At 73.1% G+C, this 56,585-nt stretch carries 52 protein-coding genes (1 of these 52 running past the window's edge); 33 read left to right on the top strand and 19 right to left on the bottom strand.

Features of this window, described 5'->3' with window-relative positions; translation table 11 throughout:
* Both ACFY32_RS16705 and ACFY32_RS16700 read right to left on the bottom strand, forming a co-directional pair.
* A protein-coding gene (locus ACFY32_RS16705) for a CoA transferase subunit B (protein ID WP_359201542.1) crosses the window boundary here: on the bottom strand, positions 1–63 show its start. It extends 585 nt beyond the left edge of the window; 63 of the gene's 648 nt are visible here — the first part of the coding sequence; its start codon is at positions 61–63; its stop codon lies beyond the left edge, outside the window.
* Positions 63–845: a CoA transferase subunit A gene (locus ACFY32_RS16700; protein WP_359201540.1), complete on the bottom strand. Its 783-nt coding sequence runs from the start codon at positions 843–845 to the stop codon at positions 63–65. Before ACFY32_RS16700 ends, ACFY32_RS16705 begins: the two co-directional genes overlap by 1 nt.
* A 209-nt stretch (positions 846–1,054) precedes the next feature.
* On the opposite strand from ACFY32_RS16700, the gene ACFY32_RS16695 reads away from it, so the two are divergent.
* The gene (locus tag ACFY32_RS16695) at positions 1,055–1,519 is read left to right on the top strand and encodes a MarR family winged helix-turn-helix transcriptional regulator (protein ID WP_390674548.1); all 465 of its coding nucleotides are present in this window, start codon (positions 1,055–1,057) and stop codon (positions 1,517–1,519) included.
* Here the strand turns inward: ACFY32_RS16695 and ACFY32_RS16690 are convergent, their stop codons facing one another.
* On the bottom strand, positions 1,520–2,542 hold the full coding sequence (locus tag ACFY32_RS16690) for a DUF3048 domain-containing protein (RefSeq protein WP_390674547.1): 1,023 nt from the start codon (positions 2,540–2,542) through the stop codon (positions 1,520–1,522).
* Positions 2,543–2,736: 194 nt separating this feature from the next.
* On the opposite strand from ACFY32_RS16690, the gene ACFY32_RS16685 reads away from it, so the two are divergent.
* A complete protein-coding gene (locus ACFY32_RS16685) occupies positions 2,737–3,927 on the top strand; it encodes a zinc-dependent alcohol dehydrogenase (protein WP_359201534.1) in 1,191 nt (396 codons plus the stop codon).
* Between the two features lies 1 nt (position 3,928).
* On the opposite strand, the gene ACFY32_RS16680 is transcribed toward ACFY32_RS16685, so the two are convergent.
* Positions 3,929–4,999: an ATP-dependent DNA ligase gene (locus tag ACFY32_RS16680; protein WP_359201531.1), complete on the bottom strand. Its 1,071-nt coding sequence runs from the start codon at positions 4,997–4,999 to the stop codon at positions 3,929–3,931.
* A 74-nt stretch (positions 5,000–5,073) separates the two neighbouring features.
* Between ACFY32_RS16680 and ligD the strand changes: the two genes are divergently transcribed.
* Complete coding sequence (ligD, locus tag ACFY32_RS16675; protein ID WP_390674546.1) at positions 5,074–6,099, top strand: non-homologous end-joining DNA ligase; 1,026 nt, start codon at positions 5,074–5,076, stop codon at positions 6,097–6,099.
* Here ligD and ACFY32_RS16670 read toward each other — a convergent pair.
* A complete protein-coding gene (locus tag ACFY32_RS16670) occupies positions 6,086–8,263 on the bottom strand; it encodes an OmpL47-type beta-barrel domain-containing protein (RefSeq protein ID WP_390674650.1) in 2,178 nt (725 codons plus the stop codon). The two genes, ligD and ACFY32_RS16670, sit on opposite strands and share 14 nt — an antisense overlap.
* Before the next feature lie 14 nt (positions 8,264–8,277).
* Positions 8,278–10,707: a ThuA domain-containing protein gene (locus tag ACFY32_RS16665; protein WP_390674649.1), complete on the bottom strand. Its 2,430-nt coding sequence runs from the start codon at positions 10,705–10,707 to the stop codon at positions 8,278–8,280.
* A gap of 282 nt (positions 10,708–10,989) precedes the next feature.
* Between ACFY32_RS16665 and ACFY32_RS16660 the strand changes: the two genes are divergently transcribed.
* Both ACFY32_RS16660 and ACFY32_RS16655 read left to right on the top strand, forming a co-directional pair.
* Positions 10,990–11,949 carry a multicopper oxidase domain-containing protein gene (locus ACFY32_RS16660; protein WP_390674545.1) on the top strand — a complete coding sequence of 320 codons (960 nt, stop codon included), beginning with the start codon at positions 10,990–10,992 and terminating at the stop codon, positions 11,947–11,949.
* A gap of 71 nt (positions 11,950–12,020) precedes the next feature.
* Complete coding sequence (locus tag ACFY32_RS16655) at positions 12,021–13,130, top strand: LacI family DNA-binding transcriptional regulator (protein WP_390674544.1); 1,110 nt, start codon at positions 12,021–12,023, stop codon at positions 13,128–13,130.
* An 85-nt stretch (positions 13,131–13,215) separates the two neighbouring features.
* Here the strand turns inward: ACFY32_RS16655 and ACFY32_RS16650 are convergent, their stop codons facing one another.
* Complete coding sequence (locus ACFY32_RS16650; protein WP_390674543.1) at positions 13,216–14,001, bottom strand: VOC family protein; 786 nt, start codon at positions 13,999–14,001, stop codon at positions 13,216–13,218.
* Positions 14,002–14,200: 199 nt separating this feature from the next.
* On the opposite strand from ACFY32_RS16650, the gene ACFY32_RS16645 reads away from it, so the two are divergent.
* Positions 14,201–14,446, top strand: a complete 246-nt coding sequence (locus ACFY32_RS16645) for a WhiB family transcriptional regulator (protein WP_359201520.1) — start codon at positions 14,201–14,203, stop codon at positions 14,444–14,446.
* Between the two features lie 41 nt (positions 14,447–14,487).
* Here the strand turns inward: ACFY32_RS16645 and ACFY32_RS16640 are convergent, their stop codons facing one another.
* Positions 14,488–15,462 (bottom strand): acyl-ACP desaturase, encoded by a 975-nt coding sequence (locus tag ACFY32_RS16640; protein ID WP_359201518.1) that lies wholly within the window; start codon positions 15,460–15,462, stop codon positions 14,488–14,490.
* Positions 15,463–15,683: 221 nt separating this feature from the next.
* Positions 15,684–17,309, bottom strand: a complete 1,626-nt coding sequence (locus ACFY32_RS16635) for an ABC-F family ATP-binding cassette domain-containing protein (RefSeq protein WP_390674542.1) — start codon at positions 17,307–17,309, stop codon at positions 15,684–15,686.
* A 325-nt stretch (positions 17,310–17,634) separates the two neighbouring features.
* Here ACFY32_RS16635 and ACFY32_RS16630 point away from each other — a divergent pair, with 325 nt between their 5' ends.
* Positions 17,635–18,267 carry a GPP34 family phosphoprotein gene (locus tag ACFY32_RS16630; RefSeq protein ID WP_359201514.1) on the top strand — a complete coding sequence of 211 codons (633 nt, stop codon included), beginning with the start codon at positions 17,635–17,637 and terminating at the stop codon, positions 18,265–18,267.
* A gap of 23 nt (positions 18,268–18,290) precedes the next feature.
* On the opposite strand, the gene ACFY32_RS16625 is transcribed toward ACFY32_RS16630, so the two are convergent.
* On the bottom strand, positions 18,291–18,707 hold the full coding sequence (locus ACFY32_RS16625; RefSeq protein ID WP_359201512.1) for an SsgA family sporulation/cell division regulator: 417 nt from the start codon (positions 18,705–18,707) through the stop codon (positions 18,291–18,293).
* Between the two features lie 375 nt (positions 18,708–19,082).
* Between ACFY32_RS16625 and ACFY32_RS16620 the strand changes: the two genes are divergently transcribed.
* The 5 genes from ACFY32_RS16620 to ACFY32_RS16600 all read left to right on the top strand — a co-directional run bounded on the left by ACFY32_RS16620 (position 19,083) and on the right by ACFY32_RS16600 (position 24,918).
* The gene (locus tag ACFY32_RS16620; RefSeq protein WP_390674541.1) at positions 19,083–19,781 is read left to right on the top strand and encodes an endonuclease V; all 699 of its coding nucleotides are present in this window, start codon (positions 19,083–19,085) and stop codon (positions 19,779–19,781) included.
* A 49-nt stretch (positions 19,782–19,830) separates the two neighbouring features.
* Positions 19,831–19,974 carry a morphogenic membrane protein MmpA gene (gene mmpA, locus ACFY32_RS16615; protein ID WP_359201508.1) on the top strand — a complete coding sequence of 48 codons (144 nt, stop codon included), beginning with the start codon at positions 19,831–19,833 and terminating at the stop codon, positions 19,972–19,974.
* Positions 19,975–20,328: 354 nt separating this feature from the next.
* The gene (locus ACFY32_RS16610) at positions 20,329–21,483 is read left to right on the top strand and encodes a CaiB/BaiF CoA transferase family protein (RefSeq protein ID WP_390674540.1); all 1,155 of its coding nucleotides are present in this window, start codon (positions 20,329–20,331) and stop codon (positions 21,481–21,483) included.
* Positions 21,480–22,694, top strand: coding sequence for an acetyl-CoA C-acetyltransferase (locus ACFY32_RS16605; protein ID WP_359201504.1), 1,215 nt, complete (start codon positions 21,480–21,482; stop codon positions 22,692–22,694). The genes ACFY32_RS16610 and ACFY32_RS16605 overlap by 4 nt, the downstream gene beginning before the upstream one ends.
* Before the next feature lie 43 nt (positions 22,695–22,737).
* A complete protein-coding gene (locus ACFY32_RS16600; RefSeq protein WP_390674539.1) occupies positions 22,738–24,918 on the top strand; it encodes a 3-hydroxyacyl-CoA dehydrogenase NAD-binding domain-containing protein in 2,181 nt (726 codons plus the stop codon).
* Between the two features lie 6 nt (positions 24,919–24,924).
* Here the strand turns inward: ACFY32_RS16600 and ACFY32_RS16595 are convergent, their stop codons facing one another.
* The gene (locus ACFY32_RS16595) at positions 24,925–25,668 is read right to left on the bottom strand and encodes a MerR family transcriptional regulator (RefSeq protein ID WP_390674538.1); all 744 of its coding nucleotides are present in this window, start codon (positions 25,666–25,668) and stop codon (positions 24,925–24,927) included.
* 232 nt (positions 25,669–25,900) lie between these two features.
* Between ACFY32_RS16595 and ACFY32_RS16590 the strand changes: the two genes are divergently transcribed.
* Both ACFY32_RS16590 and ACFY32_RS16585 read left to right on the top strand, forming a co-directional pair.
* Positions 25,901–27,343, top strand: a complete 1,443-nt coding sequence (locus ACFY32_RS16590) for an amino acid permease (protein WP_359201498.1) — start codon at positions 25,901–25,903, stop codon at positions 27,341–27,343.
* 164 nt (positions 27,344–27,507) lie between these two features.
* Entirely contained in the window at positions 27,508–28,791 is a 1,284-nt protein-coding gene (locus tag ACFY32_RS16585; RefSeq protein WP_390674537.1) for a M14 family zinc carboxypeptidase, read from the top strand.
* 60 nt (positions 28,792–28,851) lie between these two features.
* Here ACFY32_RS16585 and ACFY32_RS16580 read toward each other — a convergent pair whose 3' ends face one another.
* Positions 28,852–29,805, bottom strand: coding sequence for an FAD-dependent oxidoreductase (locus ACFY32_RS16580; protein ID WP_390674536.1), 954 nt, complete (start codon positions 29,803–29,805; stop codon positions 28,852–28,854).
* 174 nt (positions 29,806–29,979) lie between these two features.
* On the opposite strand from ACFY32_RS16580, the gene ACFY32_RS16575 reads away from it, so the two are divergent.
* Entirely contained in the window at positions 29,980–31,620 is a 1,641-nt protein-coding gene (locus ACFY32_RS16575; protein ID WP_390674535.1) for an ABC-F family ATP-binding cassette domain-containing protein, read from the top strand.
* Between the two features lie 11 nt (positions 31,621–31,631).
* Here ACFY32_RS16575 and ACFY32_RS16570 read toward each other — a convergent pair whose 3' ends face one another.
* From ACFY32_RS16570 to ACFY32_RS16555, 4 genes are all read right to left on the bottom strand, one after another.
* Positions 31,632–33,971: a Tex family protein gene (locus ACFY32_RS16570; RefSeq protein WP_359201492.1), complete on the bottom strand. Its 2,340-nt coding sequence runs from the start codon at positions 33,969–33,971 to the stop codon at positions 31,632–31,634.
* A gap of 92 nt (positions 33,972–34,063) precedes the next feature.
* Entirely contained in the window at positions 34,064–34,195 is a 132-nt protein-coding gene (locus ACFY32_RS16565; protein WP_260844787.1) for an LPFR motif small protein, read from the bottom strand.
* Between the two features lie 98 nt (positions 34,196–34,293).
* Positions 34,294–35,163: a hypothetical protein gene (locus ACFY32_RS16560; RefSeq protein ID WP_390674534.1), complete on the bottom strand. Its 870-nt coding sequence runs from the start codon at positions 35,161–35,163 to the stop codon at positions 34,294–34,296.
* Between the two features lie 50 nt (positions 35,164–35,213).
* Entirely contained in the window at positions 35,214–35,963 is a 750-nt protein-coding gene (locus tag ACFY32_RS16555) for an enoyl-CoA hydratase/isomerase family protein (protein ID WP_359201487.1), read from the bottom strand.
* Positions 35,964–36,076: 113 nt separating this feature from the next.
* Here ACFY32_RS16555 and ACFY32_RS16550 point away from each other — a divergent pair, with 113 nt between their 5' ends.
* Both ACFY32_RS16550 and ACFY32_RS16545 read left to right on the top strand, forming a co-directional pair.
* Complete coding sequence (locus tag ACFY32_RS16550) at positions 36,077–36,760, top strand: HdeD family acid-resistance protein (protein WP_390674533.1); 684 nt, start codon at positions 36,077–36,079, stop codon at positions 36,758–36,760.
* 94 nt (positions 36,761–36,854) lie between these two features.
* On the top strand, positions 36,855–37,355 hold the full coding sequence (locus ACFY32_RS16545) for an ATP-binding protein (protein ID WP_390674532.1): 501 nt from the start codon (positions 36,855–36,857) through the stop codon (positions 37,353–37,355).
* A gap of 10 nt (positions 37,356–37,365) precedes the next feature.
* On the opposite strand, the gene idi is transcribed toward ACFY32_RS16545, so the two are convergent.
* The 3 genes from idi to galE all read right to left on the bottom strand — a co-directional run bounded on the left by idi (position 37,366) and on the right by galE (position 40,364).
* A complete protein-coding gene (idi, locus tag ACFY32_RS16540; protein ID WP_390674531.1) occupies positions 37,366–37,959 on the bottom strand; it encodes an isopentenyl-diphosphate Delta-isomerase in 594 nt (197 codons plus the stop codon).
* Positions 37,960–38,318: 359 nt separating this feature from the next.
* Positions 38,319–39,257, bottom strand: coding sequence for a cation diffusion facilitator family transporter (locus ACFY32_RS16535; RefSeq protein WP_359201479.1), 939 nt, complete (start codon positions 39,255–39,257; stop codon positions 38,319–38,321).
* Between the two features lie 135 nt (positions 39,258–39,392).
* On the bottom strand, positions 39,393–40,364 hold the full coding sequence (galE, locus tag ACFY32_RS16530) for a UDP-glucose 4-epimerase GalE (protein ID WP_359201477.1): 972 nt from the start codon (positions 40,362–40,364) through the stop codon (positions 39,393–39,395).
* 276 nt (positions 40,365–40,640) lie between these two features.
* On the opposite strand from galE, the gene ACFY32_RS16525 reads away from it, so the two are divergent.
* From ACFY32_RS16525 to ACFY32_RS16450, 16 genes are all read left to right on the top strand, one after another.
* A complete protein-coding gene (locus ACFY32_RS16525; RefSeq protein ID WP_390674530.1) occupies positions 40,641–42,449 on the top strand; it encodes a DUF5941 domain-containing protein in 1,809 nt (602 codons plus the stop codon).
* Entirely contained in the window at positions 42,446–43,201 is a 756-nt protein-coding gene (locus ACFY32_RS16520) for a phosphocholine cytidylyltransferase family protein (RefSeq protein WP_359201473.1), read from the top strand. The genes ACFY32_RS16525 and ACFY32_RS16520 overlap by 4 nt, the downstream gene beginning before the upstream one ends.
* Positions 43,189–44,250, top strand: a complete 1,062-nt coding sequence (locus ACFY32_RS16515; protein WP_359201471.1) for an iron-containing alcohol dehydrogenase family protein — start codon at positions 43,189–43,191, stop codon at positions 44,248–44,250. The genes ACFY32_RS16520 and ACFY32_RS16515 overlap by 13 nt, the downstream gene beginning before the upstream one ends.
* The gene (locus ACFY32_RS16510) at positions 44,228–45,007 is read left to right on the top strand and encodes a CDP-alcohol phosphatidyltransferase family protein (RefSeq protein ID WP_190205187.1); all 780 of its coding nucleotides are present in this window, start codon (positions 44,228–44,230) and stop codon (positions 45,005–45,007) included. The genes ACFY32_RS16515 and ACFY32_RS16510 overlap by 23 nt, the downstream gene beginning before the upstream one ends.
* A gap of 8 nt (positions 45,008–45,015) precedes the next feature.
* Positions 45,016–45,888, top strand: a complete 873-nt coding sequence (locus tag ACFY32_RS16505; protein WP_359201621.1) for a glycosyltransferase — start codon at positions 45,016–45,018, stop codon at positions 45,886–45,888.
* Between the two features lie 101 nt (positions 45,889–45,989).
* A complete protein-coding gene (locus ACFY32_RS16500) occupies positions 45,990–46,925 on the top strand; it encodes an ABC transporter permease (protein ID WP_359201468.1) in 936 nt (311 codons plus the stop codon).
* Positions 46,918–47,709 (top strand): ABC transporter ATP-binding protein, encoded by a 792-nt coding sequence (locus tag ACFY32_RS16495; protein WP_359201466.1) that lies wholly within the window; start codon positions 46,918–46,920, stop codon positions 47,707–47,709. The genes ACFY32_RS16500 and ACFY32_RS16495 overlap by 8 nt, the downstream gene beginning before the upstream one ends.
* 319 nt (positions 47,710–48,028) lie before the next feature.
* A complete protein-coding gene (hpnC, locus tag ACFY32_RS16490; protein WP_390674529.1) occupies positions 48,029–48,931 on the top strand; it encodes a squalene synthase HpnC in 903 nt (300 codons plus the stop codon).
* Complete coding sequence (gene hpnD, locus ACFY32_RS16485; RefSeq protein WP_359201462.1) at positions 48,928–49,875, top strand: presqualene diphosphate synthase HpnD; 948 nt, start codon at positions 48,928–48,930, stop codon at positions 49,873–49,875. The genes hpnC and hpnD overlap by 4 nt, the downstream gene beginning before the upstream one ends.
* Positions 49,875–50,015 (top strand): DUF6380 family protein, encoded by a 141-nt coding sequence (locus ACFY32_RS16480; RefSeq protein ID WP_359201460.1) that lies wholly within the window; start codon positions 49,875–49,877, stop codon positions 50,013–50,015. Before hpnD ends, ACFY32_RS16480 begins: the two co-directional genes overlap by 1 nt.
* Complete coding sequence (hpnE, locus tag ACFY32_RS16475; protein ID WP_390674528.1) at positions 50,012–51,445, top strand: hydroxysqualene dehydroxylase HpnE; 1,434 nt, start codon at positions 50,012–50,014, stop codon at positions 51,443–51,445. The genes ACFY32_RS16480 and hpnE overlap by 4 nt, the downstream gene beginning before the upstream one ends.
* 56 nt (positions 51,446–51,501) lie before the next feature.
* Complete coding sequence (locus ACFY32_RS16470; protein ID WP_359201619.1) at positions 51,502–52,566, top strand: polyprenyl synthetase family protein; 1,065 nt, start codon at positions 51,502–51,504, stop codon at positions 52,564–52,566.
* 103 nt (positions 52,567–52,669) lie between these two features.
* Entirely contained in the window at positions 52,670–54,697 is a 2,028-nt protein-coding gene (gene shc / locus ACFY32_RS16465; protein ID WP_359201456.1) for a squalene--hopene cyclase, read from the top strand.
* Positions 54,697–55,350 (top strand): 1-hydroxy-2-methyl-2-butenyl 4-diphosphate reductase, encoded by a 654-nt coding sequence (locus tag ACFY32_RS16460; protein WP_359201454.1) that lies wholly within the window; start codon positions 54,697–54,699, stop codon positions 55,348–55,350. Before shc ends, ACFY32_RS16460 begins: the two co-directional genes overlap by 1 nt.
* A gap of 5 nt (positions 55,351–55,355) precedes the next feature.
* Positions 55,356–56,378 (top strand): adenosyl-hopene transferase HpnH, encoded by a 1,023-nt coding sequence (gene hpnH, locus ACFY32_RS16455; protein WP_359201452.1) that lies wholly within the window; start codon positions 55,356–55,358, stop codon positions 56,376–56,378.
* 4 nt (positions 56,379–56,382) lie between these two features.
* The coding region (locus ACFY32_RS16450; RefSeq protein WP_359201450.1) for a flavodoxin-dependent (E)-4-hydroxy-3-methylbut-2-enyl-diphosphate synthase at positions 56,383–56,585 on the top strand (203 nt) is incomplete at its 3' end.

Raw genomic sequence — 56,585 nt, 5'->3', positions numbered from 1 at the left:
GTACTGGCCGTCCGTCAGCTCGCGGGCCGCGCGGGCGGCCATCTCTTCGCGGGTCCAGGCCATCAGTCGTTCACCGTTCCCTGAGCCGGAGGCGCGGAGACCGTCCGCTTCTCGATCTTCTTGTCCGCCGCCTGCTCCGGCGTGAGCGCGATCACCCGCTGGACGAAGATCCCCGGCAGGTGCACCGCGTCGGGGCCGATCTCGCCGGGCTCGACCAGTTCCTCCACCTCGGCGATCGTGACCTTTCCGGCCATCGCGGCGAGCGGGTTGAAGTTCCGGGCGGACTTGTTGAACACCAGGTTCCCGTGCCGGTCGCCCTTCCAGGCCCGGACCAGCGCGAAGTCGGTGCGGATGCCCCGCTCCAGCACGTACTCGGTGCCGTCGAACTCCCGCACCTCCTTGGCCGGGGAGGCCAGCGCGACCCCGCCGTCACCGTCGTAGCGCCAGGGCAGCCCGCCCTCGGCGACCTGGGTGCCGACCCCGGCCGGGGTGTAGAACGCCGGTATCCCGGCGCCGCCGGCCCGCAACCGCTCGGCGAGCGTGCCCTGCGGGATCAGCTCGACCTCCAGCTCGCCGGCCAGGTACTGCCGGGCGAACTCCTTGTTGGCCCCGATGTACGAGCCCGTCACCCGGGCGATCCGGCCGGCGGCCAGCAGCACGGCCAGGCCCGACTCCATCGCGCCGCAGTTGTTGGAGACCACCGACAGGCCGCCGACCCCGCGCTCGTACAGCGCCTGGATCAGTACGTCCGGCACACCGCTCAGTCCGAAGCCGCCCACCGCCAGCGACGCGCCCTCAGGCACATCGGCCACCGCCTCCGCGGCGGTGGCCACCACCTTGTCCATCCGAGAAGCCCCATCTCTGCGAGTGCCCGAACCAGGAATTAATCAGGGCACTGAGTATTTCCGCGAGGTTTCCCACACGCTGCCACCGGTGGGCGTGGCCGTCAAGACCCCAGTTCAACGGGGCTATGTGAGATAGGTCGGTCACTGACAGGGGAGGGATCGGCCGAGTATCGTTCAGTGCACCGACGAATATGATCACGGGAGCGCACATGGCCGCGGTGGATCTCACCACCCATCCCGGGCACCTGGCCCGGCGGCTGCAGCAGGCGCACTACCTGCTGTGGAACACGATGGTCTCCGAGGAGACCACCTCGCCGCAGTTCGCGGTCCTCAACGCCCTCGTCGCCGAACCGGGCCTGGACCAGCGCACGGTGGGGGAGCGGGTGGGGCTGGACCGCTCCACGATCGCCGAGGTGATCAGCCGGCTGGACCGCCGGGGACTGCTGGACAAGGTCCGGGACCCGGGGGACGGCCGCCGCTTCCTGCTCCGCCTCACCGACGAGGGCGTGCGCGTGCACCGCAAGCTGGCGGTGCGCACGGCCAGGATGAACCAGGTCTTCCTGGCCCCGCTCTCCGCCGCGGAGCAGTCCGTCTTCTTCGACCTCATCCAGCGGGTCTCGGACGCCGCCGAGGGGCTGCGCAACCCGGCCGAACCGGTCGCGTCGCCCCGCTGATCAGGACGCGTCCGCGAACACCACCCACACCTGCCCGTCGGCGAACCCGAGCGGCTCGCCGTCCGGCGCGGTGAACGCCGTGCCGTCCGCGGCCGAGCCGCGCCGCCAGGCCGCCGCGTGCGCCCGCCCGTCGCGCAGCACCTCGGCCTTCCCGGAACCGACCGTCTCGGCGTAGGGCGAGTGGTTGCCGCGGAAGTCGTGCAGCGCCGAGGAGCGCACGTCCACGTACTGCACGACCACGGTCGCCGGGGCCAGCCGCCGCCCGCCGGGCGTGACGGCCGGCTCGCCGTCCATGGCGACCAGCCAGCGGTTGCGGTCCGCCGACCAGGTGAAGGTGAAGCGGGCCGCCGGGTAGCGCACCGTGCGCGAGGTCTGCGGACGGCCGCCCGCCGGGGCCGCGCCGTGGCGGAAGCCGGTGGTCAGGGCACCCGGCCCGGCAGCCGAGGGCAGCAGCTCGCCGGGGCGCAGATAGAGGTTGTGCGGGGCGGGCCGGGCGGTGTCGCGGACGTACGCCCCGGGGTTCTCCTCGGGCGTTCCGGCCCGCAGCGGCGCACCGGCGATGCGCGGCAGCAGTTTCCGCTGCGCGCCGGAGAAGGCGAGCACCGGCTGGTCGAACTGGCGCAGCAGTTCGAGGTCGGACTCACGGGCGCTGCGCACCGGGCCGACCGAGGCGGGCAGCCTGGTCGCGTAGAGGGCCATCAGCCGGCTCAGCCCGCCCTCGACCGGCTCCACGTACACCACGTCCGCGGAGTCGAGCCCCGCCTGGGGCCGGGCCGCCCGCACGTTGTCGACCTTCACCGCGAGGACCGGCCCGGCGGCCGGCCGCCGAGCCGCCGCCGCGGGCTCCCGCGACGGCGGCCGTGACGGCTCCCTCGACGACGGACCCGGCGACGGGGACTGCGCCCGGTGCCCGGACCCCCGCCCGTCGTCCGGTCCCGGCCCCGCCGCGCAGCCCGCCGTACCGCCCGCCGCCAGCAGCGCCGCCACCGCCGCCGTCAGCACCGCTCGTGCTTCCCGTCGCATCCCGACCACCCGCCCGCCTTCTCTGTGCACGATCGTGCGCCTCTTGGCGCATTTGTTGCCATACCCGACTTCTTCTGATACGCGACCGGTGATCGGCTGATCGGACCATCCGACGGCGGTTGGGCGGGGAGCGCCTCGGGTACCCGGGCGCGGCGAAGAGGCCATGCGCACGGCGAGGAAGGGAGTGCGGCACGATGAAGGCTGTGACCTGGCAGGGCAAGCGGGACGTACGGGTGGAGGACGTGCCCGACCCCAGGGTCCAGGAACCGACGGACGCGGTCATCCGGGTGACGTCTTCCGGGCTGTGCGGCTCCGACCTGCATCTGTACGAAGTGCTGACGCCGTTCATGACGCCCGGCGACATCCTCGGGCACGAGCCGATGGGCATCGTCGAGGAGGTCGGCCCCGAGGTGCCGAACCTCAAGCCGGGCGACCGGGTCGTGGTGCCGTTCCAGATCGCCTGCGGCCACTGCTACATGTGCGGCACCGGCCTGCCCACGCAGTGCGAGACCACCCAGGTCACCGGCGAGGGCATGGGCGCCGCTCTGTTCGGCTACACCCGCCTGTACGGCGCGGTGCCGGGCGCACAGGCCGAGTACCTGCGCGTCCCGCAGGCCCACTACGGGCCGATCAAGGTGCCCGACGGCCCGCCGGACGACCGGTTCGTCTACCTCTCCGACGTGCTGCCCACCGCCTGGCAGGCGGTCGCCTACGCCGACGTCCCGCAGGGCGGCACCGTCGCCGTGCTCGGCCTCGGCCCGATCGGCGACATGGCCTGCCGGGTCGCGCAGGTCAAGGGCGCCGGCCGGGTGTTCGGCGTCGACCTGGTGCCGGAGCGGCTGCGCCGGGCCCGCGAACGGGGCGTGGAGACGTACGACCTGAGGTCCTTCGACAGCGAGAAGGAACTGGTCCAGGCGATCCGCGACGAGACCGACGGGCGCGGCCCCGATGCCGTGATCGACGCGGTCGGCACCGAGGCGCACGGCAGCGCCGTCGCCAAGCTGGTGCAGCAGGGGGCCGCGGTGCTGCCCCGCAAGATCGGCGGCCCGATGGCGGAACGCTTCAGCGTCGACCGGCTCGCCGCCCTCTACACCGCCATCGACCTGGTGCGGCGCGGCGGCACCATCTCGCTCTCCGGCGTGTACGGCGGCATGGCCGACCCGATGCCGATGCTCACCCTGTTCGACAAGCAGATCCAGATGCGGATGGGCCAGGCCAACGTACGCCGCTGGAGCGACGACATCCTGCCCTACCTCACCGACGAGGACCCGCTCGGCGTGCACGACTTCGCCACCCACCGGGTGCCGCTCGCCGAGGCGCCGCGGGCGTACGAGATGTTCCAGAAGAAGCAGGACGGCGCGGTCAAGGTGCTGATGAAGCCCTGACTCAGGAGGGCGGGGCCAGGATCTGCGCGAGGTCGAAGCGGACCGGCTCCGCCAACTGGGCGAAGGTGCAGCTCTCCGGCGTACGGTCCGGGCGCCAGCGGCGGAACCGGGCGGTGTGCCGGAACCGCGCCCCGTTCTCCATGTGGTCGTACGCCACCTCGGCCACCCGCTCCGGTCGCAGCGGCACCCACGACAGGTCCTTCTTCCCCGACCAGCGGCTCGGCGCCCCCGGCAGCCGGGCCGACTCGTGCGCGGCCTCGTCCCCCCAGGCCGCCCACGGGTGACCGGAGACATCGTCCATGCGCAGCGGCTCCAGCTCGGCCACCAGCTCGGCGCGCCGCTTCATGGCGAACGCCGCGCTGACGCCGACGTGCTGGAGGACGCCCCGGTCGTCGTAGAGGCCGAGCAGCAGCGAGCCGACCACCGGGCCGCTCTTGTGCAGGCGGTACCCGGCCACCACCACGTCCGCCGTCCGCTCGTGCTTGACCTTGAACATCGCCCGCTCGTCCGGCCGGTAGCGCAGATCGAGCGGCTTGGCCACCACCCCGTCCAGGCCCGCCCCCTCGTACTGCTCGAACCAGCGCCGCGCCACCTCGATGTCCGTCGTCGCCGGCGCCAGGTGCACCGGCGCGCTCACCCCCCGCAGCGCCCGCTCCAGCAGCGCCCGCCGGTCGGCCAGCCCCACGTCGAGCAGCGACTGGCCGTCCAGCGCCAGCAGGTCGAAGGCGACGAACGACGAGGGCGTCCGCTCGGCCAGCGTCCGCACCCGGGACTCGGCCGGATGGATGCGCTCGGTCAGCGCGTCGAAGTCCAGCCGCCCCTCCCGGGCGATCACGATCTCCCCGTCGACCACGCACCGCTGCGGCAACCGCTCCCGCACCGCCTCCGCCAGCTCAGGGAAGTACCTGGTCAGCGGCTTGCCCGTGCGGCTGCCGAACTCCACCTCGGGCCCGTCGCGGAACACGATCGCCCGGAACCCGTCCCACTTCGCCTCGTACTGCATCCCCGGCGGGATCGACGCCACGGACTTGGCGAGCATCGGCTTCACGGGCGGCATCACGGGCAGATCCATGGTCCGATTCTGACCGTGTACGCCGGTTGTCGCCTGATGTGCGCGCGATGTCCGGGTGGCCTACCGTGGCCGGCATGGGCGAAGCGGTGGAACTCCAGGCGGGCGGCCGGACGGTGCGGCTGTCCAGCCCGGACAAGGTCTTCTTCCCGGAGCACGGCTACACCAAGCTGGACCTGGCCCGCTACTACCAGGCCGTCGCCCCCGGCATCCTGCGCGCCCTGCGGGACCGGCCCACCACCCTGGAGCGCTACCCGGACGGCATCACCGGCGAGTGGTTCTACCAGAAGCGCGCGCCCAAGGGGATGCCCGACTGGATTCCCACCGCGCACATCACCTTCCCCAGCGGACGCAGCGCCGACGAGATGTGCCCCACCGAGGAGGCCGCGGTGCTGTGGGCCGCCCAGTACGGCACCCTCACCTTCCACCCCTGGCCGGTACGCCGCGGCGACGTCGACCACCCCGACGAACTCCGCCTCGACCTCGACCCCCAGCCCGGCACCGACTACGACGACGCGGTCCGCGCCGCGCACGGACTGCGGGCGGTGCTGGAGGAGTTCGGCGGGCTGCGCGGCTGGCCCAAGACCTCCGGCGGACGCGGCCTGCACGTCTTCGTCCCCATCGAGCCGCGCTGGACGTTCACCCAGGTGCGGCGGGCCGCCATCGCCGCCGGGCGGGAACTGGAGCGGCGGATGCCGGACCGGGTCACCACCAGGTGGTGGAAGGAGGAGCGCGGCGAACGGATCTTCGTGGACTACAACCAGACCGCCCGGGACCGCACCATCGCCTCCGCCTACTCCGTCCGCCCCCGCCCGCACGCCCCTGTCTCCGCGCCCCTGACCTGGGACGAGGTCGGCACCGCGCACCCGGCGGACTTCGACATCACGACCATGCCCGCGCGCTTCGCCGAACTCGGCGACGTCCACGCGGACATGGACGCGCACGCCTACTCCCTCGACGCCCTGCTGGAACTGGCGGCACGGGACGAGCGCGAACATGGGCTCGGTGATCTGCCGTACCCGCCCGAGTATCCGAAGATGCCGGGGGAACCCAGGCGGGTACAGCCGAGCCGGGCGAAGAAGCCCCGGCCTACAACTCCTTGATCCGGACGTCCCGGTAGGACACCACGTCCGTCGTGCCGTGCACCTGGAGCCCGACATAACCGGAGGCGAACCGCCGCCCGTCGGTGCCCGGGTCGTCCGACCGCGGCGGCTCGAACATCTGGCCGCCGGTGTTGTCGAACTCGTTGATCAGCACGCCGTTGCGGTAGACCGAGTAGTGCTGGTCGACCACCCGGATCTCGTAGTCGTTCCAGGTGCCCTTCTGGGTCACCCCCGCGCCCGCCAGCCCGACCCGGTCGAAGCCGTACACCGACCCGGTCTTGTACATGTCGCCGGCGGGGCTGTCGAACTCCTGGATCTCGTGGCCGTACTTGATCGCGACCCACTCCGGCCGCGACTCCTCCGGGTGGTCGTGGACCCACGGGAAGCGCACGAACACCCCGGAGTTGGCGTTGCCGGTGCCCGGGGCGTCGTCCCGCCACTGGAGCTTCAGCGAGAAGTCGCCGTACTTGCGCTCCGGGAACCACATCATGCCCATGCCCGGGGTCGTGGTGGAGGAGGTGATCGACCCGTCCGGGTTCAGCCCGAACGAACCGCCGCCCACCTGCTCCCACTTGGCGAACGACTCGGCGGTCCCGTCGAGGATCGTGCGGTAGCCGTCGGTCTGGCCCGGCTCGCCGATCCCGGAGGCGCGGGCCGCCCGGTTGATCGCCTTGTACTCACGTCCGTCCACGACACCCTCGGCCCGCAGGGCGTCCAGCACCTCCCGTACGTGCTTGAGGAACAACTGGTGGGACGTCCACTCCTTCTCGTCCTCGATCAGCTCGCCGATCCGGCACCGGTTGTTCGTCACCCGGTTGGGCACCCCCGAGTCGACCGTGCCGACGATCACCGTCAGCCGCTCGTCGTACTCCGGGCAGGGCGGCGCCGGGACCCCGCCGCCGGCCACCACCGTGAAGCTCACGGTGCCGGCCGCCGAGGTGTTCCCCGCCTTGTCGCTCGCCCGGTAGGCCACGGTGTGCCGTCCGGCCCGGTCCACCACCACCGGCGCGGTGTACGCCAGGTAGGGGCCGCCGTCGAGCGAGTACTCGACGCCCGCGAGCCCCGAGCCGCCCTCGTCGGTGGCGCTGACGGTCACCTTGGCGCCGCCGACGTACGCGCCGTCCGCGTTGCGGGTGCCGGACACGGTCGCGCCGGTCACCGGCGGGGTGGTGTCCTTCGGGGGAGTGGCGACCACCGTGAACGCGACGCTCTTCTCGGCGGCCACGTTCCCGGCCTTGTCGGTGGCGCGGTAGCGCACGGTGTGGGTGCCGACCTGGTGCACCATGACCGGCCCGGTGTACGCCTGCCACGCGCCGTCGCCGATCGCGTACTCGATGGTGTTGACGCCGGACCCGGTGTCGGAGGCGGTGACGGTCACCGTCGCCATGTCCAGGTACGCCCCGTCGGCGTTCCGCTCGCCGGCCACCGTCGCCGAGGTCTCCGGCGCGGTGGTGTCCTCGGTCGGCGGCGCCACCACGGTGAACGTCACGCTCTTCTCGGCGGCGGCGTTGCCCGCCTTGTCGAACGCCCGGTACCGCACGGTGTGTTCACCGACCTGGTCGATCACGACCGGGGCGGTGTACGGCTGCCAGGCGCCGTCCGCGCCGATCGCGTACTCGATCCGGTCCACGCCGGAGCCCGCGTCGGTGGCGCTGACCGTGACGCTCGCCGAACCGACGTAGGCGCCCGCCGCGTTCCGGGTGCCGGCCACGTCCGCCGCCGTCCCGGGCGCGGTGGTGTCCTCGCCGCCGCCCTCGGTGACCACCAGCACGCCCTTCATCTCCCCGTGCCCGGGGATCGTGCAGTGGTACAGGTAGCGGCCGGGGCTGAGGGTGACCTCGGCGGTGTGCCGGCCGCCCTGGTCGTCGAACGGGTTGGCCAGGATGTTGAGCTGCACGTCGCTGTTGTACGCGGGGTCGCTGGTCACGAACGTCAGCGTGTGCGGCATCCCGGTGGTGTTGCCGGTGGCCTCGCTGTTCTCGAAGACGATCGTGGCCGGCCCCGCCACCGCCGTCTCCGGCGCCGACGTGTACTTGGTGATGTCGTCGCCCGCCGTCCAGGTCAGGACCTGGTCCGCGCGGGCGGAGGGGTCGTCCTGCTGCCCGACGGCCGTCGTCTGCAGGCCGAGCGCCATCAGCAGGCCCGCCAGCAGGGCGGCCCACACTCTTCGCTGCCGTTTCACCGCGTCCCCCTCGCCAACTGTCCGGCGGCCGGGGTCGGCCCGCCGCCCGTGTAGGTGACCCGCCACAGCGCCGACTTGGCGTCCGAGGTGAAGAAGCCGCGCCCGTAGTCCAGGACGTACAGCGACCCGTCGGGACCGAACTTCCAGTCCATCAGGTTCTTGATGCCGTCGTTGCCGACCGGCACGATCTTCTTCAGCGACTCCGAGTGCACCGGCAGCCCGCCGTCGCCCTGCGTCGCCGGGTCCATGAGCACCGCGTTGCGCGGCTGGTCCGCGTCGTAGAAGTCACCGACGAACCACTTGCCGTCCCAGTACCGCGGCCACTTCACCGCGCTGTCGCCCGCGGCGTCGTAGCGGTAGACCGGCCCGTCCATCGCGGCCTGCCCGCCGCCCTTGAGCCACGGCAGCCTGTAGGTGGCCTCGTCCTTCTTGTACGACGGCACGCCGTTCTCGTCGCGCGGGAAGTCGGGGCCGCCGCCGTCCGGGGCGTACCAGATGTTGTTGCCGGTCACCGGCGGCAGGTTGACCAGGCCGTCGTTGTTCGGCGACTCGTTCCTCGGGTGGTCGCAGTCGTACCAGCCCAGCGGCTTGGACGGGTCCGGCAGGTTCCGGTCCCGGTAGGGCTGCTTGTTGCCCATGCAGTACGGCCAGCCCCGGTTGCTCGCCTTGGTGATCACGGCGAAGGTGTCGTACTTCGCCGGCCCCCAGGTCGGCGAGGGGCTGCTCGCGTCCGGGCCGACCCAGCCCGCGTAGAGGGTGTCGGTGGCCTTGTCGACGGAGATGCGGGCCGGGTTGCGGACGCCCATCACATAGATCTCGCCGCGGGTCTTCCCGCCGCCCTCGGCGGTCTCCTTGCCGGTGAACAGGTTGCCCGCGGGCAGCGTGTAGGTGCCGTCCGGCTCCGGGTGGATGCGCAGGATCTTGCCGTTGAGGTTGTTGGTGTTGCCGGCGGTGCGGCGGGCGTCGGCGAAGGAGACGCCCTTGAAGTTGGGCTGCGGGTTGTTGCCCGAGTAACCGTCGCTGAAGCCGCTGGAGTTGTTGTCACCGGTGGCGATGTAGAGATTGCCCTTGGAGTCCCAGGCCATCCCGCCGCCCGCGTGGCAGCAACTGTGGATCTGCACCGGCCACTTCAGCAGCACCTTCTCGCTGCCGAGGTCCAGCTTGTCGGTGGTCCGGTCGAGCGTGAAGCGGGAGACCCGCCGCTCGGCCATGTGCGTGTCCCGGTTGATCCCCGAGTGGGGTGTGTAGTGCAGATACACCCACCCGTTCTGTTCGAAGGCGGGGTCGAGTTCGATGCCGAGCAGGCCCTCCTCGACCTTGGTCAGCTCATCGCCGCCGCCCTTGTTGCCGAAGACGGTCAGCTCACCGGCGAGCGTGACCTTCCCGGTCGCCGGGTCGTAGACGTGGACCTGGCCCTTGCCCTTGCCGATGTCCGGGTCGTTCCAGTCGGTGATCACCGGCTGGGAGGAGTCCGCGCCGCCCCGGCCGATGTAGAACACCCGGCCGTCGGGGGCGGTGACCATGCCGTGCGGCTCGCCGATCTGGTCGTTGCGGCCGGGCTGGTTGGGCTGGGTGAGCCGCTCGGCCTTGTAGTTGCCGGTGATGGTGGCCTTGCAGTCGGCCCGGACGAGCCGGGTGGTCCACAGCAGGGCGCCGCGCAGGTGGGCGCGGAAGTCGGTCTCGTCGTACGAGGAGACCGTGCCGCCCATGCCGGTGTAGAAGGACCGCCCGCCGTCGTAGTCCCGGCACCAACTGACCGGGTGGTCCCAGCCGTTGGCGCTCGTCCCCGGTTGATATGTCGACTCGCGCACCCGGGCGACGGTGTGCACGTCACCGGAGGGGTTCCGCTCCCAGTTCAGCCACTTGTCGGGCCGCTTCCACTGCACGGGGAGGTCCTTGGTGGCCGGATGCAGCCGGTCGCCGACCTCGACGGTGGCCCGCTGGACGGCGCTCGGGCTCCCGGCCGCCGGGCGGGCGCCGACCAGACCGGTGAACCAGTCCGAGTACGGCTCCGCGCGGGCCGCGTCATGGATGCCGAGGAAGCCGCCGCCGGCCTCCATGTACGCCTCCAGGCCCGCCTCCTGCTCCGGGTCCAGGACGTCGCCGCCGCCGGTCAGGAACACCACGGCGTTGAACCGGCCGAGCCGCTTGTCGTTGGTGAACACCGACGCGTCGCCGGTGGCGGTGACGGTGAAGCGCTGGTCCGCCGGGCCGGACAGCCCGATCTTCTCGATGGCCGCGATCCCGGCGTCGACCACCGGGGACTCCTCTCCGGAGGCGGCGGAGCCGTAGAAGATCAGGACGCGTACCTCGGCGCCGCCCGGCGGCGACTTGATCGACATCGTTGTCAGTGACGGGTCCGGCGCCGGGCGGGCACCGGCCGCGGGGGCCGACAGCAGCCCCGCGGCCAGTAACCCGGCGGTCAGCGAAGCCGCCCCGGCCCGTCTGCGCAGACGGACGGACCTGTGGTGCACGGGCTTGTGATGCGATGAGAACCGCACGTGGTCACCCACCCCTCCTCGGTCGCAGCAACAGCGCCAAGGAAGCTAGACCTCTTTGCACGGTTCGCCAATAGGTATGACCGGGATGGAACGAACTTTGTCCTGAGTGTGGATAAACGGCGCGGGGCCCGCTACGGTCGCACAGGTTCCGCACGGCGCGGCACGGCGACGTCATGGCACATTCCTTACCAGGGTGGGGAGTTCGGCATGGACAGACGCGGCTTCAACCGACGGGTGCTGCTGGGCGGCGTGGCCGTCGCGACATCGTTGTCGCCGGCGCCGGAGTCCGCCGCGGCCCCCGCGGCCACCGACCCGCTGCGGACGGCCCCCGCCGGGGGCGAGGTCCGGCACCTGAAGATGTACGCCGAGAAACTGCCCGACGGGCAGATGGGCTACGGCTTCGAGAAGGGCAAGGCGACCGTGCCGGGCCCGCTGATCGAACTCAACGAGGGCGACACCCTGCACATCGAGTTCGAGAACACCATGGACGTCCCGGTCAGCCTGCACGTCCACGGCCTGGACTACGAGGTCTCCAGCGACGGCACCAAGCTGAACAAGAGCGACGTCCAGCCCGGCGCCACCCGCACCTACACCTGGCGCACCCACAAGCCCGGCCGGCGCGCGGACGGCAGTTGGCGCTCGGGCAGCGCGGGCTACTGGCACTACCACGACCACGTGGTGGGCACCGAGCACGGCACCGGCGGTCTGCGCAAGGGACTGTTCGGGCCGGTGATCGTCCGCCGCAAGGGCGACATCCTGCCGGACGCCACGCACACGGTCGTCTTCAACGACATGCTGATCAACAACCGGCCCGCGCACTCGGGACCCGACTTCGAGGCGACGGTCGGCGACCGGGTCGAGTTCATCGTGATCACGCACGGCGAGTTCTACCACACCTTCCACATGCACGGTCACCGCTGGGCGGACAACCGCACCGGCCTGCTCACCGGCCCCGACGACCCCAGCCAGGTCATCGACAACAAGATCACCGGGCCCGCCGACTCCTTCGGCTTCCAGGTGATCGCGGGGGAGGGGGTGGGCGCCGGGGCGTGGATGTACCACTGCCATGTGCAGAGCCACTCCGACATGGGGATGGTGGGCCTGTTCCTGGTGAAGAAGACGGACGGCACGATTCCGGGATACGACCCGCACGAGCACCACCACTGACCGTTCCGTCCCCGTCTCGGCTCCGGCGGCCCGCGGCTATCCTGATCCGCAGTTGCCGAGGAGGAGATCGGGTGAGCGAGACAGCGCCGCGTCCCACGCTGGAGGCGGTGGCCGCCCGCGCCGGTGTCTCACGGGCCACCGTCTCCCGGGTGGTGAACGGCGCCGCCGGCGTCCGGGAGGCACTCGTGGAGAAGGTCCGCCGCGCGGTCGAGGAACTCGGCTACGTGCCCAACCAGGCCGCGCGCTCCCTGGTGACCCGGCGGCACGACGCGGTCGCCGTGGTCGTCGCCGAACCCGAGTCCCGGGTCTTCGCCGACCCCTTCTTCGCCCTGCAACTGCGCGGCATCAGCAAGGAACTCACCGCCCACGACAACCAGCTCGTGCTGCTGCTCACCGAGGGCCGCGAGGACCACGCCCGGGTCGCCCGCTATCTCGCCGGCGGGCATGTCGACGGGGCACTGGTCTTCTCCCTGCACCTCGACGACCCGCTGCCGGCCCTGATCCGGCGGGCCGGGGTGCCCACCGTGTTCGGCGGGCGGCCGGGCTGGGACGACGGCGGCGGCGAGGTGCGGTACGTGGACAGCGACAACCGGGGCGGCGCCCGCGACGCCGTGCGGCATCTCGCCGCGCTCGGCCGGACACGGGTCGCGCACATCACCGGCCCGCTGGACCAGACCTCGGCGGCGGACCGGCTGGCCGGGTACCGGGACGTCGTGGGGGAGGCCGCCCCGGGGCTGGTGGCGCGCGGGGACTTCACGCCGGGCGGCGGCGAACGGGCGATGCGGGAGCTGCTCGACCGGTGCCCCGGCCTGGACGCGGTCTTCGCGGCCAACGACCTCAGCGCGGCGGGTGCCCTGCGGGTGCTGCGCGAGCGGGGGCGGCGGGTGCCGGAGGACGTCGCGGTGGTCGGCTTCGACGACATGCTGCCCGTCGCCGAACAGACCGACCCGGCGCTGACGACGGTCCGTCAGGACATCGAGGAGATGGGCCGCCTGATGACCCGCCTGCTGCTGGGCCTGGACGGCCCGGCGGAGGCCGGGAGCACCGGCGGCTCCCCGGCCGGGGACCGGCGGCCGGGAGACCGGCCGGCCGGCGGGCCCGCGCCCGGGGAACGGCGGGAGCGGACCCCCGCGTCGGGCATCGTCCTGCCCACCACCCTGGTCCGCCGCGCCTCGGCCTGACCGGAGCCCGGTACGGGGAGGGACCCCGGAGCCCCGGTCGCGCAGACGGCCCCGCGCCCGGAGCCGCTGCCGGAAGGGCACCCCGCTATCTCGCCGCCGGCTCCGGCCGCAGTACCGCGAAGCGTGCGCCGTACGGGTCGGTGAGGCGGGCCAGCCGCCCGGCGCCCGGTACGTCCGTCGGCGGGAGCCGGACGGTGCCGCCCAGCTCGCGGGCGCGGGCCGCCGCCGCGTCGGTGTCGGTGACCGCGAAGTACGGCAGCCAGTGGGCGTCCGTCTCCGCCGGGTCGTCGGCGAGCGGCACCACCCCGCCGAACACGCCGTCCTCGCCCACCCCCTCGGGGTTGACGCACGTGTAGATGCCGCCGGGGAAGGCGGCGGCGGAGGTCTCCAGGCCGAGCACGGCGTGGTAGTGCGCGGCGGCGGCCGCGATGTCCGGCGTGTGCAGCTCGACCCAGGTCAGCGCGCCCGGCTGCCCGGCCCGGTCCAGCCCGGCTCGGCGGCCCGGTTGCCAGATGCCGTACGGCACCCCCGCCCGGTCGGCGAGGACCGCCCGTACGCCCTGGTCCGGGACGGCCGCCGGGCGCACCAGCACCCGGCCCCGGGCCCGCTGGGCGGCCCCGGCGGTCTCCTCCGCGTCGGGGCTGGCGAAGTACACCGTCCAGGACGGCGGCCCCTGCCCGGGACCGCCGCGTGTGCCCCCGGCCACCGCGGCGTCGCCCAGCCGGAAGACGCCGCCGCCCCCGGCACCGGGCTCCGCCGGGTGGAACCGCCAGCCGAAGAGGCCGCCGTAGAACGAGGCGGTGCCGTCGAGGTCGGGGGTGGAGACGTCGATCCAGTTCGGAGCGCCGGTGACGAATCGGGTGGTGAGCATCTTCGCCCTCCTCGGAAGGGTCCCGTTGCCTGCACCGCCGAGTCTCGCACCGCCCACCGACAACCGCCGCCCGCGCCGTGCCGCGCGCCGCCGTGCGTCCCGGGTGCCGCAGGGGCGACCATGGAGGGCCGGAGGCCGTCGGCCGGGCGTTGACCGGACGTTGAGCGAACGTTTTTCGCCGCTCGGCACGATCCTGTCCATGGACCTCGACACGATCACGCCGCCCCACCTCACCTGGCAGGAGCAGGCGTTGTGCGCGCAGACCGGCGCCGAGTTCTTCTTCCCCGAGCCCGGCAGCTCCGTGCGCGAGGCGAAGCGGATCTGCGGGCTGTGCCCGATCCGCTCCGCCTGCCTGGACTTCGCCCTCGCCCACGACGAGCGCTTCGGCGTCTGGGGCGGCCTGTCGGAGAAGGAGCGTCAGGCCCTGCGCCGCACCGCGCCCTGACCGGCCGGCCGGGGGGCGGGGCGCGGTGCGGCGGGCGGCGGTCAGCCCGCGGCGCGGGCCGCCATCCGCGCCTTGCGGGCGGCCAGCTTCTCGTCGAACTTGGCGGCCTCGGTGTCCAGTCCGCCCATGAACAGGCCCAGTTCCTCCTGCGCCTTGAGGCCCTCGGGGCCGAGCCCGCCGATCTCCATGATCTTCAGGAAGCGCAGCACCGGCTGGAGCACGTCGTCGTGGTGGATGCGCAGGTTGTAGACCTCGCCGATGGCCATCTGCGCGGCGGCCCGCTCGAAGCCGGGGATGCCGTGGCCGGGCATCCGGAAGTTGACCACCACGTCCCGCACGGCCTGCATCGTCAGGTCGGGGGCGATCTCGAAGGCCGCCTTGAGCAGGTTGCGGTAGAAGACCATGTGCAGGTTCTCGTCGGTCGCGATGCGGGCCAGCATGCGGTCGCAGACCGGGTCGCCGGACTGGTGTCCGGTGTTGCGGTGCGAGACGCGGGTCGCCAGCTCCTGGAAGGCGACGTAGGCGACCGAGTGCAGCATCGAGTGGCGGTTGTCCGACTCGAAGCCCTCGCTCATGTGGGCCATCCGGAACTGCTCCAGCTTGTCCGGGTCCACCGCGCGGGAGGCGAGCAGGTAGTCCCGCATCACGATGCCGTGCCGGCCCTCCTCCGCGGTCCAGCGGTGCACCCAGGTGCCCCAGGCGCCGTCGCGGCCGAAGAGGGTGGCGATCTCGTGGTGGTAGCTGGGCAGGTTGTCCTCGGTCAGCAGGTTGACGACCAGCGCGATCCGGCCGATCTCGGTGACCTGCGACTGCTCCTTCTCCCAGGCCTCGCCGTCCTCGAAGAAGCCGGGGAAGTTGCGGCCGTCGCTCCACGGGACGTACTCGTGGGGCATCCAGTCCTTGGCGATCGCCAGGTGCCGGTTCAGTTCCTTCTCGACCACTTCCTCCAGGGCGTACAGCAGCCGGGCGTCGGTCCAGGCGGAAGTGCTGCCGAGGTGCGGGGAAGCCAGGGTCACGAAAACTCCAGGGGGACATGCGACAGAGCGGAAGACACCCGGCGAGCGGTGCCGGGAACCTACGGCATCGTAGGCTACGTATCCGTAGGTTACGACACCGTAGGTTAAGGGCCGTGTAAAGCCCTCTGATCAGGTGATGAGTACCCGTCGGGCGGAGAGTTCCCCCAGGAATGCCGGGCATTCGGCCCCCCGGTGCGTCCGGGGGGGGCGGCGTCGTCCGGTCAGGCGGGCTCCGCGAGCGCCTCCGGTGTGGTCTCCCGCAGTTCGCCCTCCGCCAGCAGCAGCCAGCGCGTGATGCCGATCGACTCCAGGAACGGCACGTCGTGGCTGGCCACCAGCAGCGCCCCCTCGTACGACTCCAGGGCGCTGGTGAGCTGCCGGACGCTCGCCATGTCCAGGTTGTTGGTCGGCTCGTCCAGCATCAGCAACTGCGGGGCGGGCTCGGCCAGCATCAGCGCGGCCAGCGTCGCCCGGAACCGCTCGCCGCCGGAGAGCGTCGCCGCCTTCTGGTCGGCGCGGGCGCCCCGGAACAGGAAGCGGGCCAGTTGCGCCCGGACCCGGTTGTTGGTGGCGCCCGGCGCGAACCGGGCCACGTTCTCGGCGACCGACAGCTCGCCGTCGAGGACGTCGAGGCGCTGCGGCAGGAACCGCAGCGGCACATGCGCCGTCGCCTCGCCGGAGACCGGCCGCAGCTCCCCGGCGACGGTGCGCAGCAGCGTCGTCTTGCCCGCGCCGTTGCGCCCGACGAGCGCGATCCGCTCGGGCCCGTGCAGATCGAGCCCGCCCGTCACCCGGGCGCCGTACGCCAGCTCCAGTTCGCGCAGGGTCAGCACGGACCGGCCCGGCGGGACGGCGGTGTACGGCAGGTCGACGCGGATCTCGTCGTCGTCCCGCACGGCGTCCACCGCCTCGTCGAGGCGCTCCCTGGCCTCGGCGAGCTTCTCCTCGTGCATGATGCGGTGCTTGCCCGCCGACTCCTGGGCGGCGCGTCTGCGCGCCCCCATGACGATCTTCGGTTCGCGCTTCTGGTCGTACATCTTCTGGCCGTACCGCTTGCGGCGGGCCAGCTTGACCTGGGCCTCGGTCAGTTCGCGTTTCTGCTTGCGCAGGTCGGACTCGGCGACCCGGACCATCCGTTCGGCCGCCTCCTGCTCGACGGCGAGGGCCTCCTCGTACGCCGTGAAGTTGCCGCCGTACCAGACGATCTCGCCGGAGCGCAGGTCGGCGATCTGGTCGGCCAGGTCCAGCAGTTCCCGGTCGTGGCTGACCACGACCAGCACCCCCGACCAGGCGGTGACGGCGGCGTGCAGCCTGCGGCGGGCGTACAGGTCGAGGTTGTTGGTCGGCTCGTCCAGCAGCAGCACGTCGGGCCGGCGCAGCAGCAGCGCGGCCAGGCGCAGCAGCACCGACTCGCCGCCCGAGACCTCGCCGACGGTGCGGTCCAGCGTGAGATGGCCGAGGCCGAGTTCGCCGAGCGTGGCGAGGGCGCGTTCCTCCACGTCCCAGTCGTCGCCGACGGTCTCGAAGTGCTCCTCGGCCACGTCGCCCGCCTCGATGGCGTGCAGCGCGGCCCGCCGGGCGGCGATGCCGAGCGCCTCGTCGACGCGCAGGGCGGTGTCGAGGGTGACGGTCTGCGGGAGGTAGCCGACCTCGCCGCGGGCGCGGACGGTGCCGCCGGTCGGGGTGAGGTCACCGGCGAGGAGTCTCAGCAGGGTGGACTTGCCCGATCCGTTGACGCCGACGAGGCCGGTCCGGCCGGGGCCGAAGGAGGCGTCGAGGCCGTCGAGGACGACGGTGCCGTTGGGCCAGGCGTAGGTGAGGGCGGTACAGCTCAGGGAAGCGGACACAGGGGCCTCCGCGGTTGCGTGATGCGGTCAGGGGCAAACGCGTATCGAGACACCGCGGGACGGCGACCGTCGTGGCGGACCGTGGAGGAACCCGGAGGAGAGGAGGCCCCAGGAAAGACAGAAGCCCTGCTCGTCGGGGGACGGCTCAGACGCCGAGGTCGCACGCGGCGCACACACCTGACCGGTGTGCGGCGGTGACTCAGGACCTCAGACGAGCAACGTCCTTCTCCGATCGACGACAACAGGACTCGAACACCGTAAAGAGGGACCGTGCGGGGTGTCAACCGGATTACCGCCCAGGTCCCCCCGCCCGAAGGAGGCCCCCGTGCTCCACGGCTCGCTCTCGCTGCCGGCCCGGTTGTGTCTGCTGGCGCCCGGCGCCCCGCCGCCGCACCGCCTGGTGCGGGCCGGCGCCCTCGCCGAACTCGTCCGGCGCGGTCTGCTCGTCGACGACGACGGCATCGCCACCCCGATCGACCTGGACTCCCGTACCGGGGACGCGGTCCTCGACGGGCTGCTCGACCTGGTCCGCGAGTCGCTGCCGCACGACTGGCGGACCTGGGTGCGGCTGCGGGCGCGGCTCACCTACGACGCGGTGCGGGAACAGTTGGTCGCGGAGGGGTGCCTGCGCGCGGAGAAGCGGCGGATGCTCGGGGTGTTCCCGTCCGTGGAGTACAGCCTGGCGCGGCCGGACGTGGTGCGGTCGGTGCGCGAGCGGACGCGGGACACCCTGCACGGCCCGGCGCCGGCCGGCACGGTTTCCGCCCGGGACGCGGCCGTCGCCGTCCTGGCCGCCGCGGCGCGGGTCGGAGGACTGGGCGCGGGGGCGGGGGCGCGCCGGACGGCGGAGCTGACCGACCGGGGCGCGGGGGCGCCCGGCGCCCGACCGGTGCTGCGCGAGCTGTGCGCGGCGGTGCGCGCGGCGCACGCCGGGGAGACGGTCCCGGCGGCGGGCTGAGCCCGCCCCCGTCACGGGACCGGTCAGCGGGTGCCGCGCAGCAGCTCCGCGAGGTCGTGGTCGAGGTCGAGGTGGAGGTGCTCCAGGCCCACCGGGACCAGCTCGCCGGCGGCCGCCAGGAAGCGGCGCAGCTCACCCGAGCGGACATGGATCACGGCGGTGCCCTCGGGGGCGTGGAACTCCAGGACCGTGCGGTCGTAGCCGTAGGGCCGGACCCGTACGTCGCCGTTCCCCTCGGGTTCGCGCATCCCGGCGATGAGCAGTTCGCGGGAGAAGGTCCAGCACACCTCCACGCCCTCCAGCGTGGCGGGGGCCGGGAAGGTCATCCGGACGGCGAACGGGTCGCGCCGGTCGTAGTGCAGCGTGGCGGGAATGTTCGGCATGCGCGGCGCGGCGGCGACGAGGCGCGCCTCGACGGGCTGCTCGATGACGGTGGACAACACCTGGCTCCCTCGTGACGGCTGGACGGACGGGCGTGGGCGGACGAGCGGACGATGTGACGCACTGGGAGAGACGACGGAAGAAGCCGTTCCGTGCACACGAGTTGCTAGTGACCTCTGTCACCGCGTTCATTCACATCCGTGATGCCCGAGTGACATGTCTCTCCTCAAGAGCCTCGAACGACACCACGGGCGCCGTCAGTTGGCGGGCGAGGTGGGGTGTTTGTCCGTAACGTGGCGCTCCGTTCGCTGAAGTGAAGATCGGCACCCCGCGGCGCACTCCGGCGGAAGGGACGGCTCCGGCGCGCCCTCGCCAGGTGGACGGCCGCCCTCGCGGCCCGCGGTCACCCGGGCGGCCGTAGGCTCGGCGTCACCATGACGACGACCGTACCGATCCCCGAGGGCTGGCCCACCACCGAGGAACGCGCCCGCGCGGTGCAGGACGAACTGCGCACGCGCCTGGTGCTCGACGAACCCGGCCCGCCGCCCGGCACCGGGCATGTCACCGGGGTCGACGTGGCCTACGACGACGCCCGCGACGTGGTCGCCGCGGCGGCCGTCGTGCTGGACGCGGCGAGCCTCGCCGTCGTCGCCGAGGCCACCGCCGTCGGCCGGATCTCCTTCCCGTACGTGCCCGGCCTGCTGGCCTTCCGGGAGGTCCCGACCGTCCTCGCCGCCCTCGCGGCGCTGCCCGTCCCGCCCGGCCTGGTGGTCTGCGACGGGTACGGCCTCGCCCACCCGCGCCGGTTCGGCCTCGCCGCCCACCTCGGCGTCCTCACCGGGCTGCCCGTCATCGGCGTCGCCAAGAACCCGTTCACCTTCACTCATGAGGCCCCGGCCGCGCCGCGCGGCAGCGCCTCCCCGCTGCTCGCGGACGGCGAGGAGGTCGGCCGCGCGCTGCGCACCCGGGACGGGGTCAAGCCGGTCTACGTCTCCGTCGGCCACCGGGTGAGTCTGGACAACGCCTGCGCGCACACCCTCGCCCTGACCCCCGCCCACCGGCTGCCCGAGACCACCCGCCGGGCGGACGCCCGGTGCCGGGCGGCCCTGCGCGAGGCAACCCGCACGGACTGAGTAGCTGTACGGATGCGCGGTCGGCGGCCCGGCCGACAGGGTGGACCGCATGACCTCGCGCCGAGCCCCGAAGCCCGCCGTCCGCGCCGTCCGCCCCGCCGGGGCGGTGACGGTCGGCCTGCTCCTCGCCGTAATCGCCGGCGTGGGCTGGCTCGCGGGGATGATCTGGACGATAGCGGGGTGGGCGGGTTAGGCCGACCGGGCCGACCGGGCCGACCGGACCAGGAGCCGGCGCCCGTCCGTACCGCCCGCGCCTTCAGTACCGTCCGCGCCTTCCGTACTGTCCGCGTCGTCCGCACCTTCCGCGCCGTCCGTGCCGTCCGCACCGCCCGCGCCGTGACCGCGCCCCCGGCCGGCGCGAGGGACGCGCCGATCGGCGCCCCCGTCGGCGTGGGCGACGCGGGCGGATCGGCATGCCCGTACGGCATCCGTACGGCATCCTTGGCCAAGCGCTTGCTCGTCCGGCCCGCCGCGGCCCTTGTGCGGACTGGAACACGTTCCTAACATCACTGGTGTTACATCGGTTGTGTCACAGACTGGGGACCCGATGACCACGGCGACGAAGCCCCCGCACGGTCCGCTCACCGGCGTGCGCGTCGTAGAGCTGGCAGGCATCGGCCCCGGCCCCTTCGCGGCGATGCTGCTGGCCGACCTCGGCGCCGACGTCGTCCGGGTGGACCGCCCCGGCGGCCCCGGCCTGGGCATCGACCCGGCCCTCGACATCACCAACCGCAACAAGCGCTCGGTGGTCGTCGACCTCAAGGACCCGGACGGCCCCGCCCGCCTCCTCGACCTCGCGGCCCGCGCCGACGTCCTGATCGAGGGCTACCGCCCCGGCGTCGCCGAGCGCCTCGGCATCGGCCCCGAACCCTGCCGCGCCCGCAACCCCCGCCTGGTCTACGGCCGGATGACCGGCTGGGGCCAGCACGGTCCCCTCGCCCCCCGGGCCGGCCACGACATCGGGTACATAGCGCTCACCGGCGCCCTCGGCATGATCGGCGACCCGGACCGCCCGCCGCCGGCCCCCGCCAACCTGCTCGGCGACTACGCGGGCGGCTCCCTCTACCTGGTCGTCGGCGTCCTCGCCGCCCTGCACCACGCGCGGGCCACCGGCACCGGGCAGGTCGTCGACGCCGCCATCGTGGACGGCACCGCGCACCTGACCGCGATGATCCACGGGATGCTCGCGGCCGGGCACTGGCGGGACCGGCGCGGCGCCAACCTCCTGGACGGAAGCTGCCCGTTCTACGGCACCTACGAGACCGCCGACGGCCGGCACATCGCGGTCGGCGCCCTCGAACAGCGGTTCTACGACGAGTTCCTGGACCGGCTCGGCATCGCGGACACCGCCCCGCCCCGCGACGACCCCGCCCGCTGGGCCGAGCTGCGCGGGACGATCGCCGCCCGCTTCCGCACCCGTACCCGCGACGCGTGGGCGGCCGTCTTCGCGGACTCCGACGCCTGCGTCGCCCCCGTCCTCACCCTCGGCGAGGCCCCGCACCACCCGCACCTCGCCGCCCGCGCCACCTTCACCGACCACGGCGGCCTCACCCAGCCCGCCCCCGCGCCCCGCTTCTCGGCGACCCCGACCGCCGTCCGCACCGGCCCCGCCCGGCCCGGCGCCGACACCGAGGCCGTCGCCCGCGACTGGGACGTCCCCGCACTCGACCCCTCGCACCCTCACCGAAAGGCCCGCCAGTGACCACCGAAGCGTACGTGTACGACGCGATCCGCACCCCGCGCGGACGCGGCAAGGCCACCGGGGCCCTGCACGGCACCAAGCCCGTCGACCTGGTCGTCGGGCTCATCCACGAGATCCGCGCCCGCTTCCCCGGCCTCGACCCGGCCGCCGTCGACGACGTCGTGCTCGGCGTGGTCGGCCCGGTCGGCGACCAGGGCTCCGACATCGCCCGGATCGCCGCCATCGCCGCCGGGCTGCCGGACACCGTGGCCGGCGTCCAGGAGAACCGCTTCTGCGCCTCGGGTCTGGAGGCCGTCAACCTGGCCGCCGCCAAGGTCCGCTCCGGCTGGGAGGACCTGGTCCTCGCGGGCGGCGTCGAGTCCATGTCCCGGGTGCCGATGGCCTCCGACGGCGGCGCCTGGTTCAACGACCCGATGACCAACCTGGCCACCGGCTTCGTCCCGCAGGGCATCGGCGCCGACCTGATCGCCACCATCGAGGGCTTCTCCCGCCGCGACGTCGACGAGTACGCCGCCCTCTCCCAGGAGCGGGCGGCCACCGCCTGGAAGGAGGGCCGCTTCGAACGGTCCGTCGTGCCGGTGCGGGACCGCAGCGGCCTGACCGTCCTCGACCACGACGAGCACCTCAGGCCCGGCACCACCGCCGACTCCCTCGCCAAGCTCAAGCCGTCCTTCGCGGACATCGGCGAACTCGGGGGCTTCGACGCCGTCGCGCTGCAGAAGTACCACTGGGTGGAGAAGATCGACCACGTCCACCACGCGGGCAACTCCTCCGGCATCGTGGACGGCGCCGCCCTGGTCGCCATCGGCAGCAAGGAGACCGGCGAGCGGTACGGCCTCACCCCGCGCGCTCGGATCGTCTCCGCCGCCGTCTCCGGCTCCGAGCCCACCATCATGCTCACCGGCCCCGCCCCCGCCACCCGCAAGGCGCTCGCCAAGGCCGGGCTGACCATCGACGACATCGACCTGGTCGAGATCAACGAGGCGTTCGCCGCGGTCGTCCTGCGCTTCGCCAGGGACCTGGGCCTGAGCCTGGACAAGGTCAACGTCAACGGCGGCGCCATCGCGCTCGGCCACCCCCTCGGCGCCACCGGCGCGATGATCCTCGGCACCCTCGTCGACGAACTGGAGCGCCAGGACAAGCGGTACGGCCTGGCCACCCTGTGCGTGGGCGGCGGCATGGGCATCGCCACCGTCGTCGAACGCCTCTGACCCCCTCCCGACGGACCATACGGATCACCTGGAGCACACCCTCATGAGCACCGAGTCCACCGCCATCCGCTGGGAGCGGGACGACACCGGCGTCGTCACCCTCGTCCTGGACGACCCCGACCAGTCCGCCAACACCATGAACAAGGCGTTCCGCGAGTCCCTCGCGGCCGTCACCGACCGCCTGGAGGCCGAGCAGGACACCGTCCGGGGCGTCATCGTCACCTCCGCAAAGAAGACCTTCTTCGCCGGCGGCGACCTGCGCGACCTGATCCGCGTCACCCCCGACACCGCCCAGGAGCTCTTCGACGGCGGCATGGCCATCAAGCGGAACCTGCGCCGCATCGAGACCCTCGGCAAGCCCGTCGTCGCCGCCATCAACGGCGCCGCCCTCGGCGGCGGTTACGAGATCGCCCTCGCCTGCCACCACCGCGTCGCCCTGGACGCCCCCGGCTCCAAGATCGGCCTGCCCGAGGTCACCCTCGGCCTGCTCCCCGGGGGCGGCGGCGTCGTGCGCACCGTACGCCTGCTCGGCATCACCGATGCGCTGCTGAAGGTCCTCCTCCAGGGCACCCAGTACGCCCCGCGCCGCGCGGCCGACAACGGCCTGGTCGACGAGGTCGCCGACAGCCCCGAGGACCTGCTGGCCAGGGCCCGCGCCTTCATCGACGCCCACCCCGAGTCCGCCCAGCCCTGGGACCGGCCCGGCTACCGCATCCCCGGCGGCACCCCGAGCAACCCCCGGTTCGCCGCCAACCTGCCCGCCTTCCCGGCCAACCTGCGCAAGCAGACGGGCGGCGCCCCCTACCCGGCGCCGCGCAGCATCATGGCCGCCGCCGTCGAGGGCTCCCAGGTCGACTTCGACACCGCCCAGGTCATCGAGGCCCGGTACTTCGTGGAGCTGGCCGCCGGCCAGATCTCCAAGAACATGATCCAGGCGTTCTTCTTCGACCTCCAGGCCGTCAACTCCGGCGCCAGCCGCCCCAAGGACGTCGAGCCCCGCCAGGTCCGCAAGGTCGCCGTCCTCGGCGCCGGGATGATGGGCGCCGGCATCGCCTACGCGTGCGCCCGCGCCGGCATCGACGTCGTCCTGAAGGACGTGTCCCTGGAAGCCGCCCTCAAGGGCAAGGCGTACTCCGAGAAGCTGTGCGCCAAGGCCGTCGCCAAGGGACGTACCACACAGGAGAAGGCCGACGCGCTGCTCGCCCGCGTCACCCCCACCGCCGAGGCCGCCGACCTCGCGGGCTGCGACGCGGTGATCGAGGCCGTGTTCGAGGACACCTCCCTCAAGCACAAGGTGTTCCAGGAGATCGAGCACGTCGTCGCCCCCGACGCCCTGCTCTGCTCCAACACCTCCACCCTCCCCATCACCGCCCTCGCCGAAGGCGTCGAACGCCAGGCCGACTTCATCGGGCTGCACTTCTTCTCGCCGGTCGACAAGATGCCGCTGGTCGAGATCATCAAGGGCGAGCGGACCGGCGACGAGGCACTGGCCCGCGCCTTCGACCTGGTGCGGCAGATCAAGAAGACGCCGATCGTGGTCAACGACAGCCGCGGCTTCTTCACCTCCCGGGTCATCGGCCACTTCATCAACGAGGGCGTCGCCATGGTGGGCGAGGGCATCGAGCCCGCCTCGGTGGAGCAGGCGGCGGCCCAGGCGGGCTACCCGGCCAAGGTGCTCAGCCTGATGGACGAGCTGACGCTCACCCTCCCGCGCAAGATCCGCCAGGAGACCCGCCGGGCGGTCGAGGAGGCGGGCGGCACCTGGACCGCGCACCCCGCCGAGGAGGTCGTCGACCGCATGGTCGACGAGTTCGGCCGCCCCGGCCGCAGCGGCGGCGCCGGCTTCTACGAGTACGGCGAGGACGGCGGGCGGTCCGGCCTGTGGCCCGGCCTGCGCGAGCACTTCACCCGGCCCGGGTACCGCATCCCGTTCCGGGACATGCAGGAGCGGATGCTGTTCGCCGAGGCGCTGGACACCGTGCGACTGCTGGAGGAGGGCGTGCTCACCTCCGTCGCCGACGCCAACATCGGCTCGGTCTTCGGCATCGGCTTCCCCGGCTGGACCGGCGGCGTGCTCCAGTACATCAACGGCTACGAGGGCGGGCTGCCGGGCTTCGTCGCCCGCGCCCGGGAGCTGGCCGACCGCTACGGCGAGCGGTTCGCGCCGCCCGCGCTGCTGGTGGCGAAGGCCGAGCGGGGGGAGGTCTTCACGGACGGCCGCTGAGACCCCTCACCCGGCCTCTCCCTCTCCCTCGGCCTCTCCCTCTGCCTCGGCCTCGTCGAGCCACTCCCGCACCTCCTGGCGAAGCGACCGCTGGAAACTCGTCAGCAGCGCCTGCACCACCAGGGGGTGCATATGGGCGGACAGGGACTTCACGTCCCGGGTGTCCCGCTCGGCGACCGCGTCGCGCAGCAGCCGGGTCAGCTCCCGGGCGGCGGCCCGGGAGTGTTCGAGGAGCGCGGCGCGGGCGGCGAGCAGCGTCGCGTGGGACAGGGGGACGTCGAGCAGCTCGACACCGAGCCCGAGCAGCCCGGTGTCGACGTGGCAGACGTCCCCGTCCCGCGTCAGCACGTCCATCGCCGCGAGCCGCGCCACGTCCTCCTCGGACAGCGGCCGGCCCGCCCGCCGCTCCAGTTCCGCCCGGTCGACCGCCTCGACCGTGTCCGGCGCCCAGGAGGCGACCACCGCGCGGTGGATCGCCAGGTCGTGCGCGCTCAGGCCGGGCGGAAGCTGCCCCAGGTACCGTTCGATCCCGGCCAGCGTCAGGCCCTGGCGCTGGAGTTCCTCGATCAGCGCCAGCCGGGCCAGGTGCTCCCGGCCGTAGCGGCCCACCCGGCGCGGACCGATCACCGGCGGGGGCAGCAGGCCCCGGGTGCCGTAGAAGCGGACCGTGCGCACCGTGACGCCCGCCCGCGCGGCCAGTTCGTCGATGGTGAGGGCCGGTTCGGTGTTCTCCGCGGCGTCGGTCGTCATGTGCAGCAGTATCGCTGTCTCACCAGTGCTGTGACACCACTTGTGCACCTGGTGAAGGCACGTGACGGATCATGTGAGAAGTCACGCTCTGTGACATGGGCCACCGCGTGGGAACGCTGCGTCGTGGGAAGGTGCTGCCGTGGCCTGTGCCGTCGAACACGGTACGGGTCACGGCACTGAACGGACGATCTGGGCGCACCCCGCCCGGACGCACCAGAGAGTGGAACCACCCGTGAGCAAGGACGCCGTCGACACGGCACAGGCCGCCGACCACCCCCAGGCGGCCGGGACGCCCGCGGACGCGGGCGACGCCGGCTACAGCAAGGACCTCAAGGCCCGCCACGTCAACATGATCGCCATCGGCGGCGCGATCGGCACCGGCCTTTTCCTCGGCGCCGGCGGACGCCTGCGCGACGCCGGCCCGGCGCTCGCGCTGGCCTACCTCGTCTGCGGCGCCTTCGCCTTCTTCGTCGTCCGGGCCCTGGGTGAGCTGGTCCTCTACCGGCCGTCCTCCGGCTCCTTCGTGTCGTACGCACGCGAGTTCCTCGGCGAGAAGGGCGCCTACGTCGCCGGCTGGATGTACTTCCTGAACTGGTCGACGACCGGGATCGCCGACATCACCGCGATCGCGCTCTACACGCACTACTGGAGCCTGTTCACGCCCGTCCCGCAGTGGGTGCTCGCCCTGATCGCGCTCGCCGTGGTGCTGGCCGTGAACCTCATCTCGGTGAAGATCTTCGGCGAGATGGAGTTCTGGTTCGCCATCATCAAGGTCGCCACCCTGGTCGGCTTCATGCTGATCGGCATCTTCCTGCTGGCCACCCAGCACGAGGTGGGCGGCCACACCCCCGGCCTGTCCATGATCACCGACCACGGCGGCGTCTTCCCGCACGGCGTGATGCCGGTCGTCCTGGTCATGCAGGGCGTGATCTTCGCGTACGCCGCCCTGGAGCTGGTCGGCGTCGCCGCGGGCGAGACCGCCGAGCCGCACAAGGTCGTCCCGCGTGCGGTGAACTCCATCATGTGGCGCGTCGCCTTGTTCTACGTCGGCTCGGTCGTCCTGCTGGCCCTGCTGCTGCCCGGCTCGCTCTACTCGGGCGACCAGAGCCCCTTCGTCACCGTCCTGTCGAAGATCGGCGTCCCGGCGGCCGGCGACGTGATGAACCTCGTCGTGCTCACCGCCGCGATGTCGTCGCTGAACTCCGGCCTGTACTCCACCGGCCGCATCCTGCGCTCCATGGCGATGGCGGGCTCGGCCCCCAAGTTCACCCGGGTGATGAACCGCAGCCAGGTCCCCTACGGCGGCATCCTGCTGACCTGCGGGATCTGCGTCCTGGGCGTCGGCCTGAACTACCTGGTGCCCAGCCAGGCGTTCGAGATCGTGCTGAACGTGGCCTCCCTCGGCATCATCGCCACCTGGGTGATCATCATGCTCTGCCACCTGGTCTTCGTCCGCCGCGCCCGCGCGGGCCTGCTCACCCGCCCGCACTTCCGCCTCCCCGGCAGCCCCGTCACGGAGACCGCCACCGTCGTCTTCCTCCTGGCCTGCCTCGGCATGATGTGGAACGACACCGAGGTCGGCCGCAAGACCCTCCTGCTCGTCCCGGTCATCGCGGTGATGCTGGTGGCCGGCTGGTACGGCGTGCGCCACCGGGTCGGCAAGTCCGGCCAGTAGCCCCCGGACGCCGGCCGCCCCGCCTTCGAGCGAGGCGGGGCGGCCCCCTTCTGCGGGGCGGCCGGGCCCAGTAGGGTCCCGCGCATGTCAGTCTGACGGGCGGGACGGCCGTCCCTGCCCGGGGTACCCCCGGCACGGCGGCCACCGCCCCCGGAGGGAGGCCGGTGCACCGACTTCACGCGTGGACCCTGACCGCCGCGGCACTCGCCGCCTCGCTCGCCACGGCCCCGGCCCAGGCCGGCGACCACCGGCCGCCCGCCCCGCCCCGCACCGGGTTCGAGGCGTCCGGCGGGGCCCGCTGGACCACCCAGCCGGAGGAGCAGGCCCTCCTCGCCGCCGTCGACAGGGCGAGCGGCCGGGTCTCGGTCGACCGCGTCGGCACGACCGCGCAGGGCCGCCCGCTCCAGCTCGTCACCCTCGGCGAACCGGCCGCCGCCACCAAGGTCCTCCTCGTGTGCAGCCAGCACGGCGACGAGCCCTCCGGCCGGGAGGCGTGCCTGACCACCGTCCGGGACCTGGCCTACGCCCGCGACCGGGCGACCCGCCGCTTCCTGGACCGCACTGCCGTCCTGGTCGTGCCCACCGCCAACCCCGACGGCCGGGCCGCCGGCACCCGCGGCAACAGCGACGGCGTCGACATCAACCGCGACCACCTCGCCCTGGCCACCGCCGAGGCCCGCGCACTGGCCGCCGTCCTCCGCGACCGGCGCCCCGACATCGTCTACGACCTGCACGAGTACGGCGCCACGCCCCCGTACTACGACAAGGACCTGTTCGACCTCTGGCCCCGCAACCTCAACACCCACCCGGCGGTCCACGACGAGGCCGAGACCCTCTCCGGCGCCTACGTCCGCCCCGCCGCCGGCCGCGCCGGGTACTCCACCGGCACGTACGGCATCTGGACCGACCCGGAGACCGGCGAGCCGGTCCGGCAGACCGCCGGGGACGGACAGGAACGCATCCTGCGGAACATGTCCGGGATCAAGCACGCGGTCGGCCTGCTCATCGAGAGCCGTGTCGACCCCCGCGGCGACGCCGAGCGGCGCGATCCCGCGCTCGGCCACCGGCGCCGGGTCGACTCCCAACTGGCCGCGCTGAAAGGCCTGGCCGCCTACACGGACCAGCGGCGCGACCGGATCGAGGCGGCCACCGGCGCGGCCCGGCGGGCCGGTCACGCCGACACCGGACCGGTCCATCTGGGCGGTGCGGACAACGACCCGCCCGAACCGGCCGAGGTGATCGCCGACCCGCCCTGCGGTTACCGGCTCACCCCCGCCCAGTACGCCGGGACACGCGACGAGCTGCGCCTGCACGGCGTCCGCGTGACACGGGACCGCGACGGCGTCCTGGTGCCGCTGCGCCAGATGGCGCGCGCCCTGGTGCCGCTGCTGCTCGACGAACGCGCCGCGTACCACCTCACGGCCGCCGAACCCGACGCGGACTGCTGAGCGACCACGCGTCAGCCGTGAGGGCGGGGACCGCCGCGTCGCCGCGCCACGGGCGCCGGGTCAGCCGGTGAGCAGGGCCGCCGCCTCCCGCGCGCAGCCCCAGGCCACCGTGACGCCCGCGCCGCCGTGGCCGTAGTTGTGGATCAGGCGGCGCCCGTCGGGCAGGACGGTACGTTCCAGCCGTACCGAGGGCCGGGCGGGACGCAGGCCCACCCGGTGGTCCAGGACCCGCGCCCCGGCGATCTCCGGCCACAGCGCCGCGCACCGGCGGACGATCGCCGCCGCCTGGGCCGGGTCCGGCTCCGGCGACCACGCGTCCTCCTCCGCCGTGCCGCCCAGCAGCAGGCGGTCCCCGTGCGGGAGGACGTACGTCGTCTCACCGCTCGCGGGGTCGGCGGAGACGGCCCAGGTGCGGATGCCGGGGTTCTCCACGATCACCAACTGCCCCCGCACCGGCCGCACCGACGGGTCCGGTACGAGCGTCCGCGCGCCGAGTCCCGCGCAGTTGACCACGGCCGGCGCGTCCGGCTCGCCGAGCCGCCGCGCCGTCCGGGTCTCGACCGTGCCGCCCGCCGCCGTCAGCCGCTCCCGCAGCCAGGGCAGATGAATCGACATGTCGATGAGCGGCAGCCGGGCCCACAGCCCCGACCCGCGGTACTCCGCGGCCGTCGCCGCCCGCAGCCCCGGCAGCCTGGCCGCCGCCCATCCGTCGACCTCGTCCCAGCCGGTCTCGCCCAGCACCCCCTCGACCAGACGCACGCCCGTCCGCTCCGGCCGCCCGGCCAGTTCCTCGTACACGTCGAGGGAGTGCAGCGCCCACGCCCGCACCGCCGCCGGCGGTTCGATCCGGTACGGCCACCACAGCGCGCCCGCGACCGCCGAGGTGGTCCGCTCCGCCGGCTCCCGCGTCCACACCCGCACCCGGGCCCCGCGCTCGGCGAGGACCACGGCCGTGGTCAGCCCGATCACCCCGCCGCCGACCACGACGACATCGCCAACCCGTTCGGTTTCCACACGCGGACCGTAGCGGAAGCCGTCGGGCGGTGCCTGGGCCGGTGCGGTGCGGTGCGGTGCGGTGAGGTGAGGTGCGATGAGGTGCGCCCGTACCGCACCGAACCGGTGACGCCCGTACCGCACCGAAAACCCGGCTGAGCCCGCCGCGCGCCGCCCATTAGGATCGACGCTCTGATGACTGCCACCCTCGTCGCCAAGAACCTCGCCGCCGGCCACGGCGACCGCTCCCTGTTCGGCGGACTCGACCTTGTCGTCGCCCCCGGCGACGTGATCGGCCTGGTCGGGGCCAACGGCGCCGGCAAGTCCACGCTGCTGCGGATGCTCGCCGGGCTCACCCCGCCGGAACAGGGCGAACTGCGCCTGTCCCCGCCCACCGCCACCATCGGCCACCTCCCGCAGGAGCCCGAGCGCAGGCCCGGCGAGATCGTCCGCGCCTTCCTCGCCCGCCGCACCGGCGTCGCCGAGGCCCAGCGGACGATGGACGACGCCACCCAGGCCCTGGTCGACGGGGCGCCCGGCGCCGACGACGCCTACGCCACCAGCCTGGAGCGCTGGCTGGCCCTCGGCGGCGCCGACCTCGACGACCGCGCCGAGGAGGTGGCCGGCACCCTCGGCCTCACCGTCGGCCTCGACCAGCCGATGACCTCCCTCTCCGGCGGCCAGGCCGCCCGCGCGGGCCTCGCCTCCCTCCTGCTCTCCCGCTACGACGTCTTCCTCCTCGACGAGCCGACCAACGACCTCGACCTCGACGGCCTGGAACGCCTGGAACGCTTCGTCACCGGCCTGCGCGCCGGCACGGTCGTCGTCAGCCACGACCGCGAGTTCCTCGCCCGCACCGTCACCAAGGTCCTCGAACTCGACCTCGCCCAGCAGCGGATCAACCTCTACGGCGGCGGCTACGACGCCTACCTGGAGGAACGCGAGGTGGCCCGCCGGCACGCCCGCGACGAGTACGAGGAGTACGCCGACAAGCGCGCCGCCCTCCAGGACCGGGCCCAGACACAGCGCGCCTGGATGGACAAGGGCGTCAAGAACGCCCGGCGCAAGGCGGGCAACGACAACGACAAGATCGGCCGCAAGTTCCGCAGCGAGGCCAGCGAGAAGCAGGCCGCCAAGGCCCGCCAGACCCAGCGCATGATCGAGCGCCTGGAGACCGTCGAGGAGCCCCGCAAGGAGTGGGAACTGCGCATGGAGATCGCGGCGGCCCCGCGCTCCGGCGCGGTCGTCGCAACGCTCCGGGACGCCGAGGTGCGGCGCGGCGGCTTCACGCTCGGCCCGGTCACCCTCCAGGTCGACTGGGCCGACCGGATCGCGGTGACCGGCGCCAACGGCTCGGGCAAGTCCACGCTGCTCGGCGCGCTGCTGGGCCGCGTCCCGCTGGACGCCGGACACGCCTCGCTCGGCTCGGGCGTCCTGCTCGGCGAGGTCGACCAGGCCCGCGCGCTGTTCCACGGCCCCGAGGCACTGCTCGACGCGTTCCAGGCGGCCACCCCGGACACCGAACCGGCCGACATCCGCACCCTGCTGGCCAAGTTCGGCCTGAAGTCGCACCATGTGCTGCGCCCGGCGGCCACCCTCTCCCCGGGCGAGCGCACCCGCGCCGCGCTGGCCCTGCTGCAGGGCCGGGGCGTCAACCTGCTCGTCCTCGACGAGCCGACCAACCACCTCGACCTGCCGGCCATCGAGCAACTGGAGGCGGCCCTCGACTCCTACGAGGGCACGCTCCTGCTCGTCACCCACGACCGCCGGATGCTGGACACGGTCCGCCTGACCCGCCACCTGGACGTGACGGAGGGCAAGGTGACGGAACGCTGACCCCGGGCCGCTTACGCCAGCCCGGCCCTGCGCAGCGCCTCCGCCATCGCGCCGTTCCCGGCGGGCGCCGCCGCGGGCCGCCCCTTGCCGCCGCCGGAGGCGGGCCGCTGCTTGGGCGGCCGCTTCCCCCGGCCCTCCCGGGGCTGCTCCGCCCGGGGCGCGGCCTCGTCGTCCAGCCTCAGAGTCAGCGAGATCCGCTTGCGCGGGATGTCGACGTCCAGCACCTTCACCTTCACGATGTCCCCGGGCTTCACCACGTCCCGGGGGTCCTTCACGAACGTCCTCGACATCGCGGACACGTGCACCAGCCCGTCCTGGTGCACACCGACGTCCACGAACGCCCCGAACGCCGCGACGTTGGTCACGACGCCCTCCAGGACCATCCCGGCCGCGAGGTCGGAGATCTTCTCCACGCCCTCCTTGAAGGTGGCCGTCCGGAACGCCGGCCGGGGGTCGCGCCCCGGCTTCTCCAGTTCCTTCAGGATGTCCGTCACCGTCGGCAGACCGAACGTCTCGTCCACGAAGTCCGTCGCCCGCAGCGACCGCAGCGCCGAGGTGTTCCCGATCAGCGAGGCGACCTGCTGGCCGGTGGTCTTCACCATCCGCCGCACCACCGGGTACGCCTCGGGGTGCACGCTGGAGGCGTCCAGCGGGTCGTCGCCGCCCCGGATACGCAGGAAGCCCGCGCACTGCTCGTACGCCTTCGGACCCAGCCGGGAGACCTTCTTCAGCTCGCCGCGGGACCTGAACGGCCCGTGGGCGTCGCGGTGCGCCACGATGTTCTCGGCGAGCCCGGAGGTGATGCCGGAGACCCGGGCGAGCAGCGGCGCGGAGGCCGTGTTGACGTCCACCCCGACGCCGTTCACACAGTCCTCGACCACCGCGTCCAGCGAGCGGGACAGCTTCACCTCGGACAGGTCGTGCTGGTACTGGCCGACCCCGATCGACTTGGGGTCGATCTTGACCAGTTCGGCCAGCGGGTCCTGGAGCCGGCGGGCGATGGAGACCGCGCCGCGCAGCGACACGTCCATGTCGGGCAGCTCCTGCGAGGCGAACGCGGAGGCCGAGTACACGGACGCGCCCGCCTCGGAGACCATCACCTTCGTCAGCTTCAACTCCGGGTGCCTGGTGATGAGTTCCCCGGCGAGCTTGTCGGTCTCGCGGGACGCCGTGCCGTTGCCGATCGCGATCAGCTCGACCGTGTGCTCCCTGGCCAGCTTCGCGAGCCTGGCGATCGCCTCGTCCCACCTGTTGGCGGGGACGTGCGGGTGGATGACGTCGGTGGCGACGACCTTGCCGGTGGCGTCGACGACGGCGACCTTCACCCCGGTACGGAACCCGGGGTCCAGGCCGAGCGTGGCGCGGGTACCGGCCGGGGCGGCCAGCAGCAGGTCGCGCAGGTTCGCCGCGAACACGTCGACCGCCTCGTCCTCGGCGGCCGTGCGCAGCCGCAGCCGCAGGTCGATGCCGAGGTGGACGAGGAGCCGGGTGCGCCAGGCCCAGCGCACCGTGTCCCGCAGCCACTTGTCACCGGGCCGGCCGCGGTCCGCGATCCCGAACCGGTGCGCGACGATCCCCTCGTACGAGGAGGGTCCGTCGGTGGGCTCTTCCGGCTCCAGCACCAGGTCGAGCACGTCCTCCTTCTCGCCGCGCAGCATCGCCAGGACGCGGTGCGAGGGCAGCTCGGTGAACGGCTCGGAGAAGTCGAAGTAGTCGGCGAACTTGGCGCCCGCCTCCTCCTTGCCCTGCTTCACCCTGGCGGTCAGCCGCCCGCGCTTCCACATCCGCTCGCGCAGCTCGCCGATCAGGTCGGCGTCCTCGGAGAACCGCTCGGTGAGGATGGCCCGCGCGCCGTCCAGGGCGGCCCCCGGATCGGCCACGCCCTTGCCGGCGTCGACGAACGCGGCGGCCGCGGCGAGGGGCTCCACCGACGGGTCGGTGAGCAGCCCCTCGGCCAGCGGCTCCAGGCCGGCCTCCCGGGCGATCTGCGCCTTCGTGCGCCGCTTGGGCTTGTACGGGAGGTAGATGTCCTCCAGGCGGGCCTTGGTCTCCGCGCCGCGGATGCGGGCCTCCAGCTCCCCGGTGAGCTTGCCCTGCTCGCGCACCGAGTCGAGGACGGCCGTACGCCGGTCCTCCAGCTCCCGCAGGTAACGCAGCCGCTCCTCGATCGCGCGCAGTTGCGCGTCGTCGAGCATCTCGGTCGCTTCCTTGCGGTAGCGGGCGATGAAAGGCACCGTCGAGCCGCCGTCGAGCAGCTCCACCGCGGCCTTCACCTGCCGCTGTCGTACGCCGAGTTCCTCGGCGATCCTGCCTTCGATGGACCTGGTGTCGATCGACTCGGGTGTCGTCACGATCCCGTACCGCCTTCTCACTGAGGTTGCGCGGCAATTGTGGCAGGTCGCACCGACAACCGGGGATCAGGGCGGGCCGGGGGTACGGCGCGTCAGGCGCGGTGGCCGCGGGCCGAACCGGACGCTCCGCCGAACAGCCGGGCCAGCGCCCGGAACGGCAGGGTGACGACGGTGGCGATGGCGCCGCCGATCTGACGCAGCACATCTGCGATGGCACGGAACACGAGAGCCTCCCTTGTCCTTGCCCGGCCGATCGGCCGGCACGGTTACGGGTACCTCCAGAACGGCCCGGCATGCCGGGCCGCCCCGCACTGTCCCCCTGTCAGCCCTTTCCGAACAGGTCCGCGGGGAAGGCGCCGGCGGCGACCGCCGCGCGGGCGAAGGCCGTGGCGAGGTCGGTCAGCCGCGCCACGCCCGCCGCGCCCAGGTGCTCGTAGGGCGCCGCGTCCAGCCGGTCCGTCTCCTCCTCGATCTCCGCGCGCAGCGCCGCGCCCCGCTCGGTCAGCTCCCCGGCGGCGTCGAGCAGCCCCCGCCCGCGCAGTCGCCCGACCGCCGCGTCCCACTCGCCGGCGGTCCAGCCACGGGTGCTGAGCACCCACTTCGGGGCCAGGCCCCGGCCGGTCGCGGTGTGCGTCACCACCGCCTCCAGACCGTCCAGCCCGGCGGCCGTCAGCACGGCGAGGTGCCCGTCGCCGCGGTGCTCGCGCAGCAGGGTCGCGGCGTGCCAGTACGCCAGGTGCGGTTCCTCGGGGACGGGCAGATCGGCGTGGGCGGAGTACAGCGGCCGGGCGGGGCGCGAGCAGGCTTCACCGGCCCGCAGCGCCAGTTCGGCGGCCTCCGCCATCTCGGCCGAGGCCAGCACCTCCGCGCCCAGCAGGCGGCGCAGGGTGGCGTCGACGGCACGCGTGCGTGCCGCGAGCACCTCCACCGGACGGGCGGTCTCCCAGACGGCCGGTACGTGCCGGGCGACGAGTTCGTACTTGTAGTTGTAGAAGGCCGCCGTCACGGTGCCGGGCCCGACCGGGCCCAGCGCGGCGGCCCGCGTCGCGAAGTTGACGGCCCTCGGGTCGGTGATCCCGAGCGCGCCCAGCTCCCGGTCGAGGTCGGGGGAGAAGTAGTGCGTCGAGTGCAGCGTGTTGAGGGCATTGTGACAGCGGCGGCCAGGGCGCCGGTCGATCGCGGCAGTCGTCATGCCGGGCACGTTACCAACCGCTCAGTATGTACGCGACGCCCCTGCCGGGATCAGGCCGGCCCGTTCCAGGTGAAGCGCGGCGCCCGGCGCTCCAGGAACGCGGCCACGCCCTCCGCGGTGTCCCCGCTGCCCCGCGCCCGCGCGGCCCAGTACGCGTCCCGGCCGGTGCGCCCGTCCGCGAACTCCTTCGCCGCGGCCTGGGTCAGCGCCGAGCGGGAGACCAGGACCCCGGTGAACTCCGCGACCCGTGCCGCCAGCCCCCCGGCGGGCAGCACCTCGTCGACCAGCCCGGTGCGCAGCGCCCGCTCGGTGCCTATCAACTCGCCGGAGAAGAGCAGGTACTTCGCGGTGGCCGGGCCCACCAGGGCGGCCAGCCGCCGGGTGGCGGAGGCCGGGTAGACGACCCCCAGCTTGGCCGGGGTCACCCCGAACACCGCGCCCTCCTCGGCGAACCGCAGGTCGCAGGCGGCGGCGAGCTGGGTCCCGCCGCCCACGCAGTGCCCGCGGACCGCCGCCAGCGTCGGCTTGGGGAAGGCGGCCAGCGCCTCCTCCGCCGCCACCGCCAGTTGCTGCGCCTCCTCGGGCGCCTCCCGCAGCGTGGTGATGTCGGCCCCGGCGCAGAAGGTCCCGCCCGCGCCGGTGAGCACCAGCGTCCGGACCGCCGGGTCGGCCGCGAGGACGTCCAGCAGCGGGGGCAGCGCCCGCCACATCGCGGCCGTCATGGCGTTCCGCTTGGCCGGACGGTCGATGACGACGGTGGCCACCGCGCCGGTGACGTGATGCCGCAGCTCAGGCTCCATGCGCCGGATGTTACCGGCCGGTCGGCGCGCCGGGGCCGGTAGGAGGCGGGCGGCGCGGGCAGAAGGGGAGGCAGAGGGTACCCGTGGGGGAGAGGCCCGAGGAGGCGCAGCCCATGACCAGGTCCGCCAAGTCCCCGCCCGGCGCCGCCAAGCTCAGCCGGGGCTTCGGCCGGCTCACCGCCCTGGGCGTCCCGCTGGTGATCGCCGGACTCGTCGGCCTGGTGTACACCGGGGTCGCGACGCTCACCTCGATGCTGCTGTTCGGCTGGCTGCTGCTGGTCGGCGGGGTGGTCGGGCTGCTGCACGCCGTCCAGTCGCGCGGCGGCAGCTTCTTCTGGCTCGGCGTCATCGTCGCCGCGCTGAACCTCGCGGCCGGCGTGGTGGTCATCACCAAGCCGCACGCCGCGGCCACCGCGCTGACCATGTTCGCCGCGCTGCTGTTCCTCACCGCGGGACTGTTCCGGCTGGTCGGCAGCGTGGTGGTGCGCGGCCCGCAGTTCGGCTGGACGCTGCTGCTCGGCGCCTTCGACCTGCTCCTGGGCGTCCTGGTGCTGATCTCCTGGCCGAGCAGCAGCCAGTACGTGATCGGCACCTTCTTCTCGCTGGCGCTGCTCTTCGACGGCCTCGGGCTGATCGCGACCGGCTTCGGCGGGCGACGGATCGTCTCGATGGTCTCCGACCGGCTCGCCGCGGAGGGCGGCGCCGGGGACGGACCGGGCGGCCGGGCCGCCGGACCCGTACCACCGGAACGGTCCGCCGGGCCGGCGCAACGGGGACAGGAGCAGTCCGACAACTGACCGCGGCATACGGCAACGTTCAGAAGTGTTCGATACCCGTCGACTTGTGATCAGAAGTCCGGGGCGGAGCGTCCCACTGCCAACACTCGGTGACGTGGCGACAATCGAGCGCGAGGGTGGCGACCGGGCGATGGACGACGACGGGCGCGGACCCGGCCCCGCGGACCCGCTGCCGTACGAAGGGGTGTGGCGGTTCACCGCCCCCGCCGTCGACGCCTCCGTCCCGGGGGCCCGGCACGCCGTGCGGGACCTGCTGCGGCGCCAGGGCGTCCCGGTCTCCGACGACCTGGTCCAGGGACTCCTGCTGATCGTCTCGGAGCTGGTCACGAACGCCGTCCGGCACGCGGCGGTGCTCTCCCCGCGGCTCGCCGTGGAGGTCGCCGTCGGCGCCGAGTGGGTGCGGGTCTCCGTGGAGGACGGCCACCCCTACCGGCCGACCGCCCTGGAAGCGGACCACGGCCGCACCGGCGGCCGGGGCCTGCTGCTGGTCCGGGAGATCACCCGGGAGGCCGGCGGGACCTGCCAGGTCGCCCGCACCGCGAGCGGCGGCAAGGTGATCTGGGCCACTCTGCCGCTCAAGCCCGCCACGTCCTAGGCGCCCTCCCTCACCAGCCGGCGGACGGGCCCGTCAGCTCGCGGACCGCGGGACGGACCGCGTCCAGCACCGTCATGAACCACGCGGAGAAGGTGTCCCCCGCGTGCCGCTCGGCCAGCTCGGCCGGGGTGACGAACACCGTCTCGGCGACCTCCTCCGGGTCGGGCCGCAGCGGTGCCTGCACCAGGCCCACGAAGAGGTGGTTGTACTCCTGCTCCACCAGCCCCGAGGCCGGGTCCGGGTGGTTGTAGCGCACCGTGCCCGCCTCGGCCAGCAGCGACGGGGAGATCCCCAGCTCCTCGTACGTCCGCCGGGCCGCCGCCGCGAAGGGCGCCTCACCGGGGTAGGGGTGACCGCAGCACGTGTTCGACCACACACCGGGGGAGTGGTACTTGCCCAGCGCCCGCTGCTGGAGCAGCAGCCTGCCGCGCTCGTCGAACAGGAACACGGAGAAGGCGCGGTGCAGCCTGCCCGGCGGCTGGTGCGCGGCGAGCTTCTCCTCGGTGCCGATCGTCACGCCGTTCTCGTCGACCAGTTCCAGCAGGATCGCGCCCGCGGAATCGTTCGACGAACTGTGCGTCACGGTGGCAGGTGTGATCGGCATACCCATCCTTCGCATCGGTCCTCGCGTCCCCAGTGTGCCGCACTGTCCCGGCGGCCCCGGCACTTCACGGCTCGCGCATGTCCCACGCGGACCCGGCGCGCACCGCACGGGCCTCACCGGCCGACGCCGGGCAGGTCGCCCGAAGGAGGATGCTGCCCGGCGCGGTGGACGGGGAACCGTCCGGGGCGGACCCGCCGCTGCCGTGGCCGCCCACGGAAGGGCGGACGGCCGCGTCCCCCGGCGCGCACCCCCAACGAACACACCCTCCGAAGTCGAACGCGCCCTCCGAAGTCGAACGCGCCCCCGAAGGTGAACGCGCCCCCGAAGGCGCAGGTCCGCCTCGCCGCCGCGGCCATGCCTCAGTGGCACAGCCGCGCCTCGTGCTCCGCGTGCCCGCCGGGCTCCAACTGGAAGGTGCAGTGCTCCACGTCGAAGTGGACCCCCAGGCACCCCTGCAACTCGTGCAGCATCTTCTCGTGGCCGATCGCGTTCAGCACCTCGGAGCTGACCACCACGTGCGCGGAGAGCACCGGCATCCCCGAGGTGATCGTCCAGGCGTGCAGGTCGTGCACGTCCTCCACCCCGTCCAGCGCCAGGATGTGCGAGCGCACCTCCGCCATGTCGACGCCCTTCGGCGCCGCCTCCAGCAGCACGTCCAGGGTCTCCCGCAGCAGCTTCGCGGTCCGCGGCACGATCATCAGACCGATCACCAGCGAGGCGATCGGGTCGGCCGCCTGCCAGCCGGTCGTCACGATCACCAGCGCCGAGACGATCACCGCCACCGAGCCCAGCGCGTCCGCCGCGACCTCCAGGAACGCGCCCCGCACGTTCAGGCTCTCGGCCTGGCCCCGCATCAGCAGCCCCAGCGACACCGTGTTCGCCACCAGGCCGATCACGCCGAACCAGACGGTCAGCCCGCCCTCGGTGCCGGCCGGCGTGACGAACCGGTCGACCGCCTCGTACAGCACATAGCCGCCGACCCCGAGCAGCAGCAGGCAGTTGGCCAGCGCCGCGAGGATCTCGGCGCGGGCGTAGCCGAAGGTGCGCCGCCCGGTGGCCGGCCGGCCCGCGAAGTGGACCGCCAGCAGGGCCATGCCGAGCCCCAGCGCGTCCGTCGCCATGTGCGCCGCGTCGGCCACCAGCGCGAGGGAGTCGGCCAGCACCCCGCCGACGATCTCCACCACCATGACGGTGAGCGTGATCCCCAGCGCCACCCGCAGCCTGCCCCGGTAGGCGGCCGTGGCCGTACCGCCCGCGGAGCCGCCGTGCGCGTGCCCGTGATCGTGCCCTGCCCCCATGGCAGCCGCCTTTCCGTGTCCGTCCGGGGGGCCCAGTGAACTACGGGTGGGGGGTATCCGGCAATGCGACGCTGAACACCGTTGTCATCTGCTCTGACCTGCGGAAACGTTACGCAGGTCAGAGCGTTTCGGCGGTCATCGGCCGTGGTGCGCCCGCCACCCGAGCCATGCCGATTCGACCATCTCGCGTACCCCCCGCCGGGCCGTCCACCCGAGCGTCCCGGCGGCCCGAGCGGCCGACGCCACCGCTCGCGGCGCGTCCCCCGGGCGGCGCGGCTCGACCACGGCCGGGCGCCGGTCGCCGGTCACCTCGCCGATCACCGTGATCATCTCGCGCACCGAGACGCCCTCGCCGCGCCCGATGTTCACCGTCAGGTCCCCGGCCGCCCGAGGCCGCGCCAGGTACCGGGCCGCCGCCAGATGCGCCTCGGCCAGGTCGGCGACATGGATGTAGTCCCGTACGCAGGTGCCGTCCGGCGTCGGGTAGTCGTCGCCGAAGACCCGGGGGGCCTCGCCGCGGGTGAGCCGGTCGAAGACCATCGGGACGATGTTGAACACGCCCGTGTCGGCCAGCTCCGGCGCGGCGGCCCCGGCCACGTTGAAGTACCGCAGGCACACGGTCGCCATGCCGTGCGCCCGGCCCGCCGCCCGCACCAGCCACTCCCCGGCCAGCTTGGTCTCGCCGTAGGGGTTCACCGGCGCGCAGGGCGCGTCCTCCGTGATCAGCTCGGTGCCCGGGTCGCCGTAGACGGCCGCCGACGAGGAGAGGACGAACCGCCCCACCCCCGCCTCGGCGGCGGCGTCGAGCAGCGTGGCGAGGCCGCCCACGTTCTCCTGGTAGTAGTACGTCGGCCGGGCCACCGACTCGGCGACCTGCTTGCGCGCCGCGAGATGCACCACGCCCGTCACCGCGTGCTCGGCCAGCACCCGCCGCAGCAGTACGCCGTCCAGCACCGAACCCCGCTCCAGCGGTACGTCCGCCGGTAGCCGCCCGGCGTCCCCGGCCGACAGGTCGTCCAGCGCCACGACCCGCTCCCCGGCGCCGCTCATGGCCCGCGCCACATGGGCCCCGATGTACCCGGCACCGCCGGTGATCAGCCACGTCATGGTCGTCCACCCTATGCGCAGCTCACCGGGGCGGGCGCGATGTCCCCCGATGACCGTTCTGGGAGCACGGTTTGTGAGCCGGGCCCCCGATCCCCGATGATGATCGCGGCAAAGGTGCGTGCAATGCGCGTCGACCGGCCGCCGAACGTGCGGTGAACGCGGCGTGGTGGTCATCCGATAGCCTCTGCCGACATGCCGCCCGGGTGTCGCAGGCACGGGCGCCCACCATGCACAGGCCCGGCGCGCACGGCGTCGGCACCCAGGGAGTGAGTTCGGTTGTCGACCGCCATCCTGACCGGTCAGCCGGTCCCCGGATCGTCGATCGAGGGCGATCTGCGGGCGCTCGGCTTCGACGTCCGCCACGCGGCCGACGCGGCCGGCGCCGGCACGCTCCTCGCGGCGGTGCCCGGCGGTGAGCGCGTCGCCGTGGTCGACGCCCGCTTCGTCGGCCATCCGCACGCCCTGCGGCTGGGCCTCACCGACCCCCGCTTCCCGCTGGCCGCGATCCCCGGCGCCGTGACCGCCCAGCCGGCCGCCCGTCCGGCCCTGGCCCGCGCCCTCGCCCGCCAGGAGGCGGCCGGGGGCACCACCCTCGTGGACAGCCTCACCGACCGGATCGTCACCGCCCTCGACGCCGACGGCGCCGGCGTCCACCGGCCCGAGCTGGGCAGCCTGGTCGCCCGCGTCCCGGCCGACCCGCAGGCCGCCAACGAGGCCCGGCAGGCCGTCGCCGCCGTGGACGACGAGGCGGTCCGCCTGAAGTCGGCGGTCAAGGCCCGCGACGGCTTCTTCACCACCTTCTGCGTCAGCCCGTACTCCCGCTACATCGCCCGCTGGTGCGCCCGCCGCGGTCTGACCCCCAACCAGGTCACCACCGCCTCCCTGCTCACCGCCCTGATAGCGGCGGCCTGCGCGGCCACCGGCACCCGCGGCGGCTTCGTCGCCGCCGGTGTGCTGCTCATCGCCTCCTTCGTCCTGGACTGCACCGACGGGCAGCTCGCCCGCTACTCGCTGCAGTACTCCACCCTCGGCGCCTGGCTCGACGCGACCTTCGACCGCGCCAAGGAGTACGCCTACTACGCCGGCCTGGCCCTCGGCGCGGCCCGCGGCGGCGACGACGTATGGGCCCTCGCCCTCGGCGCGATGGTCCTGCAGACCTGCCGGCACGTGGTGGACTTCTCCTTCAACGAGGCCCACGTCACGGGCACCGACGCCACGGACAACACCAGTCCCACCGCCGCCCTCTCCGGCAGGCTCGACAGCGTCGGCTGGACGGTCTGGGTCCGCCGCATGATCGTCCTGCCGATCGGCGAGCGCTGGGCGCTGATCGCCGTCCTCACCGCCGTCACCACCCCCCGGATCACCTTCTGGGTGCTGCTGACCGGCTGCGCCTTCGCCGCCACGTACACCACGGCCGGCCGCGTCCTGCGCTCGCTGAACAGCAGGGCCCGCCGCACCGACCGGGCGGCCCGCGCGCTGGCCGACCTCGCGGACAGCGGGCCCGTCGCCGCGGGCCTGGCCCGGGTGACGCGCGCCCTGCCCGGCGGCCTGGCCCCCGCGGTGGCCCTCGTCGGCGCCGCCGCCGTCGTCGCCACCGCCGCGCTGACCGGCTTCGGCTCCCCCTGGCCGGTCGTCGCCGCCGCTGTGTACGCCCTCGCCTCGGCCGCCGCCGTCGCCCGGCCCCTCAAGGGCGCCCTGGACTGGCTCGTCCCGCCGTTCTTCCGCGCCGCCGAGTACCTCACCGTCCTGCTGCTGGCCGCGCGGGCGGACGTGAACGGAGCCCTTCCCGCGGCTTTCGGGCTGGTGGCGGCCGTCGCCTACCATCACTACGACACGGTGTACCGCATCCGCGGCGGCGCCGGGGCACCCCCGGCCCGGCTGGTGCGTGCCATCGGGGGACACGAGGGGCGGACCCTGCTCGTCACCGTGCTGGCCGCGGTGCTGACCGCCTCGCGGTTTTGGACCGCGCTCACGGTGCTCGCCGTGGCCGTGGCCGTGCTGGTGCTCTTCGAGAGCATCCGCTACTGGGTCTCCGCCCACCGGGCCGGATCACCCGCCGTACACGATGAAGGAGAAACCGCATGATCGGCCTCGTGCTCGCGGCCGGCGCCGGACGGCGCCTGCGCCCCTACACCGACAGCCTGCCCAAGGCGCTGGTGCCGGTGGGGCCCGCGGGCATAGAAGGCGAACCGACCGTCCTCGACCTCACCCTCGGCAACTTCGCCGAGATCGGCCTGACCGAGGTCGCGGTCATCGTCGGCTACCGCAAGGAGGCCGTGTACGAGCGCAAGGCGGCGCTGGAGGCCGAGTACGGCCTCAAGCTCACTTTGATCGACAACGACAAGGCCGAGGAGTGGAACAACGCCTACTCCCTGTGGTGCGGCCGGGACGCCCTCAAGGACGGCGTGATCCTCGCCAACGGCGACACCGTGCACCCCGTCTCCGTCGAGCGGACCCTGCTCGCGGCCCGCGGTGACGGCAAGAAGATCATCCTCGCCCTGGACACGGTGAAGTCGCTGGCCGACGAGGAGATGAAGGTCGTCGTCGACCCCGCCAAGGGGAACCTGACGAAGATCACCAAGCTGATGGACCCCGCCGAGGCCACCGGCGAGTACATCGGCGTCACCCTCATCGAGGGCGACGCGGCGCCCGAGCTGGCCGACGCGCTGAAGACGGTCTGGGAGACCGACCCCCAGCAGTTCTACGAGCACGGCTACCAGGAGCTGGTCGACCGCGGCTTCCGGATCGACGTGGCGCCGATCGGCGACGTCAAGTGGGTGGAGATCGACAACCACGACGATCTCGCCCGCGGACGGGAGATCGCGTGCCAGTACTGACCCGGCTCATCCCCTCGCCGATCGTCGTGGACATCCGCGCGGGTGCCCTCGACGACCTCGCGGGCGTGCTCGCGGACGAGCGGATCGCCCAGTCCGGCAAGCTGGCCATCGCGGTCAGCAACGGCTCCGGGGCCAGGCTGCGGGAGCGGATCGCCCCCTCGCTGCCCGGCGCCACCTGGTACGAGGTCGGCGGCGGCACCATCGACGACGCGGTCCGGCTGGCCGGCGACATAAAGGCCGGCCACTACGACGCGGTGGTGGGCCTCGGCGGCGGCAAGATCATCGACTGCGCCAAGTTCGCGGCGGCCCGGGTCGGCCTGCCGCTGGTCGCCGTCGCCACCAACCTCGCGCACGACGGCCTGTGCTCGCCGGTCGCCACCCTGGACAACGACGCGGGCCGCGGCTCGTACGGCGTGCCCAACCCGATCGCGGTCGTCATCGACCTCAACGTGATCCGGGAGGCACCCGTCCGCTTCGTCCGCTCGGGCATCGGCGACGCCATCTCCAACATCTCCGCGGTCGCCGACTGGGAACTCGCCCACCGCGTCAAGGGCGAGAAGGTCGACGGCCTCGCCGCGGCGATGGCCCGGCAGGCCGGCGAGGCGGTGCTGCGCCACCCCGGCGGCGTCGGCGACGACACCTTCCTCCAGGTCCTGGCCGAGGCGCTGGTCCTCACCGGCATCGCCATGTCCGTCTCCGGCGACTCGCGCCCCTCCTCCGGCGCCTGCCACGAGATCAACCACGCCTTCGACCTGCTCTACCCCAAGCGCGCCGCCGCCCACGGCGAGCAGTGCGGGATCGGCGCGGCCTTCGCGATGTACCTGCGCGGGGCCCACGAGGAATCGGCCCACATGGCCTCGGTCCTGCGCCGGCACGGACTTCCGGTGCTGCCGGAGGAGATCGGCTTCACCCCGGAGGAGTTCGTCCGGGTGGTGGAGTTCGCTCCCGAGACCCGCCCCGGCCGGTACACGATCCTCGAACACCTCGACCTCAAGACCCCACAGATCAAGGACATCTACGCCGACTATGTCAAGGCCATCGGTAGCTGAACTCCGTCCGGTCGTGCACCCCGCGGGGGTGAAGGACCGGCGCAGCGGTGAGCACTGGATGGGACGCCTCTACATGCGTGAGGTGTCCCTGCGGGTCGACCGCTACCTGGTGAACACCAGGGTCACGCCCAACCAGCTCACGTATCTGATGACCGTCTTCGGCGTGCTCGCGGCCCCGGCCCTGCTGGTGCCGGGGATCGCGGGCGCCGTCCTCGGGGTGGTCTGCGTGCAGATGTACCTGCTGCTGGACTGCGTCGACGGCGAGGTCGCCCGCTGGAAGAAGCAGTACTCCCTCGGCGGGGTCTACCTGGACCGGGTCGGCGCCTACCTCACCGACGCGGCCGTCCTGGTCGGCCTCGGCCTGCGCGCCGCCGATCTGTGGGGCACCGGGCGGATCGACTGGCTGTGGGCCTTCCTCGGCACCCTCGCCGCCCTCGGCGCCATTCTGATCAAGGCCGAGACCGACCTGGTCCAGGTCGCCCGGCACCAGGCCGGCAAGGAGCCGGTCAAGGAGGCCGCCGCCGAGATGCGCTCCTCCGGCATGGCGCTGGCCCGCCGGGCCGCCGCCGCCCTCAAGTTCCACCGCCTCATCCTCGGCATCGAGGCGTCCCTGCTGATCCTGGTCCTGGCGATCGTGGACGCGGCCCGCGGCGACCTGTTCTTCACCCGCCTCGGCACCGCCGTACTGGCCGGCATCGCCCTGCTCCAGACCCTGCTGCACCTGGTGTCCGTCCTCGCCTCCAGCAGGCTGAAGTGAGCCGCTCCATGAAGGTCGGCGCCGTCATCATCACCATGGGCAACCGCCCCGACGAGCTGCGCGCCCTGATCGACTCCGTCGCCAAGCAGGACGGCGACCCGGTCCAGGTCGTCGTGGTCGGCAACGGCTCGCCCGTCCCCGAGGTCCCCGACGGGGTGCGCACCGTCGAGGTCCCCGAGAACCTCGGCATCCCCGGCGGACGCAACGTCGGCATCGAGGCGTTCGGCCCCGGCGGCCGGGACGTCGACATCCTGCTCTTCCTCGACGACGACGGCCTGCTCGCCCGCAACGACACCGCCGAACTGTGCCGGGAGGCGTTCGCCGCCGACCCGCGGCTCGGCATCGTCAGCTTCCGGATCGCCGACCCGGACACCGGCCTCACCCAGCGCCGGCACGTCCCCCGGCTGCGCGCCGCCGACCCGATGCGCTCCTCCCGGGTGACCACCTTCCTCGGCGGCGCCAACGCGGTCCGTACCCAGGTGCTCCAGGAGGTCGGGGGGCTGCCGGACGCGTTCTTCTACGCGCACGAGGAGACCGACCTGGCCTGGCGGGCCCTGGACGCGGGCTGGATGATCGACTACCGGTCCGACATGGTGCTGTACCACCCGACGACCGCGCCCTCCCGGCACGCGGTCTACCACCGCATGGTCGCCCGCAACCGCGTCTGGCTGGCCCGCCGCAACCTGCCCGCCCTCCTGGTCCCGGTCTACCTCGGCGTCTGGCTGCTGCTCACCCTGGTGCGCCGCCCCTCGCGCCCGGCGCTGAAGGCGTGGTTCGGCGGCTTCCGGGAAGGCTGGGCCACCCCGTGCGGACCCCGCCGCCCGATGAAGTGGCGTACGGTGTGGCGGCTGACCCGACTGGGCCGGCCCCCGGTGATCTGACAAGCTCGTACCCGAGCGTCCGGGCGGCTCGGGCACGGGCCACGGCGCTCACCGCCCACGCCCGCACGGGCCGGGCATCCCGAAGACGAAAGTTTCCACCAGTGAGTGAGACAACGCACGACGGCCCGGTCGCCCTGACCAAGCCCGTGTCACCCGACGAGGACCTGACGGCGGCCGAGCTCGCCGCCAAGTACGGGCTGTCCGTGAGCGGTGCCCGCCCCTCCCTCGTCGAGTACGTCCGTCAGCTCTGGGGGCGGCGGCACTTCATCATCGCCTTCTCCCAGGCGAAGCTGACCGCCCAGTACAGCCAGGCCAAGCTGGGCCAGCTCTGGCAGGTGGCCACCCCGCTGCTGAACGCGGCGGTGTACTTCTTCATCTTCGGCCTGCTGCTCGGCGCCCGCCGGGGCATCCCGCACGAGGTCTACGTGCCGTTCCTGGTGACCGGCGTGTTCGTCTTCACCTTCACGCAGTCCTCGGTGCTGGCCGGCGTGCGGGCCATCTCCGGCAACCTCGGCCTGGTGCGGGCGCTGCACTTCCCCCGGGCCTCGCTGCCGATCTCCTTCGCGCTGCAGCAGCTCCAGCAACTGCTGTTCTCGATGATCGTGCTGGTCATCGTCATGATCGCGTTCGGCAGCTTTCCGGGCCTGTCCTGGCTGCTGGTGGTGCCCGCCCTGGCGCTCCAGTTCGTCTTCAACACCGGCCTGGCGCTGATCTTCGCGCGGGCCGGCAGCCGGACGCCCGACCTGGCCCAGTTGATGCCGTTCGTGATGCGCACCTGGATGTACGCCTCCGGCGTGATGTTCAGCATCCCGGCCATGCTGGCCGGCAAGGACGTGCCGGGCTGGCTCGCCGACGTCCTCCAGTGGAACCCCGCCGCCATCTACATGGACCTGGTCCGCTTCGCGCTGATCGACGGCTACGGCTCCTCCTACCTGCCGCCGCACGTGTGGGCCTTCGCCCTGGGCTGGGCGGTGCTGGCCGGGGTGGTCGGCTTCGTGTACTTCTGGAAGGCCGAGGAGAGGTACGGCCGTGGCTGAGCGGTCCCCGGAGCGTCCCCGGGGCGAGGCGGTCCCCACCGTCATCGCCGACGACCTGCACATCGTCTACCGGGTCAACGGCGCCCGCACCGGCAAGGGCAGCGCCACCGCCGCTCTCGGCCGGATCGTCAAGCGGGGCGAGGAGCGCGGGGTGCGCGAGGTGCACGCCGTGCGGGGCGTCTCCTTCATCGCCTACCGGGGCGAGGCCATCGGCCTGATCGGCTCCAACGGCTCCGGCAAGTCGACCCTGCTGCGGGCCATCGCCGGCCTGCTCCCGGCGGAGCGGGGCAGGGTCTACACCGACGGCCAGCCCTCCCTGCTGGGCGTGAACGCGGCGCTGATGAACGACCTGACCGGCGAGCGCAACGTCATCCTCGGCGGCCTCGCCATGGGCATGTCCCGCGAGCAGATCAAGGAGCGCTACCAGGACATCGTCGACTTCTCCGGCATCAACGAGAAGGGCGACTTCATCACCCTGCCGATGCGCACCTACTCCTCCGGCATGGCGGCCCGGCTGCGCTTCTCCATCGCCGCCGCCAAGGACCACGACGTCCTCATGATCGACGAGGCGCTGGCCACCGGCGACCGCAAGTTCCAGAAGCGCTCCGAGAACCGCATCCGCGAGCTGCGCAAGGAGGCCGGCACGGTCTTCCTGGTCAGCCACAACAACAAGTCGATCCGTGACACCTGCGACCGCGTGCTGTGGCTGGAACGCGGCGAGCTGCGGATGGACGGGCCCACCGACGAGGTGCTCAAGGAGTACGAGAAGTTCACGGCCAGGTAGCCGCGCTTCCGCAAAGGAAACGTCAACTCCCGCTCCCCGCAGGAATCTTGACGGCAATCGGTGTGTTGTTGTGATGCGCGAACGCCCCCCGCGCGGCTCGATGACCGGTACAACGTAAGCTGTACCGGTCCCGAAACGCGGCACATGGGGCGATAATGCCCGACACCCTCAGCCAGGGCTGCCGCACGGGCGGCCGGGCGGCGTGTCCGAAATAGTGTGTATTGCGTAGGCAGTGTAGAACGGGAGATGTGACGGCAATGGCTACGGAAACTCCCCACCTCCCCGAAGCATGTGCCGGTCACGTCCCGGGCGGCCGCCCGTGACCCTCACCCCCGCGGCGCGCGCCGCCGACACCGAGCGCGGCACGCTCGCCAAGGCCGCCGGCGAGAACTTCCCGGTGGCCCCCTTCTTCCTCCCACGGGACTGGCGCGCCGACCTCATGGCCGTCTACGGCTTCGCCCGTCTGGTCGACGACATCGGCGACGGCGACCTGGCCCCCGGCGGTGCCGACGCCCGCCTCCTCGGCGTCCCCGACGAACGGGCCGGGGACCGCCTCGTCCTCCTCGACGCCTTCGAGGCCGATCTGCGCCGGGTCTTCGACGGTACCCCGCGCCACCCGATCCTGCGCCGTCTGCGGCCCACCGTGCGCCGCCGCTCGCTGACCCCCGGGCCCTTCCTCGGACTGATCGCCGCCAACCGCCAGGACCAGTCGGTGCGGCGCTACGAGACCTACGACGACCTGCTCGCCTACTGCGAGCTGTCGGCCAACCCGGTCGGCCGGCTGGTCCTCGCCGTCACCGGCACCGCCACGCCCGAACGGGTCCGCCGCTCCGACGAGATCTGCACGGCCCTGCAGATCGTCGAGCACCTCCAGGACGTCGCCGAGGACCTCGGCCGGGACCGGGTCTACCTGCCCGCCCAGGACATGAAGCGGTTCCACGTCACGGAGGCCGACCTTGCCGCGAAAAGCGCTGGCGCGTCGGTGCGCGCCCTGATTGCCTACGAAGCGCAACGCGCCCGCGATCTCCTGGACCAGGGCGCCCCCCTGGTGGGGAGCGTCCACGGCAGACTCCGGCTGCTGCTCGCGGGGTTCGTGGCGGGGGGAAGGGCGGCGATCCGGGCGATCGCCGCCGCCGATTTCGACGTACTTCCCGGCCCGCCCAAGCCCGGCAAGGTCCAGTTGCTGCGCGAGGCGGGCGTGACTCTGCGAGGAAAGGGGTGATCCGGACGGTGGAGCCAGAACCCGCGTCCGCACCGGTACTCGCCGCCTACAGCTACTGCGAGACCGTCACCGGACAGCAGGCCCGCAACTTCGCGTACGGCATCCGGCTGCTGCCCACGCCCAAGCGGCGGGCGATGTCGGCGCTGTACGCCTTCTCGCGCCGGGTCGACGACATCGGGGACGGCCCGCTCGCCGCCGACGTCAAGACGGCCCGGCTGGAGGAGACCAGGGCGCTGCTGAGCCGGGTCCGCGAGGGCGCGGTCGACGAGGACGACACCGACCCGGTCGCGGTCGCCCTCACGGACGCCGCCCGGCGCTTCCCCATCCCGCTCGGCGGCCTCGACGAACTGATCGACGGCGTCCAGATGGACCTGCGCGGCGAGACCTACGAGACCTGGGACGACCTGAAGGTCTACTGCCGCTGCGTGGCCGGTGCCATCGGCCGGCTCTCGCTCGGCGTCTTCGGCACCGAACCCGGAGCGCGCGGCGCCGAACGCGCTCCCGAGTACGCCGACACCCTCGGCCTCGCCCTCCAGCTCACCAACATCCTGCGGGACGTGCGCGAGGACGCCGAGGGCGGGCGCACCTACCTGCCCGCCGACGACCTCGCCAAGTTCGGCTGCTCGGCCGGGTTCAGCGGGCCGCGGCCACCGGAGGGCTCCGACTTCGCGGGCCTCGTGCACTTCGAGGTGCGTCGGGCCCGCGCCCTCTTCGCCGAGGGCTACCGGCTGCTGCCCATGCTCGACCGGCGCAGCGGCGCCTGTGTCGCCGCCATGGCCGGCATCTACCGCCGGCTCCTGGACCGCATCGAACGCGACCCCGAGGCCGTGCTGCGCGGCCGGGTCTCGCTGCCCGGCCGCGAGAAGGCGTACGTCGCCGTGCGCGGCCTGTCCGGCCTGGACGCCCGGCACGTGACGCGCCGGACGGTCAGGAGGCGCGTCTGATGGACACTCCGGTCCAGGGTGACGCCACCGGGGAGACACAGCGGGCAACCCCGCGCCGGCCTGCCGCGTCCCTGACGGAAACGGCCGGCCGGGCGCCGCTCACCCGCCATGGCCACCGCGCGGGGAAGGGCGCACGATGACCCACGACAACGGCACGCGGTCCGAGGGAGCGCTCTCGGACGTCACCACGCGCCCCGGCGGACACGCCGTCGTCGTCGGCGGCGGGCTGGCCGGTGTCACCGCCGCCCTCGCGCTGGCCGACGCGGGTGTCCGCGTCACCCTCCTGGAAAGCCGGCCCCGCCTGGGCGGACTCGCCTTCTCCTTCCGGCGCGGCGACCTGAGCGTCGACAACGGTCAGCACGTGTACCTGCGCTGCTGCACCGCCTACCGCTGGTTCCTCGACCGCGTCGGGGGCACGGCGCTCGCTCCGCTGCAGGACCGTCTCGACGTACCCGTGGTCGACGTGACCAGGCCCGAGGGCCGGCGCCTGGGCAGGCTGCGGCGGGACCCGCTGCCGGTGCCCCTGCACCTGGGGCGCGGCCTCGCCACGTATCCGCACCTGCCGCTCGCCGACCGGGCCCGGGTGGGCCGGGCCGCGCTCGCGCTGAAGCGGCTCGACCTCGCCGATCCGGGCCTGGACGCCCAGGACTTCGGCAGTTGGCTGGCCGCGCACGGGCAGTCGCCGCGTGCCGTCGAGGCCCTGTGGGACCTGGTCGGGGTCGCCACCCTCAACGCGGTCGCGGGCGACGCCTCCCTGGGGCTGGCCGCGATGGTGTTCAAGACCGGTCTGCTGTCCGACCCGGGCGCGGCGGACATCGGCTGGGCCCGCGTGCCCCTGGGCGACCTGCACGACAAGCTGGCCCGCGAGGCGCTCGACGCCGCGGGCGTCCGCACCGAGGTCCGTACCCGCGTCACCTCCGTCCTGGCCGACGACGACGGCGGATGGCGCGTCCAGGTCCCCGGCGAGCGGTTCGACGCGGACGCCGTCGTCCTCGCCGTCCCCCAGCACGAGGCGCACGGCCTGCTCCCCGAGGGCGCCCTGGACGACCCCGGCCGACTGCTGCGGATGGGGAACGCGCCGATCCTCAACGTCCACGTGGTCTACGACCGCAAGGTGCTGAACGCGCCGTTCCTCACCGCGCTCGGCACCCCCCTGCAATGGGTGTTCGACCGCACCGACGCCTCCGGTCTGAAGGAGGGCCAGTACCTGGCCGTGTCGCAGTCGGCCGCCCAGGACGAGATCGACCAGCCCGTGGCCGTGCTGCGGGAGCGCTACCTGCCCGAGCTGGAGAGGCTGCTGCCCCGGGCCCGGGGCGCCGAGGTGAAGGACTTCTTCGTGACCAGGGAGCGCACCGCGACGTTCGCCCCCGCCCCCGGCGTCGGACGGCTGAGGCCCGGCGCCCGCACCAAGGCACCCGGCCTGTACCTGGCCGGAGCGTGGACCGCCACCGGGTGGCCCGCGACCATGGAGAGTGCGGTCCGCAGCGGTGTCGGTGCGGCGGGCGCCGCGCTCGACGCCCTGGGCCGGTCCCGCGACGTCCTCCCCGACTTCTTCGAGGAGGCCGCGTGAGAACCGAATCGCGTGGCACCGACCGCACCCCCGGTACCGCAACTGGAGGAGAGACTGTGCCCCCGGCCCCGGCGGCCGACCGACGGACCACGGTGGACGTGACCGCGCTGCTGGAGCGCGGCCGGACCCTGGCCACGCCGGTCCTGCGGGCGGCCGTCGACCGTCTGGCGCCTCCCATGGACACCGTTGCCGCCTACCACTTCGGCTGGATCGACGCCCAGGGCAACCCGGCGGCCGGCGACGGCGGCAAGGCCGTCCGGCCCGCCCTCGCGGTGCTCTCCGCCGAGGTCACCGGTGCCGCGCCCGAGACGGGTGTGCCCGGCGCGGTCGCCGTCGAACTGGTCCACAACTTCTCGTTGCTGCACGACGACCTGATGGACGGCGACGAACAGCGCCGGCACCGCGACACCGTCTGGAAGGTGCACGGCCCCGCCCAGGCCATCCTGGTCGGCGACGCCCTGTTCGCCCTGGCCAACGAGATCCTGCTGGAACTCGGCACCGTCGAGGCCGGCCGCGCCACCCGCCGGCTGACCACCGCCACCCGCGCCCTGATCGACGGCCAGGCGCAGGACATCTCCTACGAGCACCGCGACCGGGTCAGCGTCGAGGAGTGCCTGGAGATGGAGGGCAACAAGACCGGCGCCCTGCTGGCCTGCGCCAGCTCCATCGGCGCGGTCCTCGGCGGCGCCGACGACCGCACCGCCGACGCGCTGGAGAAGTACGGCTACCACCTGGGCCTCGCCTTCCAGGCCGTCGACGACCTGCTCGGCATCTGGGGCGACCCGGAGGCCACCGGCAAGCAGACCTGGAGCGACCTGCGCCAGCGCAAGAAGTCCCTGCCGGTCGTCGCCGCCCTCGCGGCCGACGGCGCCGCCGCCGAGCGGCTCGGCGAACTCCTCGCCGCCGACGCCGGCAGCAGCGACTTCGAGAACTTCTCCGAGGAGGAGTTCGCGGCCCGCGCCGCCCTCATCGAGAAGGCGGGCGGACGGGACTGGACCGCCGAGGAGGCGCGTCGCCAGCACACCATCGCCATCGAAGCCCTCGACGCCGTCGACATGCCCGGCGCGGTCCGGGACCGGTTCACGGCGCTCGCCGACTTCGTCGTCGTACGGAAGAGATGACCGGTATCGGTCGAACCGCCCTCGCGTAGTCGCCGGCCGGTGCCCCGGGCACCGGCCGACGGCGGACCCACAGCAGACACGCACACTGCACGAAGGGGAAGCCATGACAGCGACGACCGACGGAAGCACCGGGGCCACCCTCCCGCCCCGCGCAGCCGCGGCCAGTGAAACCGCCCGCACGATCCCCGAGGCGGCCGGGGTGCAGGAAGCCGCCGCCCGCGCCACCCGGCGCGCCACCGACTTCCTGCTCTCCCGGCAGGACGCGGAGGGCTGGTGGAAGGGCGACCTGGAGACCAACGTCACCATGGACGCCGAAGACCTGCTGCTCCGCCAGTTCCTCGGCATCCTCGACGAGGACACCGTGCGGGCCGCCGCCCTGTTCATCCGCGGCGAGCAGCGCGAGGACGGCACCTGGGCCACTTTCTACGGCGGCCCCGGCGACCTGTCCGCCACCGTCGAGGCGTACGTCGCCCTGAGACTGGCCGGCGACCCGCCCGACGCGCCGCACATGGCGAGGGCCGCCCGCTGGGTCCGCGCCCGGGGCGGCATCGCCGCCGCCCGCGTCTTCACCCGGATCTGGCTCGCCCTGTTCGGCTGGTGGAAGTGGGAGGACCTGCCCGAACTGCCCCCGGAACTCATCTGGTTCCCCACCTGGATGCCGCTGAACATCTACGACTTCGGCTGCTGGGCCCGGCAGACCATCGTGCCGCTGACCGTCGTGTCGGCCAAGCGCCCGGTCCGCCCCGCCCCCTTCCCCCTCGACGAGCTGCACATCGACCCCGCGCAGCCCGATCCGGCCCGCCCGCTCGCCCCCGCCGCGACCTGGGACGGCGCCTTCCAGCGCATCGACAAGGCGCTGCACGCCTTCCGCAAGGTCGCCCCGCGCAAGGTGCGCCGCGCCGCGATGAACGCCGCCGCCCGCTGGATCATCGAACGGCAGGAGAACGACGGCTGCTGGGGCGGCATCCAGCCCCCGGCCGTGTACTCGGTCATCGCCCTGTACCTGCTGGGCTACGACCTCGAACACCCCGTGATGCGCGCGGGCCTCGAATCGCTGGACCGGTTCGCGGTGTGGCGCGAGGACGGCGCCCGCATGATCGAGGCGTGCCAGTCCCCGGTGTGGGACACCTGCCTGGCCACCATCGCGCTGGCCGACGCCGGTCTGCCCGCGGACCACCCCCAGCTCGTCAAGGCCGCGGACTGGATGCTGGGCGAGCAGGTGGTGCGCCCCGGCGACTGGTCGGTCAAGCGGCCCGGACTGCCGCCCGGCGGCTGGGCGTTCGAGTTCCACAACGACAACTACCCCGACATCGACGACACCGCCGAGGTCGTCCTCGCGCTGCGCCGGGTGCGGCACCACGACCCGGAGCGGGTGGAGAAGGCCATCGGCCGCGGGGTGCGCTGGAACCTCGGCATGCAGTCGAAGAACGGCGCCTGGGGCGCCTTCGACGTCGACAACACCAGCCCGTTCCCCAACCGGCTGCCGTTCTGCGACTTCGGCGAGGTCATCGACCCGCCGTCCGCCGACGTCACCGCGCACGTCGTGGAGATGCTCGCCGCCGAGGGCCTCGCCCACGACCCGCGCACCCGGCGCGGCATCCGGTGGCTGCTCGCCGAACAGGAGGCCGACGGCTCCTGGTTCGGCCGCTGGGGCGTCAACTACGTCTACGGCACCGGCTCGGTGGTACCCGCCCTGGTCGCCGCCGGACTGCCCGCCTCGCACCCGGCGATCCGCCGCGCGGTGGCCTGGCTTGAGTCGGTGCAGAACGACGACGGCGGCTGGGGCGAGGACCTGCGCTCCTACCGGTACGTCCGGGAGTGGAGCGGCCGGGGCGCCTCCACCGCCTCGCAGACCGCGTGGGCGCTGATGGCCCTGCTGGCGGCGGGGGAGCGGGAGTCCAGGGCGGTGGAACGCGGTATCGCCTGGCTCGCCGCCACCCAGCGCGAGGACGGCTCCTGGGACGAGCCGTACTTCACCGGCACCGGCTTCCCCTGGGACTTCTCCATCAACTACCACCTGTACCGCCAGGTCTTCCCGCTCACCGCGCTCGGCCGGTACGTGCACGGGGAACCCGCCGTCCTCGCCCGGCACACCGCCGGCCGGACCCGCGCCGAGGCGAAGGCCGGCTGATGCCCACCCCCTCCGCCCCGGCACCGCTGCTGATCGCCTGCGCGCTCGGCATCGAGCACCTCGCCCTGCGCGCCGGCGACCGCGGCGGCGACCGCGGCGGCGCCGACGGGCCCGTGACCGTGCTGCGCACGGGCATGGGGCCCCGGTCGGCCGAGCGGTCCGTCACCCGGGTCCTGGCCGACCCGGTGCTCGCCGGCGCCGCCGTGCTGGCCACCGGCTTCTGCGCGGGGCTCGCCCCGGGCATGCACCCCGGTGACCTGGTGGTCGCCGAGGAGACCCGGGACCCGCGCGGTACGGTCGGCTGCGTCGGCACCGACCGGCTGGTCAAGGAACTCGCCCGGACACTGCCCGGACGGACCGTCCACACGGGGCCGCTCACCGGCTCCGACCACGTGGTCCGCGGCCCCGAACGCGCGGACCTGCTCGCCACCGGCGCGATCGCGGTGGACATGGAGTCCGCGGCCACGCTTCTGAGCGCTGTCCGCACCGGCGCGCGCCCGGTTGCGGCCGTCCGGGTGGTCGTGGACGCTCCAGAACACGAGCTCGTCCGGATCGGCACGTTGCGCGGTGGAATATCGGCTTTCCGCGTTCTTCGTTCCGTCCTTCCCGCTTTCTACGAATGGCACCGTTCTTTGCTGCTCCCCAGGAGGTGAGCCAGATGGCCATGCCACTGCGCCAGTCCATCAAGGTCGCTACATATTTGGCCGAACAGAAGCTCCGCAGACGGGACAAGTTCCCGCTCATCGTGGAGCTGGAGCCCCTTTTCGCCTGCAATCTGAAATGCGAGGGATGCGGCAAGATCCAGCACCCGGCCGGCGTGCTCAAGCAGCGCATGCCGGTGGCCCAGGCCGTGGGAGCGGTACTGGAGTCCGGTGCGCCGATGGTCTCCATCGCCGGCGGCGAACCGCTGATGCACCCGCAGATCGACGAGATCGTGCGGCAGTTGGTGGCGAAGAGAAAGTACGTCTTCCTGTGCACCAACGCGATGCTGCTGCGCAAGAAGATGGACAAGTTCACGCCCTCTCCCTATTTCGCCTTCGCGGTGCACATCGACGGGCTGCGCGAGCGGCACGACGAGTCGGTGGCGAAGGAGGGCGTCTTCGACGAGGCGGTGGCGGCGATCAAGGAGGCCAAGCGGCGCGGCTTCCGGGTCACCACCAACTCGACCTTCTTCAACACCGACACCCCGCAGACCATCATCGAGGTGCTCGACTTCCTCAACGACGACCTCCAGGTCGACGAGATGATGATCTCGCCCGCCTACGCCTACGAGAAGGCCCCCGACCAGGAGCACTTCCTGGGCGTGGAGCAGACCCGGGAGCTGTTCAAGAAGGCGTTCGGGGGCGGCAACCGCAGGAAGTGGCGGCTCAACCACTCGCCGCTGTTCCTGGACTTCCTGGAGGGCAAGGTCGACTTCCCGTGCACCGCGTGGGCGATCCCGAACTACTCCCTCTTCGGCTGGCAGCGCCCCTGCTACCTGATGAGCGACGGCTACGTGCCCACGTACCGGGAGCTGATCGAGAAGACCGACTGGGACAAGTACGGCCGCGGCAGGGACCCCCGGTGCGCCAACTGCATGGCGCACTGCGGCTACGAGCCCACCGCCGTGCTGGCCACCATGGGATCGCTGAAGGAGTCCCTGCGCGCCATGCGCGAGACGGTCTCCGGGAACCGGGAGTGAGGGCATGAGCGCCGTATCCCTCGGGCTTCCCGGCGTACCTCCCCGGCCGGTCGCCGAGCGGCGGGCGTCGCGCCGCATCCAGGTCGGGCCGGTCGCGGTCGGGGGCGGCGCCCCGGTGTCGGTGCAGTCGATGACGACGACGCGTACGTCGGACATCGGCGCCACCCTCCAGCAGATCGCCGAACTGACCGCGTCCGGCTGCCAGAT

The organism is Streptomyces sp. NPDC000134, assembly GCF_042899225.1.
Classification (GTDB): Bacteria; Actinomycetota; Actinomycetes; order Streptomycetales; family Streptomycetaceae; genus Streptomyces.
Note: the sequence above shows the minus strand (reverse complement) of the source record. Positions and strands in the feature narration are given on the sequence as shown.

What these genes read in the sequence shown, in the direction of transcription:
- ACFY32_RS16700 (WP_359201540.1), bottom strand. Translation starts at nt 845, where the DNA reads ATGGACAAGGTGGTGGCCACCGCCGCGGAGGCGGTGGCCGATGTGCCT.
- ACFY32_RS16695 (WP_390674548.1), top strand. Translation starts at nt 1,055, where the DNA reads ATGGCCGCGGTGGATCTCACCACCCATCCCGGGCACCTGGCCCGGCGG.
- ACFY32_RS16690 (WP_390674547.1), bottom strand. Translation starts at nt 2,542, where the DNA reads ATGCGACGGGAAGCACGAGCGGTGCTGACGGCGGCGGTGGCGGCGCTG.
- ACFY32_RS16685 (WP_359201534.1), top strand. Translation starts at nt 2,737, where the DNA reads ATGAAGGCTGTGACCTGGCAGGGCAAGCGGGACGTACGGGTGGAGGAC.
- ACFY32_RS16680 (WP_359201531.1), bottom strand. Translation starts at nt 4,999, where the DNA reads ATGGATCTGCCCGTGATGCCGCCCGTGAAGCCGATGCTCGCCAAGTCC.
- ligD (WP_390674546.1), top strand. Translation starts at nt 5,074, where the DNA reads ATGGGCGAAGCGGTGGAACTCCAGGCGGGCGGCCGGACGGTGCGGCTG.
- ACFY32_RS16660 (WP_390674545.1), top strand. Translation starts at nt 10,990, where the DNA reads ATGGACAGACGCGGCTTCAACCGACGGGTGCTGCTGGGCGGCGTGGCC.
- ACFY32_RS16650 (WP_390674543.1), bottom strand. Translation starts at nt 14,001, where the DNA reads ATGCTCACCACCCGATTCGTCACCGGCGCTCCGAACTGGATCGACGTC.
- ACFY32_RS16645 (WP_359201520.1), top strand. Translation starts at nt 14,201, where the DNA reads ATGGACCTCGACACGATCACGCCGCCCCACCTCACCTGGCAGGAGCAG.
- ACFY32_RS16620 (WP_390674541.1), top strand. Translation starts at nt 19,083, where the DNA reads ATGACGACGACCGTACCGATCCCCGAGGGCTGGCCCACCACCGAGGAA.
- mmpA (WP_359201508.1), top strand. Translation starts at nt 19,831, where the DNA reads ATGACCTCGCGCCGAGCCCCGAAGCCCGCCGTCCGCGCCGTCCGCCCC.
- ACFY32_RS16610 (WP_390674540.1), top strand. Translation starts at nt 20,329, where the DNA reads ATGACCACGGCGACGAAGCCCCCGCACGGTCCGCTCACCGGCGTGCGC.
- ACFY32_RS16600 (WP_390674539.1), top strand. Translation starts at nt 22,738, where the DNA reads ATGAGCACCGAGTCCACCGCCATCCGCTGGGAGCGGGACGACACCGGC.
- ACFY32_RS16595 (WP_390674538.1), bottom strand. Translation starts at nt 25,668, where the DNA reads ATGACGACCGACGCCGCGGAGAACACCGAACCGGCCCTCACCATCGAC.
- ACFY32_RS16575 (WP_390674535.1), top strand. Translation starts at nt 29,980, where the DNA reads ATGACTGCCACCCTCGTCGCCAAGAACCTCGCCGCCGGCCACGGCGAC.
- ACFY32_RS16560 (WP_390674534.1), bottom strand. Translation starts at nt 35,163, where the DNA reads ATGACGACTGCCGCGATCGACCGGCGCCCTGGCCGCCGCTGTCACAAT.
- ACFY32_RS16555 (WP_359201487.1), bottom strand. Translation starts at nt 35,963, where the DNA reads ATGGAGCCTGAGCTGCGGCATCACGTCACCGGCGCGGTGGCCACCGTC.
- ACFY32_RS16550 (WP_390674533.1), top strand. Translation starts at nt 36,077, where the DNA reads ATGACCAGGTCCGCCAAGTCCCCGCCCGGCGCCGCCAAGCTCAGCCGG.
- idi (WP_390674531.1), bottom strand. Translation starts at nt 37,959, where the DNA reads ATGCCGATCACACCTGCCACCGTGACGCACAGTTCGTCGAACGATTCC.
- ACFY32_RS16535 (WP_359201479.1), bottom strand. Translation starts at nt 39,257, where the DNA reads ATGGGGGCAGGGCACGATCACGGGCACGCGCACGGCGGCTCCGCGGGC.
- galE (WP_359201477.1), bottom strand. Translation starts at nt 40,364, where the DNA reads ATGACGTGGCTGATCACCGGCGGTGCCGGGTACATCGGGGCCCATGTG.
- ACFY32_RS16520 (WP_359201473.1), top strand. Translation starts at nt 42,446, where the DNA reads ATGATCGGCCTCGTGCTCGCGGCCGGCGCCGGACGGCGCCTGCGCCCC.
- ACFY32_RS16510 (WP_190205187.1), top strand. Translation starts at nt 44,228, where the DNA reads ATGTCAAGGCCATCGGTAGCTGAACTCCGTCCGGTCGTGCACCCCGCG.
- ACFY32_RS16505 (WP_359201621.1), top strand. Translation starts at nt 45,016, where the DNA reads ATGAAGGTCGGCGCCGTCATCATCACCATGGGCAACCGCCCCGACGAG.
- ACFY32_RS16480 (WP_359201460.1), top strand. Translation starts at nt 49,875, where the DNA reads ATGGACACTCCGGTCCAGGGTGACGCCACCGGGGAGACACAGCGGGCA.
- hpnE (WP_390674528.1), top strand. Translation starts at nt 50,012, where the DNA reads ATGACCCACGACAACGGCACGCGGTCCGAGGGAGCGCTCTCGGACGTC.
- shc (WP_359201456.1), top strand. Translation starts at nt 52,670, where the DNA reads ATGACAGCGACGACCGACGGAAGCACCGGGGCCACCCTCCCGCCCCGC.
- ACFY32_RS16460 (WP_359201454.1), top strand. Translation starts at nt 54,697, where the DNA reads ATGCCCACCCCCTCCGCCCCGGCACCGCTGCTGATCGCCTGCGCGCTC.
- hpnH (WP_359201452.1), top strand. Translation starts at nt 55,356, where the DNA reads ATGGCCATGCCACTGCGCCAGTCCATCAAGGTCGCTACATATTTGGCC.